The following is a 57,671-nucleotide window of genomic DNA, read 5'->3' as shown; positions in this document are numbered from 1 at the left end:
CCACCGCGTCGATGCTGACGAGGGTCGGCAGCTTCAGCGGCGCGAATTGCGGGAACACCTCGGCCATGCTCTGGCCGGCCTTGCGGTCGGCGGTGAGCGCGACGATCTCGGCGCGGGGATGGCGGACCAGCAGGCGCACCAGCTCGGCGCCGGTATAGCCCGAGGCTCCCAGGATCGCGATGCGCGCCGCCTTTTCCATCTCCACTCTCCCTTCCGGGTCCTCCAGCGGGACCGCACAGCAAGAGCGCGCACTTACACCCGTTGCGCGACGGACGGAAGACAGCTCCTCGCTACCGCGCCAGGCGCCGGACCGGCACGGCACGCACCGCACCGTTGAACAGCGCTTGCCCGAGGCGCAGACGAAGCGCCGCGCCGGCGACGGCGGTGCTGAGGGCCAGCACGACGAGGCTCATGATCCCGAAGCCGAGAACGGGATCGAGTGCGGCATCCTTCATGACGAGGCCCAGCACCGACACGATCGGCATATGGATGAGATAGATCGGGAAAGACAGGCGCACCAACACGCCGATCACCCGCGACGGGCGGTCGAGATGGCGCCGGCACAGCCCGATCAGCAGGGCGAACATGGCGACCGCCGTAAAGGCGCTCGCCGCTTCGAACAGATAGGCCACGGCCGCCGTACCGGGTGGATAGAGGCTGAGATAGGCGATGAGCGCGGCGGCGCCGAGGGCCGCCACCCAGCGGTCCGCCGGCAGGCGGGCGAGGCCCGCCGTCATCTGCAGCACCGCGCCGAGGGTGAAATAGGGTGCGAAATACAGCACCGCGCGCAGGTCGACGAAGCCCTCCAGCAGCGCGAGATCGGTGTCCCCATGGCGCATCACCAGCAGCAGCAGGATCTGCCAGGCCGCCAGTGCCACCATCAAAGCCGCGAGGCCCGCGCGCCCGCGCAGCCTCGGGCCGGCGAACGCGCGGATAGCCGCACGCCCGCGACGGAGCGCCGGCCAGGCCGGCGCCAGACCGGCCGACAGCATGACGAGCACGGGCAGGAACCACAGATGCCGCACCCAGTGCCGGCCGGGGGTCTGCAGCATGACGAGGAAGGCGTCGAAGGCGGCGGCGGGCGTCGCCGTCTGCGCCAGCGCGCTGGCGTACATCTGGATCGGATTCAGCAGCACCATGCCGGCGAAAAAGGGCAGCCCCAGCTTGATGCAGCGGCCGAGCAGCCAGGCCGGGCCATCGGCCCGGCGCTCCAGCGCGAGCGCCGCGCAGAAGCCGGCAACGATGAAGAAGGCCGGCATGCGGAACGCGTGGATCGTGCCACCGATCCACTGCACGATCAGACTGCCGTCGGCCGCGTGGATGTCGCGCGGGATGTCGGGCGAATAGATCAACGCCACGTGATAGGGGATGCCGAGCAGCATCAGCAGCCCGCGCGCGGAATCGAGATAGAGCAAACGTCCGCCCGCCACACGCTCCCCCCAGAGCCCACCCCGCCAGACGCGCGCGGTGCCGCACCGGGACCTTCCGCCGCCGGCGCCCTTACGTCAACCATCCGACCTCCCGGCCCATGGGGATGTCTCCGCTTGTCGCAGCGAACCGCCGCGCCATATGAAGGAGCCGTTCCCGACCGGGTGGCGTGCGAGGAGATGCCGGCCGATGATGACCCCTGCCCGCTGGTTCGCCCTCGGCCTCGACATGATGCGGCTGTCGCAGGAGGCCAACGCCGTCATCGCGCTGCGGCTCGCCCGCTTCGCCGCTGGCCACCCCCAGTCCGGCCGGGAGGCCGTGCGCATGGTGAGCGAGAAGGCCGGCGCGCTCGGCGAGGCGCAGGCCCAGCTCGCCCGGGCCGCGGCGGCCGGGACGCTCGACCGCGCCGCCCCTAAGGTGCTAGCGATGTATCGCCGGAAGGTGAAAGCCAACAGGAAGCGTCTGTCGCGCTGATCCGCGTTCACGACATGTTCCTGTCGCCGCCTTGGGCTGGCATAGTGCCCGGCACCGCCGAATCGCGCTCACGCACGGAACATCGCCCTTCATGTCGACGCCCGACGATCTCTTTGCCGCCCTGCCCGAACCGACCCCGCCGGCCCGTCCCGCCGGCACGCGGAAACCGGCGAAGGCGGCAGCGGCCCCGGCCGCGGCCGCGGCGCCGGCCTTCACCGAGGCGTCCTACACCGCCGCCCATATCGAGGTGCTGGAAGGGCTGGAGCCGGTGCGGCGGCGGCCCGGCATGTATATTGGCGGCACCGACGAGAAGGCGCTGCACCACCTCTTCGCCGAGGTGATCGACAACGCCATGGACGAGGCGGTCGCCGGCCACGCCACCTTCATCGAGGTGGAGCTGGAAGCGAGCGGCTTTCTCACCGTGACCGACAATGGCCGCGGCATCCCGGTGGAGGAACACCCCAAATATCCCGGCAAGTCGGCGCTGGAGGTGATCCTCACCACGCTGCACGCGGGCGGCAAGTTCGACAGCAAGGTGTACGAGACCTCCGGCGGCCTGCACGGCGTCGGCGCCTCGGTGGTCAACGCCCTGTCCGACGTGCTGGAGGTGGAGGTCGCGCGCGGGCAGGTGCTGTACCGCCAGACCTACCGGCGCGGCCTGCCGCTGGGCCCGCTGACCGAGGCGGGCCGGGTGCAGAACCGGCGCGGCACCCGCATGCGCTTCCACCCCGACCCGCAGATCTTCGGCGAGGAAGCCCGGTTCAAGCCGGCGCGCATCTTCCGCATGGCCCGCTCCAAGGCCTATCTGTTCGGCGGCGTCGAGGTGCGCTGGCAGTGCGACCCCGCCCTGGTCGCCGGCACCGAGGTGCCGGACCGCGCGGTGTTCCGCTTTCCCGGCGGCCTCAAGGACTATCTCGCCGCCGACATCGAGGGCCACACCCTGGTCCACCCGGAGATCTTCGCCGGCAAGACCGCCCGCACCGGCGGCCATGGCTCGGTGGAATGGGCGGTGGCCTGGCTGGGCGACGCCGATGGCGGCGTCTCCTCCTACTGCAACACCATTCCCACCGCCGAGGGCGGCACCCATGAGGCCGGCTTCCGCGCGGTGCTGCTGCGCGGCCTGCGCGACCATGCCGAGCGCACTGGCAACGCCAAGCGCGCCGCCACCGTGACCGGCGACGACATCATGGCCGGCTGCGCCGCCATGCTCTCCGTCTTCGTGCGCGAGCCGGAATTCCAGGGCCAGACCAAGGAGAAGCTCGCCACCGCCGAGGCCGCCCGCATCGTCGAGAGCGCGCTGCGCGACCCCTTCGACCACTGGCTCGCCGGCAACCCCACCCAGGCCAGCCGGCTGCTCGACTGGGTGGTGGAGCGCGCGGAGGAGCGGCTGCGCCGCCGGCAGGAGAAGGAGGTCTCCCGCAAGACCGCGGTGCGCAAGCTGCGCCTGCCGGGCAAGCTGGCCGACTGCTCCAACAATGCGGCGGCGGGCTCCGAGCTGTTCATCGTCGAGGGCGATTCGGCCGGCGGCTCCGCCAAGCAGGCCCGCGAGCGGCAGAACCAGGCGGTGCTGCCGCTGCGCGGCAAGATCCTGAACGTCGCCAGCGCCGGGCGCGACAAGCTCGCCCAGAACCAGCAGCTCGCCGATCTGATGCAGGCGCTCGGCTGCGGCAGCGGCACCCATTACCGCGAAGAAGACCTGCGCTATGAGCGCGTGATCATCATGACCGACGCCGATGTCGACGGCGCCCACATCGCCTCGCTGCTGGTCACCTTCTTCTACCGCCAGACCCCGAAGCTGATCGAGAACGGCCACCTCTTCCTCGCGGTGCCCCCGCTCTACCGCATCACCCAGGGCACGAAGACGCTGTATGCCCGCGACGAGGCCCATCGCGACCAGCTGCTGGCGAGCGAGTTCAGCGGGCGGGGCAAGGTGGAGATCGGCCGCTTCAAGGGCCTTGGCGAGATGATGCCGGCCCAGCTCAAGGAAACCACCATGAACCCGCGCACCCGCACCCTGCTGCGGGTGACGATCGACGACGCCGAGCGCGCCGCGGTCGCGGATGTCGTGGAGCGGCTGATGGGCAACAAGCCGGAGAGCCGCTTCGCCTTCATCACCGAGCGCGCGGCCTTCGCCGGCGAGGAACTGCTGGACATCTGACGCCGGCGGCGGCGCCGGCTTCTCGCGCCCGCCGACGGCTTCCGCGCGCCGCTCAGCGGCGCCGGTTTGATTCCCGCGCCGCTCAGCGGCGCTCCAGCGCGATGCGGGCGGCGAGGCCGAGGAAGATCGCGCCGGTGGCGTAGCGCAGGCCCCGGGCGACCGCGCGGCGGGACTCCAGAAACCCGCCGATCCGCCCGGCGAAGCCGCCGACCAGCAGGTTCACCGCGGTGCCGCCGGCGTTGAACAGGCTGCCGAGCAGGAGGAACTGCAGGAAGGTGGAGCCGCGGCCGGGGTCGACGAACTGCGGCAGGAAGGCCAGCATGAACACCGCGACCTTGGGATTGAGCAGGCTCACCACCACCGCCTCGCGCCATGCCGTCCAGCACCCGCCCGGCCCCGCCGCGGCCGCCGCGACCGGATCGCCGGCATGGCGCACGCTCTGCACCGCGAGCCAGACGAGATAGCCCACCCCGCCCCAGCGGATCACCTCGAACGCGCCGGGATGGGCGGCGAGCAGGGCGGCGAGGCCAACGCCCGCCGCCAGCGTGTGGATCAGCGAGCCGGTGGCGATGCCGAGGCTCGCCGCCATGCCGGCGCGCCAGCCCGCGCGCATGCCCTGCCCGAGGCAGAACAGCATGTCGTTGCCGGGGGTGAGGTTGAGCGCCAGGGCGGCGGGAAGGAAGACGGCGAGGGTGTCGGGTGAAACCAGCATGGCGCGGCCTCAGCGCTGCGGCGCCGGCGGGCTGTCCACCGGCTCGGGCCTGGGGTCTATGGCCACGATCTCGGCGGTGCCGAAGGGCAGCTCCACCTCGTCGCCGACCGCGCGGCCCAGCAGCAGCCGCGCCACCGGCGCGCTCCAGCCGATCCGGCCGGCCCGCGGCTCGGCCTCATCCTCGCCCACCAGCCGGTAGCTGCGGCGGCGGCCTTGCTCGTCCTCGATCGTCACCGCCATGCCGAGCGTGATGCGCTCGGCCTCCGCCGGCGGATCGACCGGCTCGGCGCTGGCGCGGCGGGCCGACCAGTAGCGCAGATCGCGCGAGGCGCGGGCGATGGCGTCGCGGTCGCCCGCCACGGTGGCGGTGGCCAGCGCCTCACGCAGCACCTCGATCTCCCGCTCGATGAGGGCGAGCCCGCGCCGGGTGACGAGGTTGCGGGCCGGGCTCACCGGGCGCTCGGGCAGCGCATCGGTGCCGGAATCTTCGTTCACGAAGGCACGGCTCATGGTCTTTCCTTCGGCCCCCACCGCCGCACCGGCCCGTTAAAAGGCTTGACAGCGGTGAATATCATTGACTCTGCGGGCTTAATGCATATGTTGCGTTGCGTCGTCCGGCTGTACCGAATAAATGCGCTCCGCGCGAAGACGATGCAATCCGCCCCCGGTTACGGCTCGGGGTTCCGGTGAGCGGTGCGCTGCCGCAGAATTGACCCTAGATGCTTTTCAATGAACTTGGCCTGAGCGAGAAGGTGCTTTCGGCCGTCGCCGACGCAGGCTACACCGAACCGACGCCGATCCAGGCCCAGGCCATTCCCCATGTGCTGGCGCGCCGCGACGTCCTCGGCCTCGCCCAGACCGGAACCGGCAAGACCGCCGCGTTCACCCTTCCCATGCTGACCCTGCTGGAGCAGGGCCGGGCCCGGGCCCGCATGCCGCGGACGCTCATTCTGGAGCCGACCCGCGAGCTGGCCGCGCAGGTGGAAGAGAATTTCGTAAAATACGGCAAGAACCACAAGCTGAACGTCGCGCTGCTGATCGGCGGCGTCTCCTTCGGCGACCAGGACACCAAGCTGGTCCGCGGCGTGGATGTGCTGATCGCCACCCCCGGCCGCCTGCTCGACCATGTCGAGCGCGGCCGGCTGCTGCTGTCGGGCATCGAGATCCTGGTGATCGACGAAGCCGACCGCATGCTGGACATGGGCTTCATCCCGGACATCGAGCGCGTCTGCAAGCTGGTGCCCTTCACCCGGCAGACCCTGTTCTTCTCCGCCACCATGCCGCCGGAAATCCAGCGGCTGGTCGCGCAGTTCCTCTCCAACCCGGTCCAGATCGAGGCCTCGCGCCCCTCCTCCACCGCCTCGACCATCACCCAGCAGCTCGTCGCCGCCGGCAAGGAAGACTTCAGCAAGCGCGAGACGCTGCGCGAGCTGATCAACTCGGCCGAGAACCTGCAGAACGGCATCATCTTCTGCAACCGCAAGAGCGAAGTCGCGGTGGTGCACAAGTCGCTGGTCCGGCACGGCTTCAAGGCGGTGGCACTGCACGGCGACATGGACCAGCGCTCGCGCATGCAGGCGCTCGACCAGTTCCGCACCGGCGAGGCCACCCTGCTGGTGGCGAGCGACGTCGCCGCGCGCGGGCTCGACATCCCGGCGGTGAGCCACGTCTTCAACTACGACACCCCCCACCACGCCGAAGACTATGTGCACCGCATCGGCCGCACCGGCCGCGCCGGCCGCAGCGGCGCCGCGCTGACCCTCGTCACCCATGCCGACGTCAAGTCGCTGGCCGCCATCGAGAAGCTGATCGGCCGCTCCATCGAGTGGCGCGGGCCGGCTCTCGGCGAGGCGCCGCCGCGCGCCGAGCGGACCGAGCGGACCGAGCGCAGCTCCAGCCGCGGCGAGCGCGGTGGTGAACGTGGCAGCGACCGTGGCGGCGAGCGCGGCGAGCGCCGTGGTCCGCGCGTCGCGCGCCGTCGCGGCGCCGAGGCCACCCCGGCCGAGGCCGCGCCCGAGGTGGCGGAGGCCGAGGTCGAGGCGGCCACGCCGGCCGCCGCGCGCCGCAAGCCGGCCGCCGCCCGCGCGCCTCAGGTCGATGCCGCCGCCCCGGCGAAGGACGAGGCCCGGCCCACCCGCGCCCCGGCCAGCCCCGGCCGCGCCGCCACCAACCCCGCCCCTGCCCGCGCCGCGGCCAACCCCGCCCCCGGCCGCGCCGCGGCCAGCACCACTCCTGCCCGCGCCCCGGTGAACCCCACCACCGCGCGCCGCCCGGCGGCGGAACGCCCGGCCCGCAACGACGAGCCGGCCGACACCTCCCACCTGCCGGCCTTCCTGCTGCGGCCGGTGAAGTTCAAGACCGGCTGAGCCGGCGGCCCGCCGGGCCTCCCCTCGAACGCGGCCGGGCCTCCCCTCGCACGCGAAGGCGGGCTTCCCGTCAACGCGAAGGCCCGCCCGCCGCCCGGCAGCCAGACGGAAGCGGCGGCCAGCCAGCCCGCCTGCCGTCCGCCCGCCCTGCCGGTGGCCGCCTGTTATCCCGGCCCTGCCGGTGGCCGCCTGTTATCCCGGCCCTGCCGGTGGCCGCCCGTCATCCCGGCTTCGGGGCGGCGGCCATGCGCTCGCGCAGATGGCTCGCCAGATCCGCCTTCAGTGCCCCCACATCGCCAGAGCGGGCCCAGGCGGAGAACACGACCTCCACCCGGTCGATCAGGATCTTGCCGAAGCCCGCGCCCGGCGCCGGCGTGGCGAGCGCCCGCGCGTCGGCCCGCAGGAAGGCCAGCCCGTCCGCCATCACCGCGGCGCTGTCGATGTCCGGCTTCAGCTCCACCGCGAGGTCGAGCCGGCGCTCGCCATAGGCGCTCTGGTTCACGATGGCCGCGCCCCACACCTGCCCGTTCGGAATCAGCACCTGCACATTGTCGCCGGCGGCCAGCTCGGTGTTGAACAGGGTCAGCCCCTTCACCGTGCCGGCCCGGCCCGCCAGCTCCACCGCATCCCCCACCCGGAACGGGCGGAACAGCAGCAGCATCACCCCCGCCGCGAGATTGGAGAGCGTGCCCTGCAGCGCCAGGCCGATCGCCAGCGAGGTCGCGCCGAGCACGGCGATGATGCTGGTGGTCTGGATGCCGAAGCGCTGCAGCACCGCAATGCCGACGAACACCAGCACGGCATATCTGGCGAGGCTGGAGAGAAAGCCGACGATGGTGGGGTCCACCCGCCGGGTCGCCGCCAGCGCCCGCTGGACAAGGCGCTCCACCAGCCGCGCGATCCACCAGCCCGCCACCATGAGGCCGATGGCGTAGAGCACGTTGAGCCCGTAGAGGATGAGGAGGTTGCCGAGCCGTTCGAGATCCATTCCGTTCTCCTGACCTGTGACGGTCTGGAAACGGCCGAGGCGGCGAAGGGTTCGAGAAAGTGGCGCCCTCAGCCGCGCGGGCCGGCGCGACGGCCCCCGGCCGGCAGGCGCCGCGCCTGCGCCACCGCGAGCGCGCGGCGGGCGAGTTCGGCGGCGGTGTCGGCATCCTCCAGCGCGGCCGAGGGCATCGACCAGTAGCCGAGCACGACCCGGCGGCCCTGGCGGTCATAGGCGAAGGGCGTGCTGCCCGCCGCCTCGAGCGCCTGAGCGAGCGCCGCATCCGCCTTCAGATAAAGCTCGCCGTCCACGACGAGGGCGAACATCACGCCGTCAGCATAGATTCCGAGGCCGCCGAACATGCGGCGGAGGGCAACGGGGCCGAAGGCGGAGAAAATCTCCTCGATATCGGCCCGCTCCATGGCCGGATCAGGCCGGGGCGCCGGCCGCCACGTCCCGCGCCGGGGTGATGGCGACGGATTCGCCGCAGCCGCAGGCGGAGGTCTGGTTCGGGTTGTTGAACACGAACTGGGCCGACATCTTGTCGGCCTTGAAGTCCATCTGCGTTCCGAGAAGGTAGAGGATCGCCTTGGGGTCGATCAGCACCTTGACGCCCTTGTCCTCGATCACCTCGTCGAAGCGGCCGGGCTGGTCGGCGAATTCCATGGTGTATTCCATGCCGGCGCAGCCGCCATTCTTCACCCCGACGCGCAGCCCGAAGACCGGCGTTTCGGAACGTTCGATGATGGCGCGCACCCGGGCGGCGGCGGCATCGGTGAGGCTCATGACAGGGGGGCGGGAACGCAGTTCGGCCATTTGACGTCTCTCCCAATCCTCGCCGGTTCAAGGCCGGCGGATCAGCTCGCCTTAAGATGGGGGAGGCGCGGCCCCGGAGCAAGATGCGCGTGCGGCCGGCGCCTCAGTAGTTCGGCCACAGGCCGGGGGTCGCGAGTTCTACCAGATGGGCGTCGGGGTCGCGGAAATAGAGGCTCACGCCGCCACCCTTCCAGTCCACCCGCCCCTCCAGCGCCACGCCCCGCGCCGCCAGATGGGCGATCCAGTGGGCAAGGCTCCCGGCGGGAATGGCGAGCGCGTAGTGCAGCGGGCCGGCGCCGTCATGCGGGGGGATGATGCCCTCCGGCATCCGCACCGGCTCCCGCGTCGCCCCGCGCAGGAACAGCAGCAGCACGCTGCCCGGACCGGCGCGATAGGCGCAGAAGCGGGCGTCCGCCACCATCGGCACCAGCCCGAGCACGCCTTCGTAAAAGGCGCGGGCGCGGCCGATATCGTCGACATAAAGCCCGGTCTCCAGCACGCCGGAGATCGGCGGCGGCGCCGGGGTCACCGGATGTTCGCCGGCGCCGGTCACCACAGGTTCAGCGTCAGCCGGGCCTCCTCCGACATCCGGCCCTGGTCCCAGGGCGGGTCGAAGGTGAGGTTGACGTTGACGCCGGACACCCCGCCGACGCTGGCGACGGCGCCTTCCACCATGCCGGGCAGCTCGGCCGCGGAGGGGCAGTTCGGCGTGGTCAGCGTCATCTCGACCGCGACCTGGCGGTCATCGGCGATGTCGACCTTGTAGATCAGCCCGAGTTCGTAGATGTCGACGGGGATTTCCGGGTCGTAGACGGTCTTCAGCGCGGCGACGATGTCGTCGGTCAGCCGCTCCAGTTCCTCGGCCGGAATCGAGGAGGCGATGGTCGGCGCGTTGGGCGCCTCGGTGACGGTCTCGCTCATGCGAACAGGTCCTGAGCCTTGGCGAGGGCGTCGGCCAGCCGGTCGACCTCCTCCCGCGTGTTATAGAGCGCAAACGACGCCCGGCACGTCGCTGTCACCCCATATCGCCCGAGAAGCGGCATTGCGCAATGGGTGCCGGCCCGCACCGCCACGCCGGCGCGGTCGATCACCGTCGCGATGTCGTGGGGGTGCGCGCCCTTCATGTCGAAGGCGACGATGGCGCCCTTGCCGGGGGCGTCGCCATAGATGCGGATCGAGTTGATGCGGGAAAGCCGCTCCTTGGCATAGGCGCCGAGCGAAGCCTCATGCGCGGCGATCCGCTCGCGGCCGAGGCTTTCCATATAGGCGAGCGCGGCGCCGAGCCCGATCGCCTGCACGATCGGCGGCGTGCCGGCCTCGAAGCGGTGCGGCGGCTCGCCATAGGTGACGCCCTCTTCGGTCACGGTGCGGATCATCTCGCCGCCGCCTTCATAGGGCGGCAGCGCCCGCAGCCGCTCGATCTTGCCGTAGAGCAGGCCGATGCCGGTGGGGCCGTAGAGCTTGTGGCCGGTGACGCCGTAGAAATCGACGCCGAGGTCCTGCACGTCCACCGGCATGTGCACGGCGGCCTGCGCCCCATCCGCCACCACCACCGCGCCGACCTCGTGGGCAAGGCGGGCGATCTCCTTCAGCGGCGTCACCGTGCCCAGCACGTTCGACATATGGGTGACGGCGACCACCCGGGTGCGCGGCGACAGCAGGGCCTTGTAGGCCTCCATGTCGAAGCTGCCATCCTCCAGCAGCGGCACCCAGCGGATCACCGCGCCCTTGCGCTCGCGCAGATAGTTCCACGGCACGATGTTGGAGTGGTGCTCCATGATGGAGAGGATGATCTCGTCCCCCTCCCCGATCGACGGGCCGAGCGAGGAGGCCACCAGATTGATCGCCCCGGTCACCGAGCGGGTGAAGATCACCTCGTCCAGCGAGCCGGCATTGAGGAAGGCCCGGCAGCGCTCGCGCGCCTCCTCATAGGCCTCGGTCATCGCATTGGCGAGGTAGTGCAGGCCGCGGTGGACGTTGGAATATTCGTTCTCATAGGCGTAGCGCATGCGGTCCAGCACCTGGACCGGCTTCTGCGCCGAGGCCGCATTGTCGAGATAAACCAGCGGCTTGCCGTAGACTTCCTTGGCGAGGATCGGAAAGTCCGCGCGAATGCGGGCAACATCATAGCCGCCATCGGCAACCGCGGGATGGGCGGAGACAGGGCGCGTTTCGACCATGGGTGGCCCCCTCCTGGAGGGCATCGGCAAAGGCATCGTCCCGCCGGCGATCCGGGCATGGCGGGAGCCGGGCCGCTCGCGACCCGTTGCGGGAGCGCTCCGGGATGTCGACAGGACATCCCGGATACGGTCAGGAAAGGCGGAAGGCTCAGCCCCGCGCCTTCAGCCAGGCTTCCGCCTGCTCGATCAGCGCGTCGCGCAGGCCGTCATGCTCGACGGTCTCGATCGCCTCGCCGACAAAGGCCTGCACCAGCAGGCTCTGGGCCTCCTTCAGCGGCACGCCGCGGGCCTGCAGGTAGAACAGCAGGTCGTCGTCGATGGCGCCGCAGGTGGCGCCGTGGCCGCACTGGACGTCGTCCGCGAAGATCTCGAGCTCCGGCTTGTTGTCCATCTCGGCATCGTCGCCGAGCACCAGCGCGCGGCTCATCATCCGCCCGTCGGTCTTCTGCGCCGCCTGGCGGACCACGATCTTGCCCTGGAACACGCCGCGGCTGGAATCGTCCAGCACGTGCTTGAACAGCTCCCGGCTCTCGCAGCCCGGCACCTGATGGTCCACGAACAACGTGGAATCGGCGTGCTGGCGGCCCTTCAACAGCACCGCGCCGTTGAATGCCACCTGGCTCGCCTCGCCGACGAGATTGGCATAGAGCGAGGTGCGCGCCACCGCCGCGCCGCTGGTGAAGGCGAAGTCGTGGAGCTGCGCCTCGCGCCCGACCTCGAACAGCAGGGTCGTCAGACTCACCGCCGCCGGGCCGAGCGCCTGGATGCGGACGACATCAAGATGAGCGTGGTCGCCGACATAGAATTCGGTCGCACTGTTCACCTGATCGGCCTGACCAGTCACACTCTCGAAGGTCTCGACGACGGTCGCGCGGGCGCCCTCGCCGACCACCACGAGCGAGCGGGCATAGCTCGCCGCGGGGCCCTGCCCCACCGCCACATGGGCGATGTGGATCGGCCGCGCGAGCGTCGCGCCGGGCGCGACATGAACCAGCACACCATCCCCCGCCAGCGCGGTGTTGAGCGCCAGCGCGGCGTCGTAGCGGGCCGGCACGAGGCCGCCGAGCCGGCTCAGCCGCTCGTCGCCCGCGGCCACCGCCGCCGCCAGCGGAAGGAGACTAAGCCCTTCTTCCAGCTCGGAAAAATCCGACAGCTCCGGCACCACCGCGCCATTGGCGACGACGATGCGGCGCACCAGCGCGCCGGCCAGGAGACGCGCCGCCGCCTCGGCCTCGGCGACGCCGGCGGGACCGGCGACCGGCACCGCCTCGCGCATCAGGGTGCGCAGGTCGGTGTATTTCCACTCCTCCACCCGGCGGTGCGGCAGGCCCTGCTCGTTGAAGCTGCGGGCGGCGCTGCGGCGCAGCTCGTTCAGCCGCCCGGGCGCGGACGGCACCTGCTCAAGCGCGGCGCTCAGCGCCTGCTCGGCGGGGGTCCGCATCAAACGGATCTCAGCGCTCATCGCCACCCCCTCACGCCGCGTCCTGCTGGTACTCGGCATAGCCATTGGCTTCGAGCTCCAGAGCCAGGTCCTTGCCGCCGGAGCGGACGATGCGGCCCTTGTTCATCACGTGCACGAAGTCCGGCACGATGTGATTCAGCAAGCGCTGATAATGGGTTATGACGATCATGCCGCGGTCGGGCGAGCGCAGCGCGTTGACGCCTTCCGAGACGATCTTCAGCGCGTCGATGTCGAGGCCGGAGTCGGTCTCGTCGAGGATGCAGAGCTTCGGCTCCAGGATCGCCATCTGGAGGATTTCCATCCGCTTCTTCTCGCCGCCGGAGAAGCCGACATTCACGCCACGCTTGAGCATGTCCTGCGAAATGCCCAGCGCGCCGGCCTTTTCCCGCACGAGGCGCAGGAAGTCCGGCGTGGAGACCTCCTCCTCGCCCCGGGTCCGGCGCTGGGCGTTGAGCGCGGCGCGCAGGAACGTCATGGTCGCGACGCCGGGCACCTCAATCGGGTACTGGAAGGCGAGGAACACGCCCTTGGCGGCCCGCTCGTCGATCTCCATGGCGAGGAGGTCCTCGCCATCCAGCGTCACCGCGCCGTCGGTGACCTCATAGTCTTCCTTACCGGCGAGGATATAGGACAGCGTCGACTTGCCCGAGCCGTTCGGGCCCATGATGGCATGGACCTCGCCGGGATTCACCTTCAGGGAGAGGCCCTTGAGGATTTCCTTGCCGTCCTCGCCCTCGATCTTGGCGTGGAGATTGTCGATATCGAGCATGGCCATTTCATCAATTCCGTTCTGGGCGCCACATCCCGCCCCGGCTGCGGCCGGCGGCGGGGAGCGCACGTGTCATCCTGGGGAGCCCCCGGGAGCGGCCGCACCGCGCCCGGGACGACGATCGAAGAAGGGCCTCAGCCCACCGAGCCCTCAAGGCTCACCGAGATCAGCTTCTGCGCCTCGACCGCGAACTCCATCGGAAGCTGCTGCAGCACGTCCTTGACGAAGCCGTTCACGATCAGCGCCGTCGCCTCCTCGTCGGAAAGCCCGCGCTGACGGCAGTAGAACATCTGGTCCTCGGAGATCTTCGAGGTGGTGGCCTCGTGCTCGAACTGGGCGCTGGCGTTCTTGCTCTCGATATAGGGAACGGTGTGCGCCCCGCACTTGTCGCCGATCAGCAGGGAGTCGCAGTTCGTGAAGTTCCGCGCCCCGGTCGCCTTGCGGTGAGCCGTGACGAGACCGCGATAGGTGTTGTCGGAATAGCCCGCCGCGATCCCCTTGGAGATGATCCGGCTGGTGGTGTTCTTGCCGAGGTGGATCATCTTGGTGCCGCTGTCGACCTGCTGGCGGCCATTGGAGATGGCGATCGAGTAGAACTCGCCGCGGCTCTCGTCGCCACGCAGGATGCAGCTCGGGTATTTCCAGGTGATGGCGGAGCCGGTTTCAACCTGCGTCCAGGAGATCTTGGAGCGGGCGCCACGGCAGTCGCCACGCTTGGTGACGAAATTGTAGATGCCGCCCTTGCCGTCCTTGTCGCCGGGGTACCAGTTCTGCACCGTGGAGTACTTGATCTCGGCGTCGTCGAGCGTTACCAGCTCGACCACGGCGGCGTGAAGCTGGTTCTCGTCGCGCATCGGCGCGGTGCAGCCCTCGAGATAGCTGACATAGGCACCTTCGTCGGCGATGATCAGGGTGCGCTCGAACTGGCCGGTGTTCCGCTCATTGATGCGGAAATAGGTGGACAGCTCCATCGGGCAACGCACGCCCTTCGGCACATAGACGAAGGAGCCGTCGGAGAAAACCGCGGAGTTGAGCGTGGCGAAGTAGTTGTCCGTCACCGGAACCACCGAGCCGAGATATTTCCGCACCAGCTCGGGGTGCTCGCGCACCGCCTCCGAGATCGGCATGAAGATCACGCCGGCCCGCGCCAGCTCCTCCTTGAAGGTGGTCGCAACCGAGACGCTGTCGAACACGGCGTCCACCGCGACGCGGGTTCCCCCGGTCGATTCGATGCCCAGCAGCGCATCGCGTTCGCGCAGCGGGATGCCAAGCTTCTCATAGGTGGCGAGAATCTCCGGATCGATGTCGTCGATCGACTTGGGGCCCTCCTTCGCCTTCGGCGCGGAATAGTAATAGAGGTCCTGATAGTCGATGGGGGGGTAGCTTACCCGCGCCCATTCCGGCTCCTGCATGGTCTGCCAGCGACGGAAGGCGTCGAGACGCCACTCCAGCAGCCACTCCGGCTCGTTCTTCTTCGCCGAGATGAAGCGAACGGTGTCCTCGGTCAGTCCCTTGGGTGCCTTCTCGGACTCGATGTCCGTGAAGAACCCATACTTGTACTGATCGACGTCGATGGAGCGGACCTGCTCCACAGTCTCCTGTACGGCCGGCATCGTCTTTCTCCTTTCCCGCGCGGGGTCAAGGCCCACGGGTCAAGTCCACCTTGAAGAACGCAGCGCGCGGCGCTGCGGTAGGCACGTCAGGCCGCGCACGCGCGGCGAATGCATCAGGCCGCTCGGGCGCGGCGCAGCAGGCCCGGCAGCACCCGGCGAAACACGCCCAGCGCCCGTTCGACATCGGCCTCGTCGCTCGACCAGCCGAACGACAGGCGGATGGCGGAGCGCGCGATGCGCTCTGGAACACCCATGGCGTCGAGCACATGGGACGGCCCAACCTTCCCCGAGGAACACGCGGCTCCGGCGCTTGTAGCCAGCCCGGCAAGATCGAGCGCGATGACCATCGTCTCGGCCGGAACGCCGGGAAGGGCTATGCATGAGGTGTTCGGCAGCCGATCGACATCGCCGACCAGCAGCACCAGCTCGGGGAACTCGCACCTTAGAGCGCTTTCAAGCCCATCGCGCAAGGCCGCAACACGGCCGATTTCCCCATCTAGATCGCGCAGGGCACAAGCCGCCGCCGCGCCGAAGGCGGCAATGGCCGGCACATTCTCGCTCCCCGCACGACGCCCCCGCTCCTGCCCGCCGCCAGCGAAGACCGGATCGGGCCGAAGGTCCGGGTCGGCAACGACGAGCGCCCCGGCCCCCGGCGCACCGCCGATCTTGTGGGCGGAAAGCGACAGCAGGTCGACACCCAGGGCGTTCATGTCGACACCGATGCGGCCAGCGGCCTGTACTGCGTCCGTGTGAACCAGCGCACCCTGGAGATGGGCCCGGCGGGCCGCCTCCGCAACCGGCTGGAGCACGCCGGTCTCATTATTGGCGAGCATCACCGACAGCAGAACCCGGCGTCCGGCCCCGGCATGCCGGGCAAGAGCCTCATCCAGCGCGTCCAGCCGCAGCCGTCCGCGGGCATCCACGGGCAAGAGCTCGACCCGTTCGGGGGGGAAACGATGGCCGCGCAGCACGCCGGCATGCTCCACCGCAGTGACCAGCAGCGTATCAAGCGCCAGCGGCTCCCCGCCCCGCGCATAGGCCGGGGTAAGGGCGAGAGCGTCCGCCTCGGTGCCGCAGGATGTGAAGATCACACCGCGCGGATCCGCCCCGACCAGCGCCGCCACATGGCCGCGCGCCTCCTCGATCCGCGCCCGCGCCGCCCGCCCCTCGCCATGGATGGCGGAGCCGTTGCCGGCGGCAGCCAGCGCCGCCCCGAGCGCCGCGACGGCCTGCGGGCGGGCGGGAGCTGTGGCGTTGTGGTCGAGATAGGTGCGGTCGTTCATCGTCTCTCGGGGGTCACGGCGACGGGAGGGATCGGGTAAAGCAGATATCGTACCCTATATAGGAAGCGAAGGGACGCTTGCCCCGCCTCTCCTGCTTGCATGCTTGCCAAACGGGCCCATCTCCTGCATAGGATTACTTCCATCTTCTCCGTCGCAATTGCATACTCGCCGTTCTGCAACTCGACGTAGAAATTTAGAATTATTCTAAATAATTTAGGGGCGTCGCCTCCAGCCGTCAAGGCGAACTGTGGCCTGGACCTTGTCGCCGCTGCGGCACCTGAGCCAGATCGCGTTCCGGAGGACGCTTCCGGCAAAGGCCGACGAGCCCAAGGTCCGAACTCCATGCCTGAGGTTATCTTCACCGGTGAGAAGGGGCGGCTCGAAGGCCGCTACCAGCCCGCCAAGACGCGCAACGCGCCGATCGCGATCATCCTGCACCCGCACCCGCAATTCGGCGGGACGATGAACAACCCAGTCGTGTACAACCTCTACTACCAGTTCGTGAACCGCGGCTTCTCAACCCTGCGGTTCAATTTCCGCGGCGTCGGACGCAGCCAGGGCTCTTTCGACCACGGCCAGGGCGAGCTTGCCGATGCCGCCGCCGCGCTCGACTGGGCTCAGTCGATCAACCCGGACGCCCGGGCCTGCTGGATCGCCGGCTTCTCCTTCGGTGCCTGGATCGGCATGCAGCTTCTGATGCGGCGCCCGGAGGTGGAAGGCTTCATCTCCATAGCCGCGCCCGCGAACCTCTACGACTTCTCCTTCCTCGCACCCTGCCCTTCCTCGGGGCTGTTCGTCCATGGCGACAAGGACGCGGTGGTGCCGTTCTCGGCCGTCACCGGCCTCGTGGAGAAGCTCAAGACGCAGAAGGGCATCATCATCGAGCAACAGACCGTTGCGGGCGCCAACCACTTCTTCGACGGCCGGACCGAGGAGCTGATGGAGGTCGTCGGCACCTATCTCGACAAGCGTCTGCCCGGCACCCGCAAGAAGGAAAGCGCGGCCTGAAGCGGTCGGGCGAAGCGGGCTTGGTCGGAAAGACCGCCGGCGTCGCCGTTCAACGGTCTGAATTCCATGCAAAAGCCCGGCACGGGGTCCCGTGCCGGGCTTTTGCTTTATCCGATCGGCGTGCGCTCAATTGAAGGCGACACGCTCCGGCGCGCTCACCGTCACAGTGTCGCCGCGACGCATGATCTCGACTTCGCTGGCATTGGCACCCTCGGCGCCGGGCACGGAGAAGCTCACAGCCTGCTCAGGCTGCAGCGTGGCCTTGACGCGGACAGGCGCCCCACCGCCCACGCTCAGCGTGGCGACGACGTGATACCCATCGGTCTCGGTGGTGTAATACGCCACGCCGGAGACATAGCCGATGTTGATGATCTGGGCCTGTCCGGGACGCGGGGCCTGCGACTTCTCCCACGCGCCGGCAGGGGCGAGAGCGGCGGCGGCGAGGAGACCGGCTACGGCGGCGGGAATGGCGACGCTGAAAAAGGTACGCATCTGAGTTGCTCCAATTCGGTTCTGTCCGGGCCGATTGGTTGAGACGGCGTGGCCTGGCGAGCCGGAGGATCCGGGAGCCCTTTAAATACACCTCCCATTGTGCGTCGCATCATCCGATTTCGCATCGCACCAATGCGTTTAAGGAATACTTCGTTGATTGGGATCACGATTCATTTTTTCTGAACATTGCGTTCAGCTTTTCTGGCATACCAGGGATAATCACGCCTCCCTGCTGCGCTGTGGGTACGCCCGTCGTTCCAGGAAAGCTCAAAGGCAGCCCTCGCAGCGCACGTGCGGCGAGGAAGCCGAAGGCCTGCGCCTCCAGGGCATCGCCCGACCATCCCACCGTGTCGGCCACTTCGACCGGTATGCCCAGCCGCTGGCTGAGCATGTCGACCAGGGTGGGGTTGCGGGCCCCGCCGCCGGCGACGACGACTCTCTTCGGGCGGCGGGGCAGCAGCGGCAGCACGGCCGCCACCGAGGCGGCTGTAAGGGCCGTGAGCGTCGCGGCACCATCCGGCGTGCTCATGCGGTCAAGTCCCGCCCGCTGCTCTACCCATTGTCGGAAACTGTTGCGGTCCAGAGATTTGGGCGGTGGCAGGCGAAAGAAAGGGTGCGTCATCAGCGCTGCCACCACCGCTTCGTCGACCGTTCCGGCCGCCGCGACACGCCCACCCTCGTCGTAGGCGGCACCCGTCCGAAGGGTGAGGAAATCGTCGATCAGCGCGTTGGCGGGGCCGGTGTCGCAGGCCACGGGGTCCGCGTCGCCATCGATGAAGCTGATATTGGCGACACCGCCGAGGTTGAGCACCAGCAGCGGCTCAGGCCCCGGCGACAGCTTCGCCAGGGCACGGTGATAGACCGGCACCAGAGGAGCGCCCTGCCCGCCAGCTACGACATCGGCCGCGCGCAGATCGTACACCAGTGCGGGCACGGAGGGGCCGGCGAACGGGCGCAGCGCGGCCGCCAGCGCCGCGCCGTCGCCGATCTGTACCGTCAGCCGCTGCTCGGGGCGATGCAGTACGGTCTGGCCGTGGAATCCCACCACATCCACGGGCTGCCGCGCGACCTCCATCAGGAAATGACGCAGCGCCTCGATATGGCGCTGGGTCACGCGGTGCTCGGCAGCCTCCACAGCGCCCGGCCGCTCGTCACGGTGCCGGATGGCGCGGGCATCCTCCAGCGCGCGGAAGAACAGCGCCCGGTCCTCCGCCTCATACGGATAGGTCCGCCATGGGCCAAAGCCGCCGATGCGTTCGCCATCCGTCTCGATCAGGGCAACGTCGATGCCATCCAGCGACGTCCCGCTCATCAGGCCTACGGCTTTCAGCATGTCCGGCTTCCTGTCCTCGGGGTGCTTTCGGGCATTGAAGCTGATAGTAGAGCCCCGCATCCACCATCGCGTTTACGCAGGCACGCCATGAGCACCTTCCGTTCCGATTTCCTGCACACGCTCCACGAGCGCGGCTTCATCCATCAGGTCTCCGACGAGGCCGGCCTCGATGCCCTGTTCGCCAAGGAAACCGTGACGGCCTATATCGGCTTCGACCCTACCGCACCGTCGCTGCACGCCGGCGGCCTCATCCAGATCATGATGCTGCACTGGCTGCAGAAAACCGGTCACCGGCCGATCTCGCTGATGGGCGGCGGCACCGGCATGGTCGGCGACCCCTCCTTCAAGGACGAGGCGCGCCAGCTTATGACGGTCGACACGATCGAGGCCAACATCGCCTCGATCAAGCGGGTGTTCTCGAACTACCTCGCCTATGAGGAGGGGCCGAACGGGGCCCTCATGATCAACAATGCGGAGTGGCTGCGCTCGCTGAACTACCTCGAGTTCCTGCGCGACGTGGGGCGGCACTTCTCGGTCAACCGCATGCTGTCCTTCGACAGCGTGAAGACGCGGCTGGAACGCGAGCAGTCGCTCTCGTTCCTCGAATTCAACTACATGATCCTGCAGGCCTATGACTTCGTCGAGCTGGCGAAGCGTTATGATTGCCGGCTGCAGATGGGCGGCTCGGACCAGTGGGGCAACATCGTCAACGGCATCGATCTCGGCCATCGCATGGGCACGCCCCAGCTCTACGCCCTGACCTCGCCGCTGCTGACCACCGCCTCGGGCGCCAAGATGGGCAAGTCGGTCAACGGCGCGGTGTGGCTGAACGCCGACATGCTCGGCCCCTATGCCTTCTGGCAGTACTGGCGCAACACCGAGGACGCCGATGTCGGCCGCTTCCTCAAGCTCTACACCACCCTGCCGATGGACGAGATCGCCCGGCTGGTGAACGAGGCGCAGGGCTCGGGCATCAACGAGGTGAAGAAGATCCTCGCCACCGAAGTGACCGCCATGCTGCACGGCCGCGCCGCGGCAGAGGCGGCGGCGGAGGCGGCCCGCAAGACCTTCGAGGAGGGCGGCGTCTCGGCCGACCTGCCGACCGTCGAGGTGGCGGCCGCGGAACTGGAAGCCGGCATCGGCGTGCTGGCGGCCTTCGCGGAGAGGACCGGCCTCGTCGCCTCCAACGGCGAGGCACGCCGCCAGATCAAGGGCGGCGGCCTCAAGGTGAACGACGCCAGCGTCACCGACGAGAAGGCGCTTCTCACCGCGCGCGACCTGAACGCCGACGGCGTCATCAAGCTCTCGCTTGGCAAGAAGAAGCACGTACTGCTTCGCGCGGTATAGGCCCGCGGCGGCGGTGGCCGGTCAAAGGCCACCGCGCCCGCCCTCAGCGCGAGGGAACCAGTGCCGGCGGTGTCGGATCGGGTGCCTGCCGGAACTCGAAAATCTTGCGCAGGAAACCCGGTGCCACGGCGGAGATAGGGTTGATGCGAAGCGTCGGACCGGACAGCGGGCCGACAATCTCGTAGGTCACGCCGACAAGCCCTTCATTCGGCCCGCCGCCGAGGAAGAAACCCAGCACGGGAAGGCGGCTGAACAGATTGTTCAGGCCGTAGGCGGGCACGAAGGTGCCGCGCACCCCGACCTTGTCGCCGACGAAATCCAGCACGCCATCGAAGGTGGAGCCGATCGCCGGACCCCAGATCGCCCCGTCGCGGATCTGAAGGCGGCCGGCGGAGCGCTGGAACGCGACCTGAAGCTTCTGGAAGGCGACGGCGCCGCCGGGCTGAAGCCGGCCGTCCTTGGTCTTGTCCGGCGCGGCGGCGATCAGCCGGTCGAGCCCGGGCTCGCCCCGGATCACGAAATCGCGCATGTTGACGGTGCCATCCTGCGGCTTCCCCGTCGCATTGGGAGGGTCGACGCTGACCCAGAGGTCGCCGCCATAAATGCGGGAATAGAAATCGACGAAGCGCAGCAGCGCCCCCGCGTCGCTCGTCAGGATCTGCAGCGCGGGACGGCCGGTGCGGTCCGGGCGCAGATCGCCCTTCACGCCGCCATCGCGCCCCACCAGGGCGGCAAGGCTGAAGGTCCGCAGATTGCCATCGCGACGCGACATGCGCAGCACGGCCTGCCGCATCGCCTCGCCATTGTTGCCCTTCACCACGCCGAGATTGACGTCGAGGTCGATATCGGCCGGCTTCTTCTGCGCGCTGGTTCCAGCGATCGGGGCATCGAGCAGGCTCTTCAGGAAAGCCCGCGCCTCGATGACCTCGCCACGCACCGTGATCTTGGCGACCCCGCCGTCGATGTCGATCTTCACGCTCGCCTTGTCGCCATCGGAAAGCTGGAAGGTCGGCAGATTCGCGGAAACCAGATCACCCTTGCCGTTGAGATCGACGTCGCCCCGAATGTTGACGCCGGTGCCGGTGACGGCAAGGTTGTCGATCTTGATGGAGTCGCTGCGCACGGTCGCATCGGCGGTCAGCTTGGCAGGCTTGCCCGCCGGTTTGGACCATCCCGGCACGAGTTCCGCCAGCCGCGCTGCGGTGAGGTCGAGTTCGACGTTGCCCTTCTTCTCCTTCGCACCGATCGTTCCGGTGAGCTTGACGCCAACCGATCCGCTGAGGCCGGCGAGCTCGACATTCATCTTGTCGCGCGCGGCATCATCCAGATTGGCGGCGAAGCGGAAGCTCATGTCGGCGCCGTCGCGCGGCTTGTTGACCTCGAAACTGGCGGGCGCTCCGGCAATCTTCCCGTCGCCACGCAGCAGCGTGGTCGAGGCGGTGGCGAACAGCTTCACCGTCGCGTCGTCCAGCTTCTGGCCCTGGAAGATCTTGTCCGCCGAAAAATCCGTCAGGTCGGCCTCAAAGGCGTAATCGACGTCCTTCATGGACATCGGCTCGCGCAGCGTCAGGTTGATCTGCGCAGTACCGCTGATCTGGCCCTTGATGGTGCCGGGATCGAAGGGATCATTGCCCGGGCTCTTGAGCGCGGGGGTCGACAGCATGTCGGCGGCGGCGGCGGCCGGTCCCTCCACCTTCACGCTCAGCTTCGCCGTGGGATTGGGCATGATGGTGTTGGGCACATCGAGCACGCCCTCCGGCAGCGACAGCTTCCGGCCGCCCGGCGTCTCCATCACGACGTCCGTGGCCACCGCATGCGCGCTCCGCCCCGTCGCCTGAACGAGGAGCGTGGCATTCTGCAGCGGCGGCAGGCCAGGCGCCGCCCGGATCACTCCATTGACGCCGGCGACCTCGACCGCAGCGCCTTCGGTCGGCAGCGGCCTGTCCTTATTGCCGATGGAGGAAAGCGGCGCGGCGAACCGAATATTCGTGCGGGTCACGTCGCCGGAGGCGACGTGCTCATAGATCCAGCGCCGGACATCCGGCGCGGCGACGATGGGCCAGAGTCGCTTCAGGGATGTCACCGACATGGGAGTACCGACCACATTCATGGTCAGCACCGGGTCCGGCAGGCCTGCGTCGAAGGACCCGTCTATCGTCAACCCGCCTTGAGGGCCCGAGAACACCGCCTTCTCGATCACGAGCTTCCGGGTATCGGGCTCGAAGCGGAGATCGAAGGCGCCCTGGTCGAGCAGCAGCGGCGGCTCCTTCTCCGCGTCCGGACCGCCGCCGCCGAACAGGCCGTGAATGCGCGTCGTGTGGAGGCGCCAGGGGGCTGCTGGATCGGCCGGGGGCGTGAGCTCGGCCGCGAAGGTGAGGTCGAGCGGATCGGCCTTGATCGACAGCGGATCGATCACGAAGAGGCGGCGCGCGGGATCGAGCCGGACATCGACGGCGACCTGCTTGATGAGCATCATCCCCGCCGCGTCGGCCCCCATCTGGAGCTTGCCCGCGCCGGCGACGACGCGGCCGCGGGCGCTCGCTATCTGGCCATCGCGGGCAATGTCGGCCTCGAGCCGGAGGCTGAGCGGCGAGGTCGCGATCATCGAATCGTCCGCCTTTCCGGCAGCGGCGAGAAGATCGCGCGAGGCGAGATCGCGCACCTCGAAGCTCATCTGCCGATGGTCCTGCTCAAGCGGACCAATCACGATCTGAGCCGACCACGGGCCATTGGCCCCGGTGGCATCGAAATCCACCGTCGCGCCACCCGCCAGCGGGCGCGCGACGTCCAGATTGATGTTCTCGAACGTCCACTTCTGGCCGCTCGCCTCGTTCTCGATGCGCAGCGTGCCGTTCTTGAGCCCGGCCTCCGTCAGCTCGGTGCCCCCGAAGCCGCCATTGTCGATGGCCTGCGCGAGAGCGGCCAGCGCCGGCAGACGGGTGGGGTCGAAGATGGCGGCGGCAGGCGGTGGAGCCGACTGCCCATCGGCGGCGGCGGCAGCGGTGGCGGGAGGTGTACTCCTGCGAGCCTCTGAGCCCGGCGGTGCAGCCACGATCGGCTTCGCCCCCCGCCCCGTCGCCACCGAGAGCTCGCCTTGCGCGTTGATGTGAACCGAAAGCTCCGCCCCGATGAGAGCGATTCGCTGCGGTGCCGAGAGCCACGGCAGCAGGGAGGTGCGAATTCCCACCTCCGCCTGCGGCGCGCTCGCCACCACCTCGCCCTGCGCGTTCCGCACCACGATGTCGTTGACGCGCACGACGAAGTCGCCGGCCTCGCTGCGCGCGGCGGTGATGGAGCCGATCTCGACCGTCTCGCCGGTGCCGAGCCGCTGCTCGATTTCACGAGCGACATAGGGCCGCAACAGGTCGAGACCGACGAAGCCGGACACGACCAGAGCGTAGGCGGTGATCCCAAGGAGGATGGCAAGCCCGCAGAAGCTTGCCGCGGACCAGCCACACAGCCGCGCCCAGCGCGGCAGCAGGCGGCGTTCGAGGAGCTGCTCGGCCATCTCCGCGCGCACACGCGAGCGCAGCCGGATCCTGTGCCGTCCGGCCATACCGTTGCGCTTTGCGTCGCGGCTCATCAAAAGCCAAGATCTCCGAGGGCCGTGCGGCCTGCGACGCGGTTATCCGCGGCCCGCCGGAATCGCTGATCCACCATGGTCCCCGTTCCGTAGTGCGAGCCTATACTCGCCCCCGAGCGAATTCTCTGAAAAACCTGACAAAAGGAAGGCAGACGATGATCGAGCCCGGCCATCCCGCCCCAGACTTCACTATAACCGACGATGCTGGCGCGACGCTGTCGCTCGCCGCCTTTCGGGGGCGCAATCTTGCGCTCTATTTCTTTCCCCAGGCTGGCACGCCGGGCTGCACCACGGAGACGAACGACTTCAACCGACTGGCCGCCGAATTCGACGCCGCAAACACCGTCGTCCTCGGTATTTCCGCGGATAGTGCCCGCAAGCTCGCCAATTTCCGCACCAAGCACGCGATCAGCTTCCCGATGGCCGGCGACGAGACCCATGCCCTGCTCGAGAGCTACGGCGTGTGGAAGGAAAAAAGCATGTACGGCAAGAGCTACATGGGCATCGAACGCACCACGGTATTGATCGATTCGCAGGGAATCGTTGCCCGCCTATGGCCGAGGGTAAAGGTGGCGGGCCATGCCGAAGAGGTGCTGGCGGCCGCGCAGGCGCTTTAATTCGCCCGCGCTGCGGCGGGATCAGTCGACATCATCCACGCTGGCCGGGCCGCCGCCATAGGCGCGCTGGGCCAGCGCAGCCTCCATGAACGGGTCGAGATCGCCGTCCAGCACCTCCTGCGGGGTGCCCGACGTCACACCCGTGCGCAGGTCCTTCACCAGCTGATAGGGCTGCAGCACGTAGGACCGGATCTGGTGGCCCCAGCCGATATCGGTCTTCGCCGCCTGATCCGCGGCAGCCTGAGCCTCCCGCTTCTTCAGCTCCATCTCGTAGAGCTTGGCACGAAGCATCTCCCAAGCGGTCGCGCGGTTCTTGTGCTGCGAGCGGTCGCCCTGCGCCACCACCGCGATGCCGGTCGGAATGTGGGTGAAACGGACCGCCGATTCGGTCTTGTTCACGTGCTGGCCGCCGGCGCCACCAGAGCGCATGGTGTCGATGCGCAGGTCGCTTTCCTTGATGTCGACAACGATGCGGTCGTCGATCACGGGATAAACGTCGACCGAGGAGAAGGAGGTCTGCCGACGGGCATTGGAATCGAAAGGCGAGATGCGCACCAGCCGGTGGACGCCGGCCTCGGTCTTGAGCCAGCCATAGGCGTTGTGGCCTTTAACGAGGATGGTGGCCGACTTGATGCCCGCGGTCTCGCCCCCGGACTCGTCCACCATCTCGACCTTGAAGCCACGCCGCTCCGCCCAGCGCGTGTACATGCGCAGCAGCATCAGCGCCCAGTCCTGGCTGTCGGTGCCACCCGCGCCGGCATGGACTTCGAGATAGCTGTCATTGGCGTCCGCTTCGCCGGAAAGCAGCGCCTCAAGCTGGCGGCGTGCGACCTCGGCCTTGAGCCGGGCGAGAGAGGCGGCGGCCTCGGCCACCACGCCGTCATCGCCTTCGGCTTCGCCCAGCTCGATCAGCTCGACATTGTCGGCGAGATCGCGCTCGATGCGCTCAAGCGCGCCCAGCCCGTCCTCCAGCGTGCCGCGCTCCTGCATCAGCTTCTGCGCGCGCTCCGGATCGTTCCAGAGATTCGGGTCCTCGGCCATCGCGTTCAGCTCGGCGAGACGGGCCTTGGAACGGTCGAAATCGATGTGCTGCCGCAGCAGGCCAGCGGCTTCCTTGATTTCGTCGACGCTCGCAGCGAGCTCGGCGCGCATGATGGTCACTCTCGATTGGTCGGAAGGCCGCGGAAAATAGAGGCGAAGGGCGGCGCTGTAAACGGCGTCGGGTTATTGCAGAGTGACGCCGCACACGGCCGGGCGCGGCGCGGCCTTGCTGCCGCGCCCGGCCGGACCCTGTGCCGTCAGTAAAGCCCGCCGGTGCCGTCGGTGCCGACCGCGCGGTCAGCTTCCGGGGTGACGCTGCTCGGCAGCCCGGGAGCGCCGGAGCCGGCGATCGAATAGCTGTCGGGCGGCGCCGTGCCCGGCTTGAACCCCTCGAGGATCGAATTCTCCCCGGGGCCGGCGCGCAGTCCGGACTTGGGATTGACCCGGATCAGCTTGATGCCCGGAGGCACGCGGAACGGCACGGCCGGGCGATCCGCCAGCGCGACCTTCATGAAGTCGCGCACCACGGGGGCCGCGATGAGGCCGCCGGTCGAGCCCTTGCCCATCGGCTTCGGGGTGTCGTAGCCGAGATAGACGCCCACCACCATGTCGGGGGTGAAGCCGATGAACCAGGCGTCCTTCTCGTCATTCGTGGTGCCGGTCTTGCCGGCCACCGGCTTGCCGAGCTCCTTGAGCGCGGTGCCGGTGCCGCGCTGAACGACACCCTCCATCATCGAGGTGATCTGGTAGGCGGTCATCGGGTCGATGACCTGCTCACGGCGATCGACCAGCGTCGGCTCGGCCTGATTCTGCCAGCTCGCGGCGTCGCAGCCGCGGCACTCGCGCTCGTCGTGCTTGTAGATGGTCTTGCCGTAGCGATCCTGGATGCGGTCGATGAGCGTCGGCTTGATCTTCACGCCGCCATTCGCCAGCTCGGAATAGGCCGTCACCATCCGCATCACCGTCGTCTCGCCAGCGCCGAGCGCCATCGAAAGGACCGGCATGAGATTGTCGTAGACGCCGAAGCGGCGGGCATATTCCACGATGGTGGGCATGCCGAGATCGTTGGCGAGCCGAACCGTCATCACGTTACGCGACTGTTCCAGCCCGAAGCGCAGGGTCTGCGGACCATAGAACTTGCCGGAGTAGTTCTCCGGCCGCCACGTCGCCTGCCCCGCCTGGCTCAGCTCGAACGGCGCGTCCATGATGATGCTGGACGGCGTATAGCCATTGTCGAGCGCGGCCGAATAGACGAACGGCTTGAAGGACGAGCCGGGCTGCCGATACGCCTGGGTGGCGCGGTTGAACTGGCTTTCATCGAAGGAGAAGCCGCCCGCCAGCGCCAGCACGCGGCCGGTCCACTGGTCCATGGCGATGAGCGCACCTTCGATCTGCGGCTGCTGGCGCAGGCGCCACTGGCCCTGCTTGCCGTCGATGGCCTCGACATAGATGACGTCGCCGGGCTTCAGCACGTTCACGAGGCCGGACTTGCCGCCACGGCGGGCCCATTTCACCCCGTCCGGGGTGATGATGCCAACCTCGCGCTGGGTCTGCAGGACACCGGATTTGTCCCGCTGCGGCTGGAGGCCGATCTTGGCGGCGTCGTTGCCGGTTTCGAGAACAACGGCAAGGCGCCACGGGATGTCGTTGAACGAGCGCACCGAGACGAGCCGCCCGCCCCAATCGCCCGTCGGTTCGATCACGGTTACCGGGCCGCGATAGCCGCGCTGCTCGTCGAAACGGGTGAGGCCGTCCAGCAGCGCCTTCTTGGCGATCTGCTGCAGCTTGGGGTTCAGCGTGGTGCGCACCGAAAGGCCGCCGCCATAGAGCTTGTCCTCGCCATAGCGCTCGGCGATCTCGCGACGGACCTCCTCGGCGAAATACTCGGCCGAGAAGATGTGGGCGCCGGTCGGGCGGACGGTGACGGCGAGGTCTTCCGCCTTGGCCTTCTCGGCCTGGGCCTGGGTGATGTAGCCGTTCTCGGCCATGCGGTCGATCACCCAGTTGCGCCGGGCGATCGCCGCCTCGCGCTCGCGGAACGGGTGATAGTTATTCGGGCCCTTCGGCAGCGCGGCGAGATAGGCCGCCTGCGCGATGTCGAGCTCGTTCACCGACTTGTCGAAATACAGCAGCGACGCCGCCGCGACCCCGTAGGAGCCGATGCCGAGATAGATCTCGTTCAGATAAAGCTCAAGGATGCGGTCCTTGGAATAGGCCCGCTCGATGCGCAGCGCGAGGAGCGCCTCCTTGACCTTGCGGTCAAGCGACACCTCGTTGGTGAGGAGAAAGTTCTTCGCCACCTGCTGGGTGATGGTCGAGGCGCCCTGGGGGCGGCGGCCGGAACCGTAATTCTGCAGGAAGGCATAGGCGGCGCGGCCGATGCCGGTGATGTCGATGCCGCCATGGGAATAGAAATTCTTGTCCTCGGCCGAGATAAAGGCGTCGATGACAAGCTTGGGGATGTTCTGGATCGGGAGGAACAGCCGGCGCTCCTTCGCATATTCCGCCAGCAGCGAACCGTCGCCGGCATGGATGCGCGTCATCACCGGCGGCTCGTAATTCTGCAGCTGCGAGTAGTCCGGCAGATCCTGGGAAAACTTCCAGATGAAATAGCTCGCGCCCGCACCGGCGACCACGAACACGATCGTGCCGAGTGCAAACATGAAGCCCATGAAACGCAGAAAAAGCCGCATGCCGGCCCGACCCCGCATCCTGTCGCCCGGCGCCGTCGGGTGACGCTGCGCCGGCACGGTGAATCTCATCGCCCTGCCGTACCGTCTGGGGGCGAACTATGGCCGTATCGCGACGGCGCGGGTCTTGTCACGTGGATGCGCAGGTCCCCGCCGGGCGGCGCTCTCCCGGCGGGGACCTTGTCAGGGCATGGCCACCGGAACCGAGCCGGTGCGCTCGCGCAGGGAGAAATAGGCGTTTATCGCCGTCACCATCGCGTCGGTCACCTTCGACTGCCAGGCGTCGGAGGTCATCAGCTCGAGGTCCTTGGTGCTCGAGAGATAGCCGAGCTCGAACAGGACCGACGGCACGTCCGGCGCCTTGAGCACCTTGAAGCCGGCCGATTTGATCGGGGATTTGTGCATGCGCGCCACGCCGTCCACCCCGGAGACGAGGGTGCGGGCGAACTGGGCGGAAAAATTCTTGGTTTCGCGCTGGGCAAGATCGAGCAGGATGCCGGCGACGTCGGTCGGCTCTTCCGAGAGGTCGAGACCCGCGATCATGTCGGCGCGGTTTTCATCGTCGGCGAGTCGCTGGGCCTCGGCGTCGGATGCCCGGTCCGACAGGGTGTACACCGTCGCCCCGCGCACCTCGCCGGTCCGCGCGGCCAGCGAATCGGCGTGCAGCGAGATGAAGAGCTGGGCCTGATGATCGCGCGCGATCTTCACCCGGTCCCCCAGCGGCACGAATGTGTCGCTCTCCCGCGTCATCACGATCCGGTAGCGCCCGGTCGCCATCAGCTTGGTCCGCAGGGTACGGGCGATCTGCAGCACCACGTCTTTCTCGTTGATGCTGGCCGTGGCGTTCACCGCGCCGGAGTCGACCCCGCCATGGCCGGGGTCGAGCACGATGACCGGCCGACCGTCATCGGGGCCGACCGTCGGCGGCGCGAGCGCCGGCACAGCCTGGGCCCGCTGGACCGGCGCCGCCACCGATTTCATGAAGCTGACGCGGTCCGTCTTCACGAGGTCCACCACCAACCGGGCCGGTTGGCCGTCGATCGGGTCGATGACGAAGGCCTTGTCGATCTTTACCGGGCCGGTCAGGTCGATCACCAGCCTCGCCTTGCCCGGAGCAAACAGCCCGAAGCGATAGGCGGAGACAAGGCCACGCCCCTCCCGCCCCGCAGAGGCGGGCAAGGCGAAGGCGACATCGGGAATGTCGACGACGACGCGGTAGGGATCGGCAAGCGTGAAGGCGCCGAGCGCGACCGGCCGGGAGAGGTCCATGACCAGCCGCGTGCGTTCCCCGTCGCCCGCCAGCCGGGCGTCGGTCGCCACCGCCGGGCTGGCGCTTCCGGCATCGGTCACAGCGGCGGGCATGATCGCAGCAGGCACCTGCACCGGGGTCGTCGCCGCAGCGACGTCCGTCGAGCCGGCTCGCGCAACGGGAAACCCGGCGACGAGGCCCATCAGGAGCACCCACAGAACGACACGCCAGCCCATCCGCTCTCCTGCGCTTGGCACCTCTGGAGAAAGCTATCGAAACGCCCCGGCGTCGGGACACTCAGTTCTAACGGAATAGGCCGCGAGGGTTAACCGTATCTTGACAGCACGGGCACAGCCGCCGCCAGCACCGCACAGCGCCGCCCACCTGACCAAAGGGCCATTGCGAACTTGCCAAAAGGAGGCGCATGCCGTTATTAAGAGCAAGCAAATGGATCGCATTTCGGATCGCCCACGCGGTGTCCGGCATTCGCGTCCGGGCGGTGCGGATTCCCAGCAATGGCATGTCCGCCTTCCGTCGTGCAGGTCCTTCATGGCAGCACGACGGCGCGCAGCGCGACCTGGTCGGTGTCGCCTTCGCCCCCGGATGCTTCCGCCGACACCCCCATCGGGACATCCGGCGCTGAGGACCGGCCTTTAAGGCCGGCCGCGCAGTGTGCCTCCGGATGCCGAGGGCCGGATCCAAGGATCGCGGCCTCCATGTTCGGTCGAGGGATAGACGGCAGCAAGCAATGAAGCGTCCGCCGGCACGTGCAGATCAGGGGCGTAACCGGAAGTTCCGGACGCTCCGCGACTGTCGCCCGGCTCTGGCGCATCCCGGCTCAGGCCCGGCTGGCGGACCCGTTGGCTCCCCTCACCCGTTTCCGATCACCGCTTATGGACATGGCCCCTGCGATCCGGCGCTGCGTGCGCCCGCGCGGGGCTGTCCGCATATGAGAGTTCCATGGCCAACAAGATGCTCATCGACGCCACCCACCCGGAGGAGACCCGGGTCGTGGTGGTGCGCGGCAGCCGGGTCGAAGAGTTCGACTTCGAGGCTGCCAACCGCAAGCCGTTGCGCGGCAACATCTATCTCGCGAAGGTAACGCGGGTCGAGCCGTCCCTGCAGGCTGCCTTCATCGAATATGGCGGCAACCGCCACGGCTTCCTCGCCTTCAGCGAAATTCATCCCGACTATTACCAGATCCCCGTCGCCGACCGGCAGGCCCTGCTTGCCGAGGAGGAGCGTCAGCAGAAGCGCGATGCGGAGGACGAGGCTGAGGACAAGCCGAACGCCCGCGCCCGTCGTGCCCGCCCGGCGCGCCGCAGCGACGACAGCGTCTCCGAGGGAGCCGCCGAGGAGTCGACCGACGACGACAATGATTCCGGCCCCGCCCGTCGCACCCGCCGTCCCTCCGCCGATGATGAAGGCGGCGGCGTCGAGGAAGTGCATGCCGAGGAAGAGGTCGTGGAGCAGGTTGGCTCCGACGACGCGCTGGAGGAGGTGCCGGAGCGCCAACCCCAGCGCCGCGCCCGCTCCTACAAGATCCAGGAAGTGATCAAGCGCCGGCAGATCATGCTGGTGCAGGTCGTGAAGGAGGAGCGCGGCAACAAGGGCGCCGCGCTGACCACCTATCTCTCGCTCGCCGGCCGCTATTCCGTGCTGATGCCGAATACCGCCCGTGGCGGTGGCATCTCCCGCAAGATCACCTCGGCCGAGGACCGCAAGCGACTGAAGGAGGTCGCCTCCGACCTCGAGGTGCCGGAGGGGATGGGCGTCATCCTGCGCACGGCCGGTGCCAACCGCACCAAGGCCGAGATCAAGCGCGACTTCGAGTATCTGCTGCGGCTATGGGAAAATGTGCGCGAGCTCACCCTCGCCTCGACCGCGCCGTCGCTGGTCTATGAGGAAGGCTCGCTGATCAAGCGCTCCATCCGCGACCTCTATAACAAGGACATCGACGAGGTTCTGGTCGGTGGCGAGGAGGGCTACCGCGAGGCCAAGGACTTCATGCGCATGCTCATGCCGAGCCATGCGAAGAACGTGAAGCCCTATCGCGACACCCAGCCGGTTTTCGCCCGCTTCGGCGTGGAAAGCCAGCTCGACGCGATGTTCTCGCCGATCGTCCAGCTCAAGTCCGGCGGCTACATCGTCATCAACCCGACCGAGGCGCTGGTCTCGGTGGACGTGAATTCCGGCCGCTCCACCCGCGAGCACAATATCGAGGACACCGCCCTCAAGACCAATCTCGAGGCGGCCGAGGAAGTGGCCCGCCAGCTGCGCCTGCGTGACCTCGCCGGGCTGATCGTCATCGATTTCATCGACATGGACGAGAAGCGGAACAACCGGGCGGTCGAGCGGAAGCTGAAGGACTGCCTCAAGAACGACCGCGCCCGCATCCAGCTCGGCCGCATCTCGCATTTCGGCCTCATGGAGATGAGCCGCCAGCGCATCCGTACCGGCGTGCTGGAGAGTTCGACCGAGGTGTGCCCGCATTGCGGCGGCACCGGCCACGTCCGCTCCTCCTCGTCGGTCGCGCTGCAGCTGCTGCGCGGGGTGGAAGACCTTCTGCTGAAGTCCAACACGCACAACCTGATCGTCCGCACCCGTGCGGAGAACGCCCTCTACGTCCTCAACCACAAGCGCGCCCACCTGCACGAGCTGGAGGAGCGCTTCGGCGTCACCATCACCATCTCCGCGGATCAGAGCCTGACGGGCCTGATGCCCTTCGCCATCGACAAGGGCGACGCGGTTCCGAACCCGATCCCGCTTCCCCGCATCACCGAGATCACCGCCGAGGTGGTCGACGAGCCGGAGGATGAGGCGGTCGAGGCCGAGGACGACTCCGAGGCGGAAGCCGTTAGCGAGGCCAAGGCCGAGCCGGAGGGCTCCTCGCCGGCGGCGCGCGAAAGCCGCGAAGGGGGAGAAGAGTCCGCACGTGGGGAAGGCGAAGGCGGCCGTCGCCGCCGGCGTCGGCGTCGGCGTCGGCGGGGCGGCGCTGGCGAAGCCGGCCAGAACGGCCAGAACGGCCAGGCCTCCGGCGAAAACGGCGCTTTTGAAGAGAGCGACGAAGACACCGATTCCGAGGAGGATGGCGAGACCGGCTCCCGCGACAGTGAGGCCATCGACAGTGAGGCGATCGCCGCCGCTCCGGTGACAGGCGAGGCGGCGGAAGCGGCGCTCGATCTGGCTCAGGACGCGGCAGCCGAGGCCGCCAGCGAGGCGGCGGAAGCGCCCGCCGGTGAGAGCCCCACGGAGACGGGGACCTCTGACGAGGGCCGGCGTCGCCGTCGGCGCGGTGGCCGGCGCGGCCGGCGCGACGATGATGCGGCGGAGACGGCCTCTGATGAGGCCGTGCCGGCGGAAGCCTCTGCTCCTGTCGAGCCTGCCCCTGCTGACGGCGCGGCCGAGGCCCTTCCCGATGCCCCGGTTCCGGACGTCACCGAGCCGGTGGCGGCGGAGAAGCCTGCCCGCAAGCCGCGTACCCGCCGGGCCGCGAAGACCCAGGAAGCCGCGCCCGCCGAAACCGCGCCCGCCGTTGCCGAGGGCGCGGTTGAGCCGGCGGCTCCGGAAGAGGACGCGGCGGTCGCCGAGGTCAAGAAGGCGCCGCGTCGCCGCCGTTCTACCGTGCGGGAGCCTGCGCCGCTCGCCGTCACCGAGGAGACGGTGAGCGCCCCCGTTGTTTCGCCGGAACCGGCCGCGCCTGATGAGGGCGCGGAGGCCGCGTCGGCATCCAGCGAGGACGGATCGGCTCTGCCGGCGACGCCGCCGCAGGACGAAGCGCCGACGCTGGTTGAGGCGGCCGAGGCGTCGCCCGATGCCCCGCCCGCTACTGACGAGGCGACCGCCAGCAGCGACACCTCGGAAACACCCTCCAGCGGGCCGTCCGACGATGAAAACCGGCCCCGTCGGACGGGCTGGTGGCAGCGCAAGATCTTCGGCAACTGAAATGAAGAACCCCCGGAAGCGCGGCTTCCGGGGGTTCTTTCTTTCCAGAGGTTCTCTGTTTCCAGCCCGCCGCGCGACGGGCTGGAGATCAGCCGCGCTTCAGGAAAGCGGTGATCCGCTCCACGCCTTCGCGCATGTCGCTTTCCGAGCCGCAATAGGAGAGCCGGAGATAGTGGTGCCCGCGGGCCGGGTCGAAATCGACCCCCGGCGTCGCGGCAACACCCGCCTCGTCGAGGAGCCGGCGGGCCAGAGCCGTCGAATCCGACGTGAAACGCGACACATCGGCATAGAGATAGAAGGCGCCGTCCACCGGCATGAACTCCGGCAGACCGGCCGCCGGCAGCCCGGCGCTCAGGAGCCGCCGATTGGCCTCGTAGCCATGCTTCACTGCCTCCATCTCCGCCGCGCCGTCGAAGGCGGCCTCGGCGGCGAATTGCGAAAGCGTCGGCACGGAGATGGAGAGGTTCTGCTGCAGCCGCTCCACCGCGCGGATCATGGAAAGTGGCAGCACCATCCACCCCACCCGCCAGCCGGTCATGCAGAAGTATTTCGAGAAGGAATGGATCACCGTGACCTCGGCCGACAGGCTCGCCGCGGTCACCGCCGGGAAGGCATAGTCCAGCCCGTGATAGATTTCGTCGGAGATGAAGCGGATGCCGAGATCGCCAGCGGTGGCCGCCAGCGTGGCCAGTGCCTCCGGCGTCATCATCGTGCCGGTGGGATTGGCGGGGCTCGCCACCAGCACGCCCTTCAGCGGTGCCGAGGCATGGGCCTCCGCCAGCGCCTCCGGGGTGATCGACCAGCGCGAGGCGGCGTTTGTCTCGATCAGCACCGGCTCGCAACCCAGCGCATGCAGGATGTGCCGGTAGGGCGGATATCCCGGGCTGGCCAGCGCAACACGGTCGCCGGGCTCGAACAGCGCCAGGAAGGCCAGGATGAACCCGCCCGACGAGCCCGTGGTGACCACGATCCGGCCGGGATCGACGTCGAGGCCATACCGCTCGGCGTAGTGCCGGGCGATCCGCGCGCGCAGCGAGGGGATTCCGAGCGCGTTGGTATAACCGACCGGACTTTCCATCGCCGCCCGCGCCGCCGCCTGCCGGGCGGCGAGTGGCGCCTGCGCCGCCGGCTGGCCGATCTCCATATGTATCACGCGACCGCCAGCCGCCTCGATCTCCGCCGCCCGCGCCATCACGTCCATGACGATGAAGGGGGTGATCTCGCTGCGGCGGGACGGCGTCACGCCTTGGCCCAGGGCCTGGAAACCCGCACGGGCACGCGCGAGCGCCGCTGTCTGGATCAGCGCAGAGGTCATCCCGCTCACTCTCCCTGTCGGCCCGCAGCCACGGAGCGCGGGTTGCCGTTCTGATGCCGCATTCTGCGGCTGGTCTGCTGCCACCGACTCCGCCAGTCCGTCGCTTGACCCGCCGCGCTTCCTGCCGTCATGGTCCGGTCGCGCGCCCCCAAAAACGATGCATGATGCCTCTGCTCTCCGTTGACAAGCCCTCACGACCGATCCGCCGTCTGGCAACGTGGCTGTCCGTCGCCACCATGGCGGTGCAGGGGCTGGCGATGCCGTTCGGCGCGGTGCCGGCGTATGCGCAGGAGTCGGTTCCCGGCAGTCGCCCGACCATCATCCGCGACGCCGAAACCGAAAACCTGATGCGCGACTACACCCGGCCGATCTTCCGCGCCGCGGGACTGCAGCAGCAGAACATCGAAGTCGTGCTCATCAACGACCGCTCCTTCAACGCGTTCGTCATGGACGGGCGGCGCATCTTCCTCAATGTCGGTGCGCTCACTCAGTCGCAGACGCCCAATGAGATCATCGGCGTGTTGGCGCACGAGACCGGCCATATCGCCGGCGGCCATCTCGCCCGCATGCGCGAGCAGCTGGAAACGGTGCAGACCCTTGCCGTCGTCGGCATGCTGCTGGCCGGCGCCGGCGTCGCCGCGGGAGCCGCCAGCGGCACCAACATGGGCAATCCCGCCGGCGCGCTGATGGCGCCGGGCGAGATGGCCCGGCGCTCGCTCCTGGCGTATCAGCGCAGCGAGGAACAATCGGCCGATCGCGCTGCGGTGAGCTATCTCACCGCCACCAAGCAGTCTCCGATGGGGATGCTGAAGACGTTCGAGCGCTTTGCCAACGACCAGCTTTTCCTGAGCCAGCGTGTCGATCCCTATGTGCTCAGCCACCCCATGGCGCGCGAGCGCGTGGCGGCGCTGGAGGACCTCGTCGCCAAGAGCCCCTATCGCGACGCGAAGGACCCGCCCGCCCTGCAGGCGCGGCACGACATGATGCGGGCGAAGCTGGTCGCCTTCACCGAGCCTCCCGATTCGGTGGCGCGGCGCTACCCGCTCTCCGACACGTCCTTGCCGGCGCGCTATGCCCGGGCCATCTCGGCCTATCGCTACGGCAATGTGAACGACGCGGTGCGTCAATTCGATGCGCTGATCGCGCAGAACCCGTCGAACCCCTATTTTCAGGAGCTCAAGGGGCAGGCGCTGCTCGAATCCGGCCGCGCGCGGGAAGCCATCGCGCCTTTGCGCCGGGCCTCCACGCTTTCCGGCGGCAATGCCCTGATCCGCATGCTGCTCGGCCAGGCGCTGGTTGCCGCGGGTGACAAATCCTCGACTGAAGAGGCGATCCGCGAGCTGAACTTCAGTCTGCAGCAGAGCGGCGGCACGCCCGCGGCATGGCGCTATCTCGCCATGGCCTATGGCCAGAAGGGCGACATACCCAATGCCGACCTCGCCTCCGCCCAGGCGGCACTGGCGGCTGGCGACGTGCAGCTCGCCCGTGAACTCGCCGGACGTGCCCGTCAGCAGTTTCCGCTCGGTTCGCCCGGCTGGCTGAAAGCTGACGACATCGTCAATTTGAAGCCGCCGCCGCGCCCGGTAAGAAAGAAACCTTCCTGATGGGCCCCCGGCCCACCCGCTTTTCCACCCGGAGACTTCGATGCTGCTTTCCCTCCCCCGCGCCTTCGCCGTCGGCATGATGGCCATGGGCCTTGCATTCGCGATGGCCCCGGCCCCCGCCGCGGCGCTCGACGACGTCCAGCGCGCGGAGTTCGAGGCTCTCATCCGCGATTACCTGATCAAGAATCCCGAGGTGATCCAGGAGGCGATCGGCGAATTGCAGAAGCGGCAGGAAGCGGCGGAAGCCACCCGCCGCAAGGCGCAGATCGCGGCCATGAAGACGGAGATCTACAACTCCCCCCACGCCATCGTCGTCGGCAATCCGGAGGGCGACGTCACCCTGGTCGAGTTCTTCGACTACAATTGCGGCTTCTGCAAACGCTCGCTGGGGGATCTGGTCGATCTCGTGAAGAACGACCCCAAGCTGAGGGTGGTGCTGAAGGAATTCCCGGTGCTCGGGCCGGGCTCGGTGGAGGCCGCGCAGGTTGCCGTGGCGGTTCGGCTGGTGGCCCCGGAGAAGTATTTCGAGTTCCACCAGAAGCTGCTCGGCGACCGCGGCCAGGCCAACCGCGCCAAGGCGCTGGCGGCGGCGAAGGACGTCGGCGTCGACCCTGCCAAGGTCGAGAAGGCCATGGCCGAGCCGGAAGTGCGCGCCGCGCTGGAGGAAAGCCTCAAGATCGCCGACACGCTCGGCATCAACGGCACGCCGAGCTACATTCTGGGCGACGAACTCGTCATTGGCGCGGTCGGGCATGACCAGCTCAAGGGCGCGATCGACTCGGTCCGCGCCTGCGGCAAGACCCAGTGCTGAGGCTTTGGCTCTCGGGGACAGCGTGTGACGTCTCTTTGGCGGGGACTGCGGCGGGTTGGTCGCGGTCCCCCCTTGGCGGAACCGTTGGGTTTGCCTATAAACCGCGCGTCCGCACGGCATTGGCTGGGCGAGCGCAGACCTGAGACGCGATGCCTGTTCACCCGTCGACAACCGTCCACGTTCTCAATGGACCGAACCTCAACCTGCTCGGCACGCGCGAGCCGGCGGTGTACGGTCGCGCTACGCTTGCCGACGTCGAAGACGCCTGCCGTTCCACCTGTGACCGCCATGGGCTGGAACTGGTGTTTCGCCAGACGAACCACGAAGGTGAACTGGTGACCCTGCTGCAGCAGGCGGCCGGCAGCCTCGGCGTGGTGCTCAATGCCGCAGCCTACACCCACACTTCCATCGCCCTGGCCGACGCCATCAAGGCGGCCGGCCTCAATGTCGTCGAAGTGCACCTGTCCAACGTCTTCGCCCGCGAGGCCTTCCGCCACCACTCCTTCATATCGCCGGTCGCCCGCGGGGTGATCTGCGGCTTGGGGATCGAAGGCTACCGCCTCGCGATCGACGTGCTCGCCTCCAGCCGCGCCAATTGAGGGAGACGGGTCCGCGACCGTCACGGGATCATGATGAAAACCAACAAGCCCGCCATAGACCCCGCGCTGGTGCGCGAGATCGCCAACCTGCTCTCCGAGAGCGACCTCACCGAGATCGAGGTGCAGCACGAGGATCTCCGCATCCGCGTGGTGCGCGCCGCCCCGACTTTCGTGGCGCCGGCGCCGGTCGCGGTAGCCGCCCCGGCCGTCACCGCCCCCGTAGCGACCGCGCCGGCGGCTCCTGCGGCGCCCGCGAACGCTGATCCGGCAAAGCATCCGGGCGTCGTCACCTCGCCGATGGTGGGCACCGCGTATCTCGGCCCTGAGCCGGGCGCCAAGTACTTCGTGGATGTCGGCTCGGTGGTGAAGGAGGGCCAGACCCTGCTCATCGTCGAGGCGATGAAGACCATGAACGCGATTCCCGCTCCCCGCGCCGGCACCGTCACGCGGATCCTCATCGAGAACGCCCAGCCGGTCGAATATGGCGAACCCCTCCTGATCATCGAGTGAGGAACGCCCCCATGTTCGGCAAGATTCTGATTGCCAATCGCGGTGAGATCGCGCTTCGCGTCCTTCGCGCGTGCAAGGAGCTCGGCATCGCGACCGTCGCAGTGCATTCGACCGCAGACGCCGACGCGATGCATGTGAAGCTCGCGGACGAGAGCGTGTGCATCGGCCCGCCTGCGGCCAAGGACAGCTACCTCAACATTCCCGCCCTGCTCGCGGCGTGCGAGATCACCGGCGCGGATGCGGTGCACCCCGGTTATGGCTTCCTCGCGGAGAATGCGCGCTTCGCCGAAATCCTCATCGATCACGGGGTGCAGTTCATCGGGCCCAAGCCCGAGCACATCCGCATTATGGGCGACAAGATCGAGGCCAAGAAGACCGCCCGCCGCCTCGGCATACCCTGCGTGCCGGGCTCCGACGGCGGCATCACCTCCGATGAGGAGGCGATGCGGGTGGCGAGCGAGATCGGCTTCCCTGTGCTGGTGAAGGCCGCTGCCGGCGGCGGCGGCCGTGGCATGAAGGTGGCGCGCTCGGCAGAGGAACTGTCCGCCGCGCTGTCGACGGCGCGTTCCGAAGCCCGGGCCGCCTTTGGCGACGACGCGGTCTATCTCGAGAAATATCTCGGCACGCCGCGCCACATCGAGATCCAGGTGCTCGGCGACGGCAAGGGCAATGCGGTGCATCTGGGCGAGCGCGACTGCTCGCTGCAGCGGCGGCACCAGAAGGTGTGGGAAGAGGCCCCCTCGCCTATCATCACGCCGGAACAGCGGCACCGCATCGGCGAGACCGTCGCCCAGGCTATGCGCGACCTGAAATATCTCGGCGCCGGAACCATCGAGTTCCTGTATGAGAACGGTGAGTTCTATTTCATCGAGATGAACACCCGCATCCAGGTGGAACATCCGGTGACCGAGGCCATCACCGGCATCGACCTCATCAACGAGCAGATTCGCGTTGCCGCAGGTGAAGAGCTGTCGATCCGGCAGGAAGACGTGGTGCTGAACGGCCACGCCATCGAATGCCGCGTCAATGCCGAGCATCCGCGGACCTTCCGCCCCTCGCCCGGCAAGATCGGCTACTGGCACGTGCCCGGCGGGCTCGGCGTGCGGGTCGATTCAGCGGTCTATCAGGGCTATGCGATCCCGCCCTATTACGACAGCCTCGTCGGCAAGCTCATCGTCCACGGCAAGACCCGCGCCGAATGCCTGATGCGGCTGCGCCGGGCGCTCGACGAATTCGTCGTCGAAGGCATCGAGACCACGCTGCCGCTGTTCCGCGAGCTGGCCCGCAACGAGGAAATCGTGCGGGGCGCCTATGACATCCACTGGCTGGAGCACTTCCTCGCGGAAGGCGAACCCGGGCGCTGACGGCGGGCTTCGACGTGCCAAGCCACTGAACCAGGCGGAGAGCCGGGCCTTCACAGCCCGGCTCTTCTGCTTCATGCTCGCGGCATGTCACGCCCTCGCGAACATCAGGTCGAAATCACCCCGGAAGTGCTGCTGAAGGCCTATGCCTGCGGCATATTCCCCATGGCGGAAAGCGCGGACGATCCCGGCCTCTACTGGATCGAGCCGGAGCGCCGGGGTGTCATTCCGCTTGACGACTTCGTCATCTCCCGCCGCCTCGCGCGCACGGTGCGGTCCGACCGCTTCGAAGTCCGCATCGATCACGACTTCGAGGCAGTGCTGGACGGGTGCGCCCAGCCGGCCGAGGGACGGAGCAAGACCTGGATCAACGCCCGCATCCGCAAGCTCTATCTCGACCTCCATGCCCGCGGCCATGGCCATTCGGTCGAGGCTTGGGAAGCCGGTGAGCTCGTCGGCGGGCTTTATGGCGTCCGGCTTGGGCGCGCGTTTTTCGGCGAGAGCATGTTCCACCGGAACCGCGATGCCTCAAAAGTGGCGCTCGTGCATCTCGTCGCCCGGTTGAAACGCGGTGGCTTCACCCTGCTGGATACCCAGTTCGTGACGGACCACCTGCGCAGCTTCGGCGCCATCGAGGTTTCGCGGCGGAGCTACCACCAGCTGTTGGCGAACGCCCTCGAAGGCGTGGCCGATTTCTACTGCTGGCCGCCGGGGGAAGCGATCACCGGGTCGGTCTGCTTGCAGTCGATCAGCCAGACGTCATAGATCGGGTGCTCCACGCCGTGGAGACCCGGACTGGCGGCAAACATCCAGCCGCCAAAAATCCTCTTCACCTCGCCGTCAAGCTCCACCTCCTGCACTTCGACGAAGCCGGTGGTGTTCTGGGTTTCGGTCGCCGGCCGGGTGTAGCAGACGCGGGGCGTGATCCGCAGCGCGCCGAACTGCACCGTCTCGTTGACCGCGACATCGAAGGTGATGATGCGGCCGGTGATCTTGTCGAGGCCGGAGAAGACCGCGGTCTTGTTGGCTATCTTCTGCGACGGCGGCTGCGTGAGTTCGACCTCGTTTCCGGCCGGTGCTGCCGGGGCTCCCGGCGTCGCCGGCGCTGTCTGGCCGGGTGGGACAACGACCGCCGGGGCGCCGGGCTTCGGCCGCGGCTGCGCGCGGCTCGGCGCCGGCTCCTCCATGATGGACGGCACGCCATCAGGAATCGGCGCGGAATCGGGATTCTCCACCGGACCGTCCGGGACATTGGCCGGCGGCAGCGGCGAGGATTCGACACCTCCCTGCCAGCCCTGCTGGGCGTGGGCGACGCTGGAGGCGGCGAGCGCGAGCAGAATGGCGAGCGGCAGGGAACAGAGTCGGGACATCACGGGCAGTCATTCGCGATCGGGCGGGACGTGGACATCACCACCTCAATGAGGCGGCGGCGGGGCGTCGCTCGCGGCGAGCACCCGCCGACGGCAGCCGCCCCGGCGCCGCATTCACTCGGGCGACCACGCCTTGTAGTCGCCCGTCACCGCCGGGCGGTGTCCCTGCGCCAGTGTCGAGCCCGGCGGGTGATAAGCCGCCACCGTGCCGGTGGGGTTGGGACGGTGCGGCTGCTGCCAGGGATGCGGGGTATAGGCCTCACGGCTCGGCGGCACATCGGAACGCTGGTGCATCCAGGCGTGCCAGCCCGGCGGAATGGCTGTGGCCTCGGCATAGCCGTTGAAGATCACCCAGCGCCGCTCGAAACCGAGCGCAGGATCGATCTGGCCGCCCTTGGTCCGGTAATATTTGTTGCCGAACTCGTCTTCACCGACCAGTTCGCCGAAGCGCCAGGTGTGGAAACGGGTTCCCATGGTCTGGCCGTTCCACCAGGTGAAGATTTCGGTGAGGAGTGTCGAGACGTTCACGGGGACCCCGTATGCCAGCGTTTCTCGGCCGGACCATGCCATTCGCACCGCGCCCTGTCCAGCCGAGCGGGCATCGGCGCGGCCTTATGAAGCCTTCTTCTCGGTGGCGAAATAGGCGAACGCCCCGCCGAGCGCCACCACCGCGGCCACGGTGACGGCGAGCCATCCTCCGCTTTCGAACAGCGGGCTCGCCAGTGCCGAGCCAAGGGCGCCGCCGAAGAAGAAGATCGCGATGTACAGCGCGTTCAGCCGGCTGCGGAGCTCCGGCGCCAGCATGAACAGCGCTCTCTGGCCGAACACCAGATTTGCCGTGACGGCGAGATCGAGCACGACGGCACCCGCCACCAGTATGCCCAGCGACCCGGCCACCGCCCCCCAGAAGGTGAGCGCGAAGCCCGCGATCGCCAGGATGAAGGCCCCCGCCGTCCCGGCATGAGCGTGGCCGCGATCGGCCAGCCATCCCGCCACGGGCGAAATGACCACGCTGGCGGCACCGGCCAGCGCGAACAGGGCCATTCCCTGTTGGTCGAGGTGGAACGGCGCGCCGTGCAGAAGAAGCGGCGCGGCGGTCCAGAACAGCGTGAATGTCGCGAACATCGCGGCCTGATAGGCAGCCCGGCGCCGGAGAATGGGCGTGCGGCGCCAGAGCGGCGGCAGCGACAGCACCAACTCGCGGTAGCTGGAGCGGGTATGGGGATGGCGCTGCGGTAGCGCCAGACGCAGCCCCACCCCCAACGCCAGCATCAGCAGCGCGGCAAGGCCGAACACGGCGTGCCAGCCAAACCAGTGCGTTACCATGCTCGCCGCCGGACGGGCCAGCAGAATGCCGGTCATGAGCCCGCTGACCACACTGCCCACCCGCCGGCCACGCTCCTCCGGTGCAGCGAGATGGGCGGCGAAGGGAACCGCCACCTGCGCCACCACCGAGCCCACGCCGAACACAAGCGCCGCGCCCAGGAAGATCACGGCGCTCGGCGCGAGATAGGCGACCGCCAGACCTACCGCCGCACAAACGACGATGGAGGCGATCAGCCGGCGATTCTCCACAATGTCCCCAAGCGGAACCACCAGCAGCAGGCCGCAGATATAGCCGATCTGGCTGAGGGTGACGACGAGGCTGGCGATCGATTCGTCGAGGCCGATATCGGGCGCGATCAACGGTAACAGGGGCTGCGCGTAATAGAGATTGGCGGCGCCGGCGCCCGCCGCCAGCGCGAGGATGAAGAAGATGGCGGGCGGCGTGGGACGCGCCGGGGTGTCAGGAAGGTGGCTCATGGCGGCTCGGCCTGCCCGCGCCGGCTGCGGCACGGTTCAAGAAACGGGCGCGCATGAAGCGTCACCACGGGTGGCGCTGTCCAGCCACCCCGAACGCATGGCTGCTTCCCACGGCCGGCGGGCGCCCTCGCTCGTGTGTCGCCCACGTGCCACCCTTCCCGTTGTCCCCGCTCTCAACAGCCCCTCCACTGCGCCGCAGCGCTGGACTCGCCATGCGAATCCCCACTCGATAGGAAGCCCTCGCCCCTCGATTTCGGGCGGCCGCCGCCCCATCTACATTTAGCGCTTCGTTCATTCTTCCACACTAGAGTTTGTGACGGGTGATTGACGGCCGCGAGGGAGTCGGACAGTTTGACCACCGTCGATCGCGGCGTTCGTAACGCGGCCGGCGCTCCCAACACCAACAGGATTCCGTCACCGGTGGCGACATCGGGGAACGCGGGTGTGCGGACGGAATGACAAGCGCGCGAAGGCGGGGCGGCAACGTCACGAACCCTCGCGAATTGACAGGCTGGGCTCGGGCAGAGGTTCGAGTCGACATCCAGCGGCAGGTCAGAGGACTGTGGCCTGCCGCGGAACGGGGACGAAAAGCATGCGCATCGAGCGTCGCTACACCAAGGCCGGTCGTTCTCCCTATGCGGACATTGCGTTCCGCACGGTGACGAGCGAGATCCGCAACCCGGACGGCTCGATCGTCTTCCGGCTTGAGGGGATCGAGGTGCCGCAGCACTTCTCCCAGGTCGCGAGCGATATCCTGGCCCAGAAGTACTTCCGCAAGGCCGGCGTGCCGGCCCGCCTGAAGAAGGTCGAGGAAGAAACCGTCCCGTCCTTCCTGTGGCGCGGCACGGCGGACGAGAAGGCCCTTGCGGCGCTGCCCGAAAAAGAGCGCTACGTGGGCGAAGACAATGCCCGGCAGGTGTTCGACCGCCTTGCCGGAACCTGGACCTACTGGGGCTGGAAGGGCGGCTATTTCGATTCCGAGGAGGACGCTCAGGCCTTCTTCGACGAGCACCGCTACATGCTCGCCATGCAGATGGCGGCGCCCAACTCGCCGCAGTGGTTCAACACCGGCCTGCACTGGGCCTATGGCATCGATGGACCCAGCCAGGGCCACTTCTATGTCGACTACAAGACCGGCAAGCTGACCCGCTCGAAGACCTCCTACGAGCATCCCCAGCCGCATGCCTGTTTCATCCAGTCCGTCTCCGACGATCTGGTGAACGAGGGCGGCATCATGGACCTGTGGGTGCGTGAAGCCCGCCTCTTCAAGTACGGCTCCGGCACCGGCTCCAACTTCTCCGCCCTGCGCGGCGAGGGCGAGCGCCTGTCCGGCGGCGGCCGCTCCTCCGGCCTCATGAGCTTCCTGAAGATCGGCGACCGCGCCGCCGGCGCCATCAAGTCCGGCGGCACCACCCGCCGCGCCGCCAAGATGGTGGTGGTGGACGCCGATCACCCCGACATCGAGACCTATGTCGACTGGAAGGTGAAGGAGGAGCAGAAGGTCGCCGCTCTCGTAACCGGCTCCAAGACCGTCGCCAAGCACATGAAGGCCGTGATGAAGGCCTGCGTGAACTGCGAGGGTGATGGCGACGACTGCTTCGACCCCGAGAAGAACCCCGCCCTGAAGCGGGAGATTCGAGCCGCCAAGAAGGCGCAGGTGCCGGAGAACTACATCCGTCGCGTCGTCCAGTTCGCCCGCCAGGGCTATAAGGACATCGACTTCCCGATCTACGACACCGACTGGGATTCCGAGGCCTACCTCACGGTGGCCGGGCAGAACTCCAACAATTCGGTACGGGTTGACGACGCGTTCCTGAACGCCGTTCAGGCCGATGCCGACTGGCGGCTGACCTCGCGCACCACCGGCAAGGTGACGAAGACGCTGAAGGCCAGCGAGCTGTGGGAAAAGATCGGCCATGCCGCCTGGGCCTGCGCCGATCCCGGCATCCAGTTCCACACCACCATCAACGACTGGCACACCTGCCCGGCGACGGGGCCGATCCGGGCCTCCAACCCGTGCTCCGAGTACATGTTCCTCGACGACACGGCGTGCAACCTCGCCTCGCTGAACCTGCTCCAGTTCCGCAATGCGGATGGCAGCTTCGACGTCGCGAGCTATGAGCACGCGTGCCGGCTGTGGACGGTCGTGCTCGAAATCTCCATCCTGATGGCGCAGTTCCCCTCGAAGGAGATCGCCCAGCTCTCCTACGAGTACCGCACCCTTGGCCTCGGCTACGCCAATATCGGCGGGCTGCTGATGACCTCGGGCATTCCCTATGACTCGCCCGAAGGCCGCGCCTATTGCGGCGCCCTGACCGCGATCATGACCGGCGTGTCCTACGCAACCTCCGCCGAGATGGCGAAGGAGCTCGGCCCGTTCCCGGGCTACGGCGCCAACGCCGACCACATGCTGCGCGTGATCCGCAACCACCGCCGCGCCGCCTATGGCGAGGCGACCGGCTATGAGGGCCTCAACACCAACCCGGTTCCGCTCGACCACGCCGCCTGCCCGCTGCCGATCCTGGTCGACCATGCCAGGAGCGCCTGGGACAAGGCGCTGGCGCTCGGCGAAGCCCATGGCTACCGCAACGCTCAGACCACGCTGCTCGCGCCGACCGGGACGATCGGCCTCGTGATGGACTGCGACACGACCGGCATCGAGCCCGATTTCGCCCTGGTGAAGTTCAAGAAGCTGGCCGGTGGCGGCTACTTCAAGATCATCAACCGCGCCGTGCCGGAGGCACTGCGCACGCTCGGCTATTCCGAAAGCCAGATCGCCGAGATCGAGGTCTATGCGGTGGGCCACGGCTCCATCACCCAGGCCCCGGCGGTCAACCACGCGACGCTGCGGGCCAAGGGCTTCGGCGACGCCGCGCTCGCCAAGATCGATGCCGGGGTGAAGTCCGCCTTCGATGTGAAGTTCGTGTTCAACCGCTGGACCCTCGGCGACGAGACGATGGCCGCGCTCGGGGTGCCGGCCGACAAGATGGCCGATCCCTCCTTCGATCTGCTCAGCTTCCTCGGCTTCTCGAAGAAGGACGTCGAGGCCGTCAACGTGCATGTCTGCGGGGCGATGACGCTGGAAGGCGCGCCGTTCCTGAAGCCGGAGCATTACCCGGTGTTTGACTGCGCCAATCCCTGCGGTCGCATCGGCAAGCGCTATCTCTCGGTCGAAAGCCACATCCGCATGATGGCGGCGGCGCAGCCCTTCCTCTCGGGCGCGATCTCCAAGACCATCAACATGCCGAACGACGCGACGGTCGAGGATTGCAAGGAAGCCTACCTGCTGTCCTGGCGTCTCGCCCTGAAGGCGAACGCGCTGTACCGCGATGGCTCCAAGCTCTCCCAGCCGCTCAACGCCCAGCTCGTCTCCGACGACGATGACGAGGAGGATGCGGTCGAGGCGCTGCTGGAGAAGCCGGCGGCGGCCCGCGCGGCCCAGCTCACCGAGAAGATCGTCGAGAAGGTGATCGAGCGCGTCGTCGCGATCCGCGATCGCGAGAAGATGCCCGACCGTCGCAAGGGCTACACCCAGAAGGCCGTCGTCGGCGGCCACAAGGTCTATCTGCGCACCGGCGAATATGACGACGGCCGGCTCGGCGAGATCTTCATCGACATGCACAAGGAAGGCGCGGCGCTGCGCTCCTTCATCAACAACTTCGCCATCTCGGTGTCGCTGGGCCTGCAATACGGCGTGCCGCTGGAGGAGTATGTCGACGCCTTCACCTTCACCCGCTTCGAGCCTGCGGGCCCGGTGCAGGGCAACGACACCATCAAATACGCCACCTCGATCCTCGACTACATCTTCCGCGAACTGGCGGTGTCGTATCTCGGCCGCAACGACCTCGGCCATGTCGAGCCGGCGGAGTCGAGCTTCGACGCGCTCGGCAAGGGCGTCGACGAAGGCAAGCCGGACGGCAAGCCCTCCCCCGCCGCCGTCGCCGCGACCCGTATGGTGTCCAAGGGCCTGATGCGCGGCAAGAATGTCGGGCTGATGGTGGTGCCCGCGGGCGCCAGCGTCACCCCGGCGCCCTCGAAGGTCACCGCCCTGCGCGGCCTCACCCAGGGCGCCACGGCGCTGAAGGCGGCGCCGGAGGAAGAGACAGAGGCCGAGCTGGGCACCGCCGCCCTGCCCTGGTCCGCCCCGGCCGCGGCGGCTCCTTCGACCAAGGCCGAGGCCCGCGCCATCGCCCGCGCCAAGGGCTATGAGGGCGAAGCCTGCCCCGAGTGCCAGAACTTCACCATGGTGCGCAACGGCACCTGCCTGAAGTGCGAGACCTGCGGCAGCACGACGGGCTGCTCGTGAGACACGCAAACCTCTGACAGGATGAAGGCCACGGACCCGGCGGTTCGTGGCCTTTTTCTTAGGCGGTGACGCCATCTCTCGCATCTGGAGCGCCGACGGCCATGGCCGGCATGATTCCCACCCTCACCACGCCCCGCCTCACCCTGCGCCCACACCGGCTGGACGACTTCGACGCCTATGCCGCGATGTGGGCGGAGCCCGCGGTGGTGCGCTTCATTGGCGGCACGCCGTTCACGCGGGAGGCGGCGTGGATCCGCTTCCTGCGCCACGCCGGGCTCTGGCAGCATCTCGGCTTCGGCTTCCTCGCCATCGCGGATCGGGAGACCGGGGCCTTCATCGGCGAATGCGGCTTCCATGACCTGAAGCGGGCCATCGTTCCCTCGATCGAGGGAACGATGGAGGCGGGCTGGGCGCTGGTAACCACGGCACAGGGCAAGGGACTCGCCGAGGAAGCGATGCGGGCGGCGCTCGGCTGGGCCGATGAGCATGGTACCGGCGAACGCATCACCTGCCTGATCGAGCCCGACCACGCCGCCTCGATCCGGGTGGCCGAAAAGCTCGGCTTCAGCCGCTACACCGACGGGCTGTACAATGGCCGCAGCGTCGTGCTGCTGGCCCGCCCGCGCGGGAGCGCAATGACCGGAATAGCTGTGGAAGAAGGCTGAGCCGCCGGCAGGCGTAGATTGTGCTGGCCGCCGGTGCGGCTGGCAGCGGCTTGGCCTCAAGGAAAATCCGGTTTTTCTCGGCCGGGCCGTTGGGCAAGGACCTGACTTTTTTGGTCCCATCCCCGCAGCGCCTTATCAAGCTACCCCAGATTCCTATACTGCAGCCCAGCTTCTGACCGGGCTCTGGGGAGACTGTAATGCGTAGAACGAGCGATCCTTCCCGTCGCGATGGCGGTGACACCGTCACCGGGCTGGGCGCCTCCGGCGTGAAGCGGGACGGGCTCGACGGCACGCTGCTGAACGACGGCACCATCATCGCCGCCACGGGCAGCTTCGCCATCACCACCGGTGCCAGCGCCTCCGGCACGATGGTGGTGAACACCGGAATCATCGACGGCCGGATTGCCTTTGCCGCCGGCTCGGAGGGGCGGTTCGAGAACAGCGGCTGGCTGGGATCAGCGCCGAGGGTGCCGGCACCACCCATGAGATAACCGGCGTTTTCGCACAGACCGCCTCCGGCACGCTCGCCCTGCGGATCGATGGCGCAGCAGCCGATCAGCTCGCCGTGGAAGGCGCCGCCCGGCTGAACGGTACGCTCGCCACCAGCTTCGTCGGCCCGCAGTCGCTCCAGAAAAGCTATACCCTTGTCACCGCGAGCGACGGCATCACCGGCACCTTCGCCACCTTCGACACGGAGGGGCTGCCCTCCTTCTTCACGAGTTCGCTGGACTACAGCTCCAATGCCGTCTCGATGAGCCTCGCCTCCGCCATCTCGGCGGTACCGGGGCTGACGGCAAACGAATCCGCCCTCGCCTCGGCCATTGACGGCGCCCTCAACAATGCCTCCGGCAGCGCGATCGGCGAACTGCCCTCCGGGCTTTCCGCCTTCTACGACCTCTCGCTGTCGGAGGTCCCCTCGGCCCTGAACGCCCTCTCCGGCCAGGCCTATGCCAGCGAGCAGTCGGTGCCGATCGGGGACAGCTCGTACAGCCGCCAGGCCGTGCTGGGGCGGCTGCGCCAGAGCGCCTATGCCGGAGAGACCGGCCCGGTCGGCGCCCTCGCCTTTGGTGGACCGGCCACGGTCCAGCCGGGCAGCGGAAGCCCCGAGCCGGCCGGCGCAGCCGAAGCGCTCGCCTATGCCACCAAGGCCCCGGTCGCGCCCGCACCCGTGGCCACCACCGAAGGGCCCATCTTCTGGGCGGAGGGTTTCGGCGGCCTAAAATCAAATGATCAAAAACGCAGACGCCGCCCCGGTCGCCCGGGACGGCGTCTGTTCGTCAGCTTTCACCGATGACGGCCGATCTTCGGAACCAGCCATCGGCGGCAGGCTTCACGCCGTGCGCAGATTGACCGCAGAGGTCTTGCCCGAGCGCTGGTCGGTCTGGAGCTCGAAGGAGATCTTCTCCCCGTCGCGCAGACCCTGCAGGCCGGAACGCTGAACCGCGCTGATGTGAACGAACACATCCTTGCCGCCGCTGTCCGGCTGGATGAAGCCGTAGCCCTTCTGGTCGTTGAACCACTTCACGGTGCCGGTAAGGGTAGACATAGTCTCAAGTCTCTCAGATCTAGGTTGCACATCCAGCCGGGACGCCATGGACCCGACTTTGGTCGAAATTGGAAGAAAAGCTGAACGTGCGCCCGTCAGTGCAGGCGAAACGAACCAGTCGTCCGGCCAAATTCTGCAGAGAGACTAGACGGAATGCGGCGGGATGCAAGCCCGCAGTCGGCTCTTCGGCCCACATCCGAAAACGACAAAACCGCCACTCCACTGGGGAATGGCGGCTAAACCCGGCAGGCCTTCTCGCGGGCCGCGTGTAGCGATCAGGCGGTCCGCAGATTGACCGCCGACGTCTTGCCCGAACGCTGATCGGTCTGGAGTTCAAAGGAAATCTTATCGCCGTCCCGCAGGCCGCGAAGGCCGGAGCGCTCCACCGCGCTGATGTGGACGAAGACATCCTTTCCACCGCTGTCGGGCTGGATGAAGCCATAGCCCTTCTGCTCGTTGAACCACTTCACGGTGCCGGTATCAGCCATCGAGGGAACCTTCAGACAGGAGTTTGCACGACACGCGTGAAACGCGCGCGGTCTGCCCGGGTTCCATGCCAAGTCAAAAAGATGGCGGCAAACAAGAAAGCGCCGGCGTCGCCGCCGGCGCTTTCAGACGGGTCCCGCCCCCACGCGACCCGCCGTAACCCGTTATCCCGTGCTCTCAGGAGCAGTAGCGGCGATCCACCTGGGCAACCCGGCCATTGGAATAGGTGTAATAGCAGCGGTTGTTGCGCCAGTAGTAATATCCGGTGTTGCGTCGCTGATCCTTGCCGACCGCGTCACCGATCATGGCGCCGGCCACGCCGCCGATCAAGCCGCCAGCCACCGCACCGCCGGCCTTGCCGCTCGCCGCTCCACCGATCACCGCACCGGTGATGCCACCGATGACGGCTCCCGTGGCCGTGCTGTTCTGCGCGGATGCCGGTATGGGAGCCACGGCAACCGCAGCCAGGAGCAGGCCGGCAAGGGCGGAACGAAGCAGCATGTCGATCTCCACTCGATACGAAGGTTGCCGGAGCCGTCGCCCGACTCGCCACCTCCGGTGCTATTCATTTACCGGCACGAAGCCGAACGCAAGATGAACGACGAAGCGTCAACGGAAGCGGCGACTGGGCCACCGCTTCCCCGCCGCTGGCGATCAGACGTGCTGTGCCTCGACCACGGCAATCGCGGTCATGTTGACCACACCCCGGGCCGTGACGGACTGGGTCAGGATATGCGCCGGCCGCGCCGTGCCCAGCAGGATCGGTCCCACGGGCAGCGAATCGCCGAACACCTTCACCATCTGGTAGGCGATGTTGGCCGCCTCCAGATTCGGCATGACCAGGATGTTGGCGACGCCCTGCAGCCGCGAGCCCGGCAGCACCCGCTCCCGCATCTCCGGCACCAGCGCGCTGTCGCCCTCCATTTCACCGTCGACCATCAGCTCCGGGGCACGCGCGGTCAGCAGCTCGGTCGCACGGCGCATCTTGCGGGCACGCTCGTCATCGCGGCTGCCGAAATCCGAATGCGACAGCATGGCCACCCGCGGTTCGATGCCGAAGCGCCGGACATGGGCCGCGGCGTGCATGGCCATCTCGGCGAGGTCTTCGGCGCCGGGATCGAGGCTGACCTGGGTGTCACACAGGAAGAACGCGCCCTTTGGCGTCAGCAGCATCGACATGGCGGCGACATCGCGCACCCCCGGAGCAATGCCGATGATGGTGCGGATGTGGCGAAGATGGCGGATGAAGCGGCCTTCAACGCCGCAGAGCATCACGTCGGCATCGCCGCGCAGCACGGCGAGCGCGGCGATCACGGTGGGCGTGGTGCGGACCAGCGTGCGGGCGATCTCCGGCGTCACCCCCTGGCGCCCGGTCTTCTCGACATAGGTCGCGACATAGTCGCGGTAGCGCGGATCGTCCTCGGGGTTGATGAGGTCGAAATCGCGGTTGGGACGGATGGACAGCCCGAAACGCTCCAGCCGGGTTTCCACGACCGCCGGGCGGCCGATCAGGATCGGGCGGGCGATGCCCTCCTCAATCACCACCTGCGCCGCCCGCAGGATCCGCTCATCCTCGCCTTCCGCATAGATCACCCGCTTCGGCGCCTGGCGGGCAAGCGTGAAGATCGGCTTCATCACGAGGCCGGAGCGGAACACGAACCGGTCGAGCTGTTCGAGATAGGCACCAAAATCCGTGATGGGGCGCCGGGCGACGCCGCTCTCCATCGCCGCCCGGGCGACGGCGGGCGCCACGCGCAGGATCAGGCGCGGATCGAAGGGCGAGGGAATGAGCGAGGTCGGTCCGAACACCGGGGTCTCGCCACCATAGGCCCGCGCCACGACGTCGGAGGGGGTCTCCCGGGCCAGCTCGGCAATGGCATTCACCGCGGCGATCTTCATCGCCTCGTTGATCTGGGTCGCGCCGGCGTCAAGCGCCCCGCGGAAGATGAAGGGGAAGCAGAGGACGTTGTTGACCTGGTTCGGGAAGTCGGAACGTCCCGTGCAGATCATGGCGTCGGGCCGCGCGTCGCGGGCGATGTCGGGCATGATTTCCGGGGTCGGGTTGGCGAGCGCCATGATCAGCGGACGCTCACCCATGGTCTTGAGCATTTCCGGCTTAAGAACGCCGCCGGCCGAAAGACCGATGAAGATATCCGCACCAACTATCGCCTCGGCGAGGGTGCGCGCCTCGGTCTTCTGGGCGAACACGCCCTTGTAGGGGTCCATCAAAACCGTGCGGCCCTCGAACACCACGCCTTCGATGTCCGTCACCCAGATGTTCTCGCGCCGCGCGCCCATGGTGACGAGCAGATTCAGCGTCGCGATGGCGGCCGCACCGGCCCCGGAGGTGACGATCTTGACGTCCTCCAGCTTCTTGTCGCCAAGGAACAGCGCGTTGACGATGGCCGCCGCCACGATGATGGCCGTGCCGTGCTGGTCGTCGTGGAAGACGGGGATACCCATCTTCTCCCGCAGCCGGTTCTCGATCTCGAAACACTCCGGTGCCTTGATGTCCTCGAGATTGATGCCGCCGAACGTCGGCTCGAGCGCGGCCACCGTGCTCACCACGAGGTCGGGCTCGTTCGCCGCGAGCTCGATGTCGAACACGTCGATACCGGCGAATTTCTTGAAGAGGACGGCCTTGCCCTCCATCACCGGCTTCGAGGCCAACGGGCCGATATTGCCGAGGCCGAGAACGGCCGTGCCGTTCGAGACAACGGCGACGAGGTTCTGCCGCCCGGTGAGTTCAGCGCCGAGCGCGGGATCGGCCGCGATGGCCTCGCACACGGCGGCGACACCGGGGGTATAGGCCAGCGCGAGGTCCCGCTGGTTGGCGAGGGGCTTTGTGGGCTGGATCTCCAGCTTTCCGGGCCGCGGCAAGCGGTGATAGACCATGGCGCCGGAACGCAGATCATCAGAGATATAAGAAGCCATAGCCGTCCCCTCAAAGCCGTCGCATGCGGTGCGACAATACGAAGTTTGAAATGGGGTACAACGACTTTCGCCCGATGTAATGCCCGTCTTTCGACGGTTCGTGTAGCTTAGCCGCCAGCGGCACGGGGACGGCGCGCCGCATCGGCTTCAACTCGGGTCACAATGCATGCGCAAAACGGCGATCGTCCTCCTGGCCTTGCCCGTCCTCGCGGCTGGCAGCTATTTCGGCCTTACCGCTTATGCCAATCACGAGGCGCAGCGGCAGGTCGACGCAGTGTTTCGCGGCATGGCCACGGGCGGAATCGAGGCGCGACATGGCGGGGTGTCGTTCGACATCTTCACCGCCCGGCTCGAGGTCGCCGACATCGCCTTCGTCTATCCGGGGGATCGAGGGGCGACACGCATCGGCCGCATCCGCGCCTCGGGCCTCGGCGAGGCCGGCGGCGACCGGGTGAAGGCGGAGCGCATCGAGATTTCCGACCTCGCCTTCGAAGGTCGCTCCGGCCCCGGCATGACCGCCGCCTTTCTCGCCCCCACCATCACGATCGACCGCTATGACGGCCCCATCGAAGTCAAGGCGCGCACCGGCCAACCCTGGCAGATCGCCCTCGCCTTCCTGAGACAGGCCAGCATCGCGCGGATCGACGTGCCGGCCGCCAAGCTGACGACGGCGCTGGCGGAGGGCACGATGACCACGTCCACCGAGATCGCGTATGGCGCGACCAGCCTGGAGAGCATCGCCGGCGCGGTCATCCAGCGCGTCAGCATGGCGCCGTCCAACGTCACGCTGCACACCTCGCAGGGTGACGGCAACGGTCATATCGGCGCGATTTCCGGCGAAGGCATCGATGTCGGCGCCTGGATCAACGCCGTGACGGACGAGCCGGTCGCCGCCGGCGAGATTGGCACGCTGGCCCGGCGCTACGGGATCGACGGCTATGAATTTGCCGTCGGCGACAAGATCCGCCTCAAGGGCGGGCCGGTCACCCTCACCGAGCTTGCCATCGCCGCGCCGGGTATTCCCGTCGCCGAGATCACGGCAGCCGAACAGGAGATTCAGGCGCGTGAGCAGCGCGGCGAGACAGTGGAGCCCGCCGACCTCGACACCCTGCTCACCCTGCTGGCCTCGGGCTTTGACGCGCTGCGGCTGGGCAGCTTCGAGGCCGGGGCGATCGAAATGGCGACGCCGGACGCGGCCAAGGCACGGATCGCGACCCTGCACGCAGCCGGACTGACCGATGGCGTGCTCGGCGAAGCCCGGCTGGAGGGCTTCGCCGGCACCGATCCCGCGGGACGACCGGCCAAGCTCGACCGCGTCGCCGTGACCGGGCTGCGCATCGGCGACCTGATGCGGCAGGCGGCGGCCAACCTCTCGCAGGACGACCATGCCGGAAGCGGCCCGGCGCCGCGGCTCGATATGGTTCAGGGCTTCGAGCTGCTCGGGCTGGTGGCACCGTCGGACACCGGCGACGGCCCCTACCAGATCGACAGCCTCACCTTCTCGACCGACAGCTTCGTGAATCAGATTCCCCGCAAGGCCACCGGCTCGGTCCGCATGGCGGTGCCGACGGCGACCTTCGTCGACCAGCAGCTGTTCGCCCTGCTCGCGGCCAACGGCGTGGCGCGGGTGACCATCTCCGGTGACATCGCCTCGAACTGGGACGAAACCAGCGGCGTCGCCGTCGTGGCGCCGATCGCGCTCGACATCAGCAATGTCGGTTCCATCGCCGGGCAGCTCCGCATCGGCAATGTGCGACCGGATTCCTTTTCCGGCGATTCCACCATCGCCCTTGCGGCAGGACGGCTGGAAACGCTGGAATCAGCATCCTTCACGCTGAGGGATGCCGGGCTCTACGACATGAAGCTCAAGCAACTGGCGGAGGAGCAGGGTGCCAGTCCCAAGGCGGTGCGCCAGTTGCTCACCGGGGTCGCCGCCTTCATCGTGAACCAGTTCGCCGGCGACCGCCCGGCTCTGGAGCCGGCGGGCCGGGCGCTGATCAGCTTCCTCGACGGCCCGGGCGGAACGCTGACGCTGAATGTGCGGCCGCGCTCCACGCTCACCTTCGGCGCTATCATGGACGCCGCCCATGGCGATCCGCTCGATCTGCTCGACAAGGTCGACATCGAGGCGAATGCCAGCCGCTGAAACGCCAGGCGCCGCGGCGGCCTTTCCGGCCCCGCGGCGCATGATCTTCAAAAGACGGCGGGGACGCCCGGCAGCCGAACGCTTCACTTCGCCGGCAGGTTGGTGCGGATGTGCAGCTCGCGCAGCTGGCGGGGGGTGGCCTCGGAGGGCGCCCCCATCAGGATGTCCTGGGCCTGCTGGTTCATCGGGAAGATCGAAATCTCCCGAAGATTGGTGGTGCCGCAGAGCAGCATCACGATGCGATCCACACCTGCGGCCATGCCGCCATGGGGCGGCGCGCCGTACTGGAACGCGCGGTACATGCCGCCAAAACGCTCGATCACGGTCTGCTCATCATAGCCGGCCAGCTCGAAGGCCTTGACCATCGCCTCAGGACGATGGTTGCGGATGCCGCCGGAGGCGATCTCATAGCCGTTGCAGGCGATGTCGTACTGGAACGCTTTGATGGTCAGCGGGTCCTGACCGTTCAGCGCGTCGAGACCGCCCTGCGGCATGGAGAAGGGGTTGTGCGAGAAGTCGACCTTCTTCTCGTCCTCGTTCCATTCATAGAAGGGGAAATCGACGATCCAGGCCAGTTCGAACCGGTCATGGTCGACCAGCTTCAGCTCCTCGCCGACCCGGGTTCGGGCGCTTCCGGCGAACTTCACGAACTTCTCGGGATCGCCCGCCACAAAGAAGGCGGCGTCGCCGGCCCCAAGGCCAAGCTGCGCGCGGATCGCGTCGGTGCGCTCGGCGCCGATATTGTTGGCGATCGGGCCGGCGCCCTCGGCCGAGCCCCCTTCGACCTCGCGCCACATGATGTAGCCGAGCCCCGGCTGGCCCTCGCCCTGGGCCCAGGCGTTCATACGGTCGCAGAAGGCGCGCGAGCCGCCGGTCGGGCCGGGGATCGCCCACACCCGGTTCTTCGGGTCCTCGAGCATGCGCGCGAACACCTTGAAGCCGGAGCCGCGGAAATGCTCGGAGACGTCCTGCATCTCCAGCGGGTTGCGCAGGTCGGGCTTGTCGGTGCCGTATTTCTGCATCGACACGGCGTAGGGGATGCGCGGCCAGTTCTTCGAGACCGGCTTGCCGTCGGCGAACTGCTCGAACACGCCGGTAATCACCGGCTCGACGGCGGCGAACACATCCTCCTGCTCGACGAAGCTCATCTCAAGGTCGAGCTGGTAGAACTCGCCCGGCAGGCGGTCGGCGCGCGGGTCCTCGTCGCGGAAGCAGGGCGCGATCTGGAAGTAGCGGTCGAACCCGCTCATCATGATGAGCTGCTTGTACTGCTGCGGCGCCTGCGGCAGGGCGTAGAACTTGCCGGGGTGCAGGCGGCTCGGCACCAGGAAGTCGCGCGCGCCTTCCGGCGAGGAGGCGGTGAGGATCGGGGTCTGGAACTCGAAGAAGCCCTGTGCCTTCATCTTCGCGCGCATGGCGTCGATGATGGCGCCGCGGGTCATGATGTTCTTGTGCAGCTTCTCGCGGCGCAGGTCGAGGAAGCGGTACCGCAGCCGCGTTTCCTCCGGGTATTCCTGATCGCCGAACACCGGCAGCGGCAGTTCGCCGGCCGGGCCCAGCACCTCGATCTCGCGGCCATAGAGCTCGACCGCGCCGGTGGGCAGGTCCGGGTTTTCCGTGCCGGCCGGGCGGTTGCGCACATTGCCATCGACCCGGATCACCCATTCCGAGCGCACCGTCTCGGCGAGCTTGAAGGCCGGGCTGTCGGGGTCGACCACCACCTGGGTGAGGCCGTAATGGTCGCGCAGGTCGATGAACAGCACGCCGCCATGGTCGCGGATGCGGTGGCACCAGCCCGACAGGCGGACGGTTTCGCCGACATCGGCGCTGCGGAGGGCGCCGCAGGTGTGGGTGCGGTAGCGGTGCATATGGCTCTTCCCGAAAGGCGCAGGGACCGAAAGATCGGAATGCGGGGCCGAAGCCCGGACAACACGAAAACACCCCGCCGCGGGGGCCGCGGAGGGGTGCATCCCGATCGGGGATTTGTCAAGGACGGCGGGGTTTTCCGCCGCCGCAACCGGATTCGGGAACGGCCCCGGGATCAGGGCTCGTAGGTCAGCGTGAGCTTGGCGACACCCAGGGCGAGCGAGGCGCCGACGCTGCCTTCCACCGAAAGCGGGTTAAGGGCAAAGGACTTGTCGGTGCCGACCAGCGCGTTGGCCCCGACGCCGATGCCCATCGCCACATCGGCCGAAACCCCGTCATAGCTGCCGGCCAGCGCGCCGGGCGCCACCTGCTTCGTCACCGCCGCGACGCCCCAGGTCATCATTCCCGCGCCGGTCACGCCGAGGTCGAGGCCCACCCGCTCGATGGTGCCCTTGTAGCTCGTGCTCGGGCCCTCGGTGGGATTGAAGGTGCAGTTCAGCTTCTGCTTGGACTCGACGATCATCGAGATGCTCGAGCCGACCTGACAGACCAGCACGCCCACATCGACCCGGCTTCCGGCCTGGGCGGGAACGGCAAACGGCACGATGGAGAGGGAAGCGGCGGCGGCGAGAGCGCGCAGTCGGGTGCGGGTCTTCATGAAATTTCCCCAAGGGTTTGTCGGCACATCATGAAACGGCGTCTCGACGTCAATCGGCATCGCCGGGCCGGCGTCGAATCGGATTATATACTCGGCCTACATCAAAACCCGGAAATTTCGCGGGTCGATGATATGGAAGT

47 protein-coding genes and 1 pseudogene (1 of these 48 running past the window's edge) are annotated in these 57,671 nt (G+C 68.0%); 18 read left to right on the top strand and 30 right to left on the bottom strand.

Annotated features, from left to right (window positions below; all coding sequences use genetic code 11):
• Positions 1–199 carry the start of an N-acetyl-gamma-glutamyl-phosphate reductase gene (gene argC / locus KHC27_RS15105; RefSeq protein WP_213340215.1) on the bottom strand. Its footprint begins 854 nt before the window's first position, so 199 of the gene's 1,053 nt are visible here — the first part of the coding sequence; its start codon is at positions 197–199; its stop codon lies beyond the left edge, outside the window.
• A gap of 91 nt (positions 200–290) precedes the next feature.
• A complete protein-coding gene (locus KHC27_RS15100) occupies positions 291–1,430 on the bottom strand; it encodes an acyltransferase family protein (protein WP_213340214.1) in 1,140 nt (379 codons plus the stop codon).
• A 187-nt stretch (positions 1,431–1,617) separates the two neighbouring features.
• Here KHC27_RS15100 and KHC27_RS15095 point away from each other — a divergent pair, with 187 nt between their 5' ends.
• Positions 1,618–1,902 carry a hypothetical protein gene (locus tag KHC27_RS15095; RefSeq protein ID WP_213340213.1) on the top strand — a complete coding sequence of 95 codons (285 nt, stop codon included), beginning with the start codon at positions 1,618–1,620 and terminating at the stop codon, positions 1,900–1,902.
• Positions 1,903–1,993: 91 nt separating this feature from the next.
• A complete protein-coding gene (gene parE / locus KHC27_RS15090; protein ID WP_213340212.1) occupies positions 1,994–4,060 on the top strand; it encodes a DNA topoisomerase IV subunit B in 2,067 nt (688 codons plus the stop codon).
• Positions 4,061–4,142: 82 nt separating this feature from the next.
• Here parE and KHC27_RS15085 read toward each other — a convergent pair whose 3' ends face one another.
• Both KHC27_RS15085 and KHC27_RS15080 read right to left on the bottom strand, forming a co-directional pair.
• A complete protein-coding gene (locus tag KHC27_RS15085; RefSeq protein WP_213340211.1) occupies positions 4,143–4,772 on the bottom strand; it encodes a LysE family translocator in 630 nt (209 codons plus the stop codon).
• 9 nt (positions 4,773–4,781) lie between these two features.
• Positions 4,782–5,282, bottom strand: coding sequence for a GreA/GreB family elongation factor (locus KHC27_RS15080; RefSeq protein ID WP_213340210.1), 501 nt, complete (start codon positions 5,280–5,282; stop codon positions 4,782–4,784).
• A 209-nt stretch (positions 5,283–5,491) separates the two neighbouring features.
• On the opposite strand from KHC27_RS15080, the gene KHC27_RS15075 reads away from it, so the two are divergent.
• A complete protein-coding gene (locus KHC27_RS15075) occupies positions 5,492–7,138 on the top strand; it encodes a DEAD/DEAH box helicase (protein WP_213340209.1) in 1,647 nt (548 codons plus the stop codon).
• Between the two features lie 220 nt (positions 7,139–7,358).
• On the opposite strand, the gene KHC27_RS15070 is transcribed toward KHC27_RS15075, so the two are convergent.
• The 10 genes from KHC27_RS15070 to KHC27_RS15025 all read right to left on the bottom strand — a co-directional run bounded on the left by KHC27_RS15070 (position 7,359) and on the right by KHC27_RS15025 (position 16,246).
• Complete coding sequence (locus KHC27_RS15070; RefSeq protein ID WP_213340208.1) at positions 7,359–8,126, bottom strand: mechanosensitive ion channel family protein; 768 nt, start codon at positions 8,124–8,126, stop codon at positions 7,359–7,361.
• A gap of 68 nt (positions 8,127–8,194) precedes the next feature.
• Positions 8,195–8,545 (bottom strand): TfoX/Sxy family protein, encoded by a 351-nt coding sequence (locus KHC27_RS15065; RefSeq protein ID WP_213340207.1) that lies wholly within the window; start codon positions 8,543–8,545, stop codon positions 8,195–8,197.
• A 7-nt stretch (positions 8,546–8,552) separates the two neighbouring features.
• Positions 8,553–8,939 (bottom strand): Fe-S cluster assembly scaffold SufA, encoded by a 387-nt coding sequence (gene sufA / locus KHC27_RS15060; protein WP_246519965.1) that lies wholly within the window; start codon positions 8,937–8,939, stop codon positions 8,553–8,555.
• A 103-nt stretch (positions 8,940–9,042) separates the two neighbouring features.
• The gene (locus KHC27_RS15055; protein ID WP_343210919.1) at positions 9,043–9,492 is read right to left on the bottom strand and encodes a VOC family protein; all 450 of its coding nucleotides are present in this window, start codon (positions 9,490–9,492) and stop codon (positions 9,043–9,045) included.
• Positions 9,489–9,860, bottom strand: a complete 372-nt coding sequence (locus KHC27_RS15050) for an SUF system Fe-S cluster assembly protein (protein ID WP_213340206.1) — start codon at positions 9,858–9,860, stop codon at positions 9,489–9,491. The genes KHC27_RS15055 and KHC27_RS15050 overlap by 4 nt, the downstream gene beginning before the upstream one ends.
• On the bottom strand, positions 9,857–11,119 hold the full coding sequence (locus KHC27_RS15045; protein WP_213340205.1) for an aminotransferase class V-fold PLP-dependent enzyme: 1,263 nt from the start codon (positions 11,117–11,119) through the stop codon (positions 9,857–9,859). Before KHC27_RS15045 ends, KHC27_RS15050 begins: the two co-directional genes overlap by 4 nt.
• Before the next feature lie 148 nt (positions 11,120–11,267).
• On the bottom strand, positions 11,268–12,581 hold the full coding sequence (gene sufD, locus KHC27_RS15040) for a Fe-S cluster assembly protein SufD (RefSeq protein ID WP_213340204.1): 1,314 nt from the start codon (positions 12,579–12,581) through the stop codon (positions 11,268–11,270).
• A gap of 10 nt (positions 12,582–12,591) precedes the next feature.
• On the bottom strand, positions 12,592–13,350 hold the full coding sequence (gene sufC / locus KHC27_RS15035; RefSeq protein WP_213340324.1) for a Fe-S cluster assembly ATPase SufC: 759 nt from the start codon (positions 13,348–13,350) through the stop codon (positions 12,592–12,594).
• 134 nt (positions 13,351–13,484) lie between these two features.
• Positions 13,485–14,963, bottom strand: a complete 1,479-nt coding sequence (gene sufB / locus KHC27_RS15030) for a Fe-S cluster assembly protein SufB (RefSeq protein WP_213340203.1) — start codon at positions 14,961–14,963, stop codon at positions 13,485–13,487.
• A 113-nt stretch (positions 14,964–15,076) separates the two neighbouring features.
• Positions 15,077–16,246, bottom strand: a complete 1,170-nt coding sequence (locus KHC27_RS15025) for a cysteine desulfurase family protein (protein WP_213340202.1) — start codon at positions 16,244–16,246, stop codon at positions 15,077–15,079.
• A gap of 342 nt (positions 16,247–16,588) precedes the next feature.
• Here KHC27_RS15025 and KHC27_RS15020 point away from each other — a divergent pair, with 342 nt between their 5' ends.
• Entirely contained in the window at positions 16,589–17,254 is a 666-nt protein-coding gene (locus KHC27_RS15020; protein WP_213340201.1) for an alpha/beta hydrolase, read from the top strand.
• 126 nt (positions 17,255–17,380) lie between these two features.
• Here the strand turns inward: KHC27_RS15020 and KHC27_RS15015 are convergent, their stop codons facing one another.
• Both KHC27_RS15015 and KHC27_RS15010 read right to left on the bottom strand, forming a co-directional pair.
• The gene (locus tag KHC27_RS15015) at positions 17,381–17,746 is read right to left on the bottom strand and encodes a hypothetical protein (RefSeq protein WP_213340200.1); all 366 of its coding nucleotides are present in this window, start codon (positions 17,744–17,746) and stop codon (positions 17,381–17,383) included.
• A 163-nt stretch (positions 17,747–17,909) separates the two neighbouring features.
• Positions 17,910–19,079 carry an anhydro-N-acetylmuramic acid kinase gene (locus tag KHC27_RS15010; protein ID WP_213340199.1) on the bottom strand — a complete coding sequence of 390 codons (1,170 nt, stop codon included), beginning with the start codon at positions 19,077–19,079 and terminating at the stop codon, positions 17,910–17,912.
• Positions 19,080–19,166: 87 nt separating this feature from the next.
• On the opposite strand from KHC27_RS15010, the gene tyrS reads away from it, so the two are divergent.
• Positions 19,167–20,426, top strand: coding sequence for a tyrosine--tRNA ligase (tyrS, locus tag KHC27_RS15005; protein WP_213340198.1), 1,260 nt, complete (start codon positions 19,167–19,169; stop codon positions 20,424–20,426).
• A gap of 43 nt (positions 20,427–20,469) precedes the next feature.
• Here the strand turns inward: tyrS and KHC27_RS15000 are convergent, their stop codons facing one another.
• On the bottom strand, positions 20,470–24,009 hold the full coding sequence (locus KHC27_RS15000; protein ID WP_213340197.1) for a YhdP family protein: 3,540 nt from the start codon (positions 24,007–24,009) through the stop codon (positions 20,470–20,472).
• Positions 24,010–24,164: 155 nt separating this feature from the next.
• On the opposite strand from KHC27_RS15000, the gene KHC27_RS14995 reads away from it, so the two are divergent.
• Positions 24,165–24,626 (top strand): peroxiredoxin, encoded by a 462-nt coding sequence (locus KHC27_RS14995; RefSeq protein WP_213340196.1) that lies wholly within the window; start codon positions 24,165–24,167, stop codon positions 24,624–24,626.
• 21 nt (positions 24,627–24,647) lie between these two features.
• On the opposite strand, the gene prfB is transcribed toward KHC27_RS14995, so the two are convergent.
• From prfB to KHC27_RS14980, 3 genes are all read right to left on the bottom strand, one after another.
• Complete coding sequence (prfB, locus tag KHC27_RS14990; protein WP_213340195.1) at positions 24,648–25,778, bottom strand: peptide chain release factor 2; 1,131 nt, start codon at positions 25,776–25,778, stop codon at positions 24,648–24,650.
• A gap of 146 nt (positions 25,779–25,924) precedes the next feature.
• Positions 25,925–28,360, bottom strand: a complete 2,436-nt coding sequence (locus KHC27_RS14985) for a penicillin-binding protein 1A (RefSeq protein WP_213340194.1) — start codon at positions 28,358–28,360, stop codon at positions 25,925–25,927.
• A gap of 180 nt (positions 28,361–28,540) precedes the next feature.
• Complete coding sequence (locus KHC27_RS14980; protein ID WP_246519964.1) at positions 28,541–29,842, bottom strand: N-acetylmuramoyl-L-alanine amidase; 1,302 nt, start codon at positions 29,840–29,842, stop codon at positions 28,541–28,543.
• 724 nt (positions 29,843–30,566) lie between these two features.
• Between KHC27_RS14980 and KHC27_RS14975 the strand changes: the two genes are divergently transcribed.
• A complete protein-coding gene (locus KHC27_RS14975; RefSeq protein ID WP_213340193.1) occupies positions 30,567–33,551 on the top strand; it encodes a ribonuclease E/G in 2,985 nt (994 codons plus the stop codon).
• Positions 33,552–33,639: 88 nt separating this feature from the next.
• Here KHC27_RS14975 and KHC27_RS14970 read toward each other — a convergent pair whose 3' ends face one another.
• On the bottom strand, positions 33,640–34,752 hold the full coding sequence (locus KHC27_RS14970; protein WP_213340322.1) for a pyridoxal phosphate-dependent aminotransferase: 1,113 nt from the start codon (positions 34,750–34,752) through the stop codon (positions 33,640–33,642).
• A 278-nt stretch (positions 34,753–35,030) separates the two neighbouring features.
• Between KHC27_RS14970 and KHC27_RS14965 the strand changes: the two genes are divergently transcribed.
• From KHC27_RS14965 to aat, 6 genes are all read left to right on the top strand, one after another.
• Positions 35,031–36,470, top strand: coding sequence for a M48 family metalloprotease (locus KHC27_RS14965; protein ID WP_425514885.1), 1,440 nt, complete (start codon positions 35,031–35,033; stop codon positions 36,468–36,470).
• 40 nt (positions 36,471–36,510) lie between these two features.
• On the top strand, positions 36,511–37,281 hold the full coding sequence (locus tag KHC27_RS14960) for a DsbA family protein (RefSeq protein WP_213340191.1): 771 nt from the start codon (positions 36,511–36,513) through the stop codon (positions 37,279–37,281).
• 149 nt (positions 37,282–37,430) lie between these two features.
• The gene (gene aroQ / locus KHC27_RS14955; protein WP_213340190.1) at positions 37,431–37,880 is read left to right on the top strand and encodes a type II 3-dehydroquinate dehydratase; all 450 of its coding nucleotides are present in this window, start codon (positions 37,431–37,433) and stop codon (positions 37,878–37,880) included.
• A 33-nt stretch (positions 37,881–37,913) separates the two neighbouring features.
• Positions 37,914–38,390 carry an acetyl-CoA carboxylase biotin carboxyl carrier protein gene (gene accB / locus KHC27_RS14950; protein WP_425514883.1) on the top strand — a complete coding sequence of 159 codons (477 nt, stop codon included), beginning with the start codon at positions 37,914–37,916 and terminating at the stop codon, positions 38,388–38,390.
• Between the two features lie 11 nt (positions 38,391–38,401).
• Positions 38,402–39,754, top strand: a complete 1,353-nt coding sequence (gene accC, locus KHC27_RS14945; RefSeq protein ID WP_213340188.1) for an acetyl-CoA carboxylase biotin carboxylase subunit — start codon at positions 38,402–38,404, stop codon at positions 39,752–39,754.
• Positions 39,755–39,838: 84 nt separating this feature from the next.
• On the top strand, positions 39,839–40,516 hold the full coding sequence (gene aat / locus KHC27_RS14940; RefSeq protein WP_213340187.1) for a leucyl/phenylalanyl-tRNA--protein transferase: 678 nt from the start codon (positions 39,839–39,841) through the stop codon (positions 40,514–40,516).
• On the opposite strand, the pseudogene KHC27_RS22130 reads toward aat, so the two are convergent.
• The 3 genes and pseudogenes from KHC27_RS22130 to KHC27_RS14925 all read right to left on the bottom strand — a co-directional run.
• Positions 40,462–41,013: pseudogene (locus tag KHC27_RS22130) on the bottom strand (DUF2155 domain-containing protein); the annotation flags it as partial. The gene aat and the pseudogene KHC27_RS22130 sit on opposite strands and share 55 nt — an antisense overlap.
• Positions 41,014–41,235: 222 nt before the next feature.
• On the bottom strand, positions 41,236–41,649 hold the full coding sequence (locus tag KHC27_RS14930; protein ID WP_343210918.1) for an NADH:ubiquinone oxidoreductase subunit NDUFA12: 414 nt from the start codon (positions 41,647–41,649) through the stop codon (positions 41,236–41,238).
• 84 nt (positions 41,650–41,733) lie between these two features.
• Positions 41,734–42,924 (bottom strand): MFS transporter, encoded by a 1,191-nt coding sequence (locus tag KHC27_RS14925; RefSeq protein ID WP_213340184.1) that lies wholly within the window; start codon positions 42,922–42,924, stop codon positions 41,734–41,736.
• Positions 42,925–43,516: 592 nt separating this feature from the next.
• Here KHC27_RS14925 and KHC27_RS14920 point away from each other — a divergent pair.
• The 4 genes from KHC27_RS14920 (at position 43,517) to KHC27_RS14905 (ending at position 49,189) form a co-directional block, all read left to right on the top strand.
• A complete protein-coding gene (locus tag KHC27_RS14920; protein ID WP_213340183.1) occupies positions 43,517–47,230 on the top strand; it encodes a vitamin B12-dependent ribonucleotide reductase in 3,714 nt (1,237 codons plus the stop codon).
• A gap of 110 nt (positions 47,231–47,340) precedes the next feature.
• Positions 47,341–47,895 carry a GNAT family N-acetyltransferase gene (locus KHC27_RS14915; protein ID WP_213340321.1) on the top strand — a complete coding sequence of 185 codons (555 nt, stop codon included), beginning with the start codon at positions 47,341–47,343 and terminating at the stop codon, positions 47,893–47,895.
• Between the two features lie 197 nt (positions 47,896–48,092).
• On the top strand, positions 48,093–48,386 hold the full coding sequence (locus tag KHC27_RS14910; protein ID WP_213340182.1) for a hypothetical protein: 294 nt from the start codon (positions 48,093–48,095) through the stop codon (positions 48,384–48,386).
• 74 nt (positions 48,387–48,460) lie between these two features.
• On the top strand, positions 48,461–49,189 hold the full coding sequence (locus tag KHC27_RS14905) for a hypothetical protein (RefSeq protein WP_213340181.1): 729 nt from the start codon (positions 48,461–48,463) through the stop codon (positions 49,187–49,189).
• 36 nt (positions 49,190–49,225) lie between these two features.
• On the opposite strand, the gene KHC27_RS14900 is transcribed toward KHC27_RS14905, so the two are convergent.
• From KHC27_RS14900 to KHC27_RS14885, 4 genes are all read right to left on the bottom strand, one after another.
• Positions 49,226–49,441 (bottom strand): cold-shock protein, encoded by a 216-nt coding sequence (locus KHC27_RS14900; protein WP_029355496.1) that lies wholly within the window; start codon positions 49,439–49,441, stop codon positions 49,226–49,228.
• A 275-nt stretch (positions 49,442–49,716) separates the two neighbouring features.
• Positions 49,717–49,929 (bottom strand): cold-shock protein, encoded by a 213-nt coding sequence (locus tag KHC27_RS14895; RefSeq protein WP_213340180.1) that lies wholly within the window; start codon positions 49,927–49,929, stop codon positions 49,717–49,719.
• 175 nt (positions 49,930–50,104) lie between these two features.
• Positions 50,105–50,428: a glycine zipper domain-containing protein gene (locus KHC27_RS14890; RefSeq protein ID WP_246519963.1), complete on the bottom strand. Its 324-nt coding sequence runs from the start codon at positions 50,426–50,428 to the stop codon at positions 50,105–50,107.
• 153 nt (positions 50,429–50,581) lie between these two features.
• Positions 50,582–52,861, bottom strand: a complete 2,280-nt coding sequence (locus KHC27_RS14885; protein WP_213340179.1) for an NADP-dependent malic enzyme — start codon at positions 52,859–52,861, stop codon at positions 50,582–50,584.
• Positions 52,862–53,027: 166 nt separating this feature from the next.
• Here KHC27_RS14885 and KHC27_RS14880 point away from each other — a divergent pair, with 166 nt between their 5' ends.
• A complete protein-coding gene (locus KHC27_RS14880; RefSeq protein WP_213340178.1) occupies positions 53,028–55,007 on the top strand; it encodes a hypothetical protein in 1,980 nt (659 codons plus the stop codon).
• Between the two features lie 83 nt (positions 55,008–55,090).
• Here KHC27_RS14880 and aspS read toward each other — a convergent pair whose 3' ends face one another.
• The gene (aspS, locus tag KHC27_RS14875; RefSeq protein WP_213340177.1) at positions 55,091–56,875 is read right to left on the bottom strand and encodes an aspartate--tRNA ligase; all 1,785 of its coding nucleotides are present in this window, start codon (positions 56,873–56,875) and stop codon (positions 55,091–55,093) included.
• 173 nt (positions 56,876–57,048) lie between these two features.
• The gene (locus KHC27_RS14870) at positions 57,049–57,531 is read right to left on the bottom strand and encodes a DUF992 domain-containing protein (protein ID WP_213340176.1); all 483 of its coding nucleotides are present in this window, start codon (positions 57,529–57,531) and stop codon (positions 57,049–57,051) included.
• Between the last annotated feature and the right edge of the window lie 140 nt (positions 57,532–57,671).

Origin of the sequence: Ancylobacter lacus (assembly GCF_018390635.1) — a bacterium.
Taxonomy (GTDB): Bacteria; Pseudomonadota; Alphaproteobacteria; order Rhizobiales; family Xanthobacteraceae; genus Ancylobacter; species Ancylobacter lacus.
The sequence above is the reverse complement of the archived record's forward strand: the minus strand, read 5'-3'. Positions and strand labels throughout refer to the sequence as shown.

Coding starts and splice junctions, on each gene's coding strand:
- KHC27_RS15020 (WP_213340201.1), top strand. CDS start 16,589: ATGCCTGAGGTTATCTTCACCGGTGAGAAGGGGCGGCTCGAAGGCCGC.
- KHC27_RS15085 (WP_213340211.1), bottom strand. CDS start 4,772: ATGCTGGTTTCACCCGACACCCTCGCCGTCTTCCTTCCCGCCGCCCTG.
- KHC27_RS15065 (WP_213340207.1), bottom strand. CDS start 8,545: ATGGAGCGGGCCGATATCGAGGAGATTTTCTCCGCCTTCGGCCCCGTT.
- KHC27_RS14900 (WP_029355496.1), bottom strand. CDS start 49,441: ATGTCTACCCTTACCGGCACCGTGAAGTGGTTCAACGACCAGAAGGGC.
- KHC27_RS14975 (WP_213340193.1), top strand. CDS start 30,567: ATGGCCAACAAGATGCTCATCGACGCCACCCACCCGGAGGAGACCCGG.
- sufB (WP_213340203.1), bottom strand. CDS start 14,963: ATGCCGGCCGTACAGGAGACTGTGGAGCAGGTCCGCTCCATCGACGTC.
- KHC27_RS15010 (WP_213340199.1), bottom strand. CDS start 19,079: ATGCTGAAAGCCGTAGGCCTGATGAGCGGGACGTCGCTGGATGGCATC.
- KHC27_RS14980 (WP_246519964.1), bottom strand. CDS start 29,842: ATGGGCTGGCGTGTCGTTCTGTGGGTGCTCCTGATGGGCCTCGTCGCC.
- KHC27_RS15075 (WP_213340209.1), top strand. CDS start 5,492: ATGCTTTTCAATGAACTTGGCCTGAGCGAGAAGGTGCTTTCGGCCGTC.
- sufC (WP_213340324.1), bottom strand. CDS start 13,350: ATGCTCGATATCGACAATCTCCACGCCAAGATCGAGGGCGAGGACGGC.
- KHC27_RS14915 (WP_213340321.1), top strand. CDS start 47,341: ATGATTCCCACCCTCACCACGCCCCGCCTCACCCTGCGCCCACACCGG.
- aspS (WP_213340177.1), bottom strand. CDS start 56,875: ATGCACCGCTACCGCACCCACACCTGCGGCGCCCTCCGCAGCGCCGAT.
- KHC27_RS15070 (WP_213340208.1), bottom strand. CDS start 8,126: ATGGATCTCGAACGGCTCGGCAACCTCCTCATCCTCTACGGGCTCAAC.
- KHC27_RS14910 (WP_213340182.1), top strand. CDS start 48,093: ATGCGTAGAACGAGCGATCCTTCCCGTCGCGATGGCGGTGACACCGTC.
- KHC27_RS15025 (WP_213340202.1), bottom strand. CDS start 16,246: ATGAACGACCGCACCTATCTCGACCACAACGCCACAGCTCCCGCCCGC.
- KHC27_RS14925 (WP_213340184.1), bottom strand. CDS start 42,924: ATGAGCCACCTTCCTGACACCCCGGCGCGTCCCACGCCGCCCGCCATC.
- tyrS (WP_213340198.1), top strand. CDS start 19,167: ATGAGCACCTTCCGTTCCGATTTCCTGCACACGCTCCACGAGCGCGGC.
- KHC27_RS14970 (WP_213340322.1), bottom strand. CDS start 34,752: ATGGACGTGATGGCGCGGGCGGCGGAGATCGAGGCGGCTGGCGGTCGC.
- KHC27_RS15050 (WP_213340206.1), bottom strand. CDS start 9,860: ATGAGCGAGACCGTCACCGAGGCGCCCAACGCGCCGACCATCGCCTCC.
- KHC27_RS14920 (WP_213340183.1), top strand. CDS start 43,517: ATGCGCATCGAGCGTCGCTACACCAAGGCCGGTCGTTCTCCCTATGCG.
- KHC27_RS14965 (WP_425514885.1), top strand. CDS start 35,031: ATGCCTCTGCTCTCCGTTGACAAGCCCTCACGACCGATCCGCCGTCTG.
- sufD (WP_213340204.1), bottom strand. CDS start 12,581: ATGAGCGCTGAGATCCGTTTGATGCGGACCCCCGCCGAGCAGGCGCTG.
- KHC27_RS14960 (WP_213340191.1), top strand. CDS start 36,511: ATGCTGCTTTCCCTCCCCCGCGCCTTCGCCGTCGGCATGATGGCCATG.
- aroQ (WP_213340190.1), top strand. CDS start 37,431: ATGCCTGTTCACCCGTCGACAACCGTCCACGTTCTCAATGGACCGAAC.
- KHC27_RS15000 (WP_213340197.1), bottom strand. CDS start 24,009: ATGAGCCGCGACGCAAAGCGCAACGGTATGGCCGGACGGCACAGGATC.
- KHC27_RS15095 (WP_213340213.1), top strand. CDS start 1,618: ATGATGACCCCTGCCCGCTGGTTCGCCCTCGGCCTCGACATGATGCGG.
- KHC27_RS15045 (WP_213340205.1), bottom strand. CDS start 11,119: ATGGTCGAAACGCGCCCTGTCTCCGCCCATCCCGCGGTTGCCGATGGC.
- KHC27_RS14890 (WP_246519963.1), bottom strand. CDS start 50,428: ATGCTGCTTCGTTCCGCCCTTGCCGGCCTGCTCCTGGCTGCGGTTGCC.
- KHC27_RS14880 (WP_213340178.1), top strand. CDS start 53,028: ATGCGCAAAACGGCGATCGTCCTCCTGGCCTTGCCCGTCCTCGCGGCT.
- KHC27_RS14870 (WP_213340176.1), bottom strand. CDS start 57,531: ATGAAGACCCGCACCCGACTGCGCGCTCTCGCCGCCGCCGCTTCCCTC.
- KHC27_RS15080 (WP_213340210.1), bottom strand. CDS start 5,282: ATGAGCCGTGCCTTCGTGAACGAAGATTCCGGCACCGATGCGCTGCCC.
- accC (WP_213340188.1), top strand. CDS start 38,402: ATGTTCGGCAAGATTCTGATTGCCAATCGCGGTGAGATCGCGCTTCGC.
- KHC27_RS14895 (WP_213340180.1), bottom strand. CDS start 49,929: ATGGCTGATACCGGCACCGTGAAGTGGTTCAACGAGCAGAAGGGCTAT.
- sufA (WP_246519965.1), bottom strand. CDS start 8,939: ATGGCCGAACTGCGTTCCCGCCCCCCTGTCATGAGCCTCACCGATGCC.
- aat (WP_213340187.1), top strand. CDS start 39,839: ATGTCACGCCCTCGCGAACATCAGGTCGAAATCACCCCGGAAGTGCTG.
- parE (WP_213340212.1), top strand. CDS start 1,994: ATGTCGACGCCCGACGATCTCTTTGCCGCCCTGCCCGAACCGACCCCG.
- KHC27_RS15015 (WP_213340200.1), bottom strand. CDS start 17,746: ATGCGTACCTTTTTCAGCGTCGCCATTCCCGCCGCCGTAGCCGGTCTC.
- KHC27_RS14985 (WP_213340194.1), bottom strand. CDS start 28,360: ATGCGGCTTTTTCTGCGTTTCATGGGCTTCATGTTTGCACTCGGCACG.
- KHC27_RS14995 (WP_213340196.1), top strand. CDS start 24,165: ATGATCGAGCCCGGCCATCCCGCCCCAGACTTCACTATAACCGACGAT.
- prfB (WP_213340195.1), bottom strand. CDS start 25,778: ATGCGCGCCGAGCTCGCTGCGAGCGTCGACGAAATCAAGGAAGCCGCT.
- KHC27_RS14885 (WP_213340179.1), bottom strand. CDS start 52,861: ATGGCTTCTTATATCTCTGATGATCTGCGTTCCGGCGCCATGGTCTAT.
- accB (WP_425514883.1), top strand. CDS start 37,914: ATGAAAACCAACAAGCCCGCCATAGACCCCGCGCTGGTGCGCGAGATC.